Here is a 57,671-nt window from a genome sequence, read left to right as displayed (position 1 = left end):
GATCAGAAATTACTGTTACAGAAGCAATTTCAAGTGGTGCAGTAAGTACTTCTCATGCATTGGATGCTAAATTAATCGTATGTTGGACAAAAACTGGTAGAGCACCAAGAATGATTAGAAAATATGGACCAACTGTACCAATTATCGCGTTGACTGACAACGAACAAACTGCTAGACAATTGGCACTAGTAAGAGGAGTTAGAGCTTACGTAGCAAAAGGATTAGATAAAACAGATGATTTCTTCGCAAAAGCAAGAGAAATTGCAGCTAACCATGAAGAAGCTAAAAAAGGTGATTTAGTGGTAATGGTAACTGGAATTTCTAAAGAAGGAACAACTAATACATTTAGAGTAGAAAGAGTTGGAGAATAATTAAAAATCTGATTATTTAACCATACTACACACAACAAGCAATTATAAATATTTTATGAGGGAAACGGTCTTATGCCTTTCCCTCTGTTTATATACTTAGAACTTTTATAGACTTAAACTTAATGAAATATACTTAAAACGATTGGATTGCAGAATTTAGGAAAGGAATAAAAAAGTGAAAAAACTTGATGATTTGATAGATGTTTTTGCAAAATTACCAGGAATTGGGAGAAAAAGTGCAGCAAGAATTGCGTTTGATATGCTTGAAAAAAGCGAAGCTGATATTGACAGAATGCTTGAAATAATAAAAGATTCACATACGAATATTAAACATTGTGAAATTTGTGGAAATTTATCGGAAAATGATATTTGTGATATTTGTGCTAATGAGAAAAGAGATACGGAAGTAATCTGTGTTGTTGAAGGAGTAAGAGATGTAATTGCCTTTGAAAAATCAGAAACATACAATGGGCTCTATCATGTGCTTGGCGGAAAAATTGATCCACTAAATGGAATTACTATCGAAGATTTGAATTTGAGAAAATTGATAAGAAGGCTGGATGGGAGTATAAAAGAAGTTATACTTGCCTTAAATCCTGATTTAGAAGGGGAAACAACAAGTCTTTATTTAACAAAATTCTTAAAAGATAAAAATATAAAAATTTCAAAAATCGCCAGTGGAATTCCAATGGGAGGAAATATTGAATATACAGATATGGCAACACTGGGAAGATCACTGGAAGGAAGAATTAATGTAGATGATATAGATTAATATTTATAGTTTAGGAATTTATGAAAAAATTTAGAAATTGCCTAAAATGAGCATAACTTCTAATTTTAATTTTATATAAATATTGTTATAAATTGGAAAAAACTGAAAAAATATTTGCACTTTTAAAATGATATGGTATAATATTAAATATAGTGAGGTATAAAAAGTGAACAAGTTTTTTTTATTTAAAAATTTTAAAATAATTGTTATTATGTTTTTTGTATTTTTTTATCAAATACTATTTCCTGTAACTTTTAAATATAATACTGGAGAAAATCTAGTACAAAAGATAAGAGGTGAAGAAAAACAGGAAAAACTAATAAAATCAGTATTGGATGCTATACGTGGACATAATAATAAATTTGTTAGATTTTATCTTGCAACTAAAGATAATATTAATAATAGAGAAAAAATAAAAGACCAGTTTGCAAATCGAAAAGAAGGAGTGTACGGTGTAAATTTAGATGAAGCATTATTGTTTCAAGGAAATGGTGAATTGGTTGATGTAAATGCAAAAACCAAGGATGGATATACACCAATTATTGTAGCCATTGAAGCTAAAAATAATGAAATTTTGAAGCTTCTTATTGAAAATGGTGCAGATTTATATGAAAAACATCCAATTTTTAATAGAACTACACTTGGAACAGCAGCATATTATGAAAATGCCGAAGCAGTGGAAATATTGTTAAAAAAAGATGCAAGACTTGCAAATGTTGGAAGTGATGCGGATGGATGGACTCCACTCCAAGATGCAACATTAAAAGCTAATTCCAGAATTGTCAAAATGTTGTTGGAACATGGAGCAAATCCCACAATTACAGATAAGCATGGTGGAACCCCAATGGATATGGCAACAAAATTTGGAAAAGGTGAAATTGTAAAAATGCTGAGGGATTACATAAAGGCTAATAGAGGTAGATTATAGTTTTTTGAATTTGTTTGTAATAAAAAAATTTATATATAGAGGAGAAAACAATGAAAAGAATGACAGGAATTGGTGCTTCAGAGGGAGTATCTATAGGTAAAGTATTACTTTTTATCGCAGAGGAGATTGTTATTCCGCAAACAAAAGAGGCAGATTCAACAATTGAGTCTGAATTGGCAAAATTGCAAGCTGGATTGAAACAGTCTAAAACTCAATTAATTGCAATCAGAGAAAAAGTAAAAGAGAAAATGGGGGAAGATAAAGCAGCAATTTTTGATGGTCATATTATGCTTCTTGAAGATGAAGATTTGATTATGGAAGTTGAAGATAAAATTAAAGGAGAAGGACTTCCAGCTGCAAAAGCGTTACACGATGGAATTAATGAATATTGTGATATGATTTCACAATTAGATGATCCATACCTAAGAGAAAGAGCCGCTGATTTACAAGATATAGGTAAAAGATGGCTTAAAAACTTGTTAGGAATGAAAATTCATGACTTGAGTAACTTAGAGCCAGGAACAATTGTTGTAACTGAAGACTTGACTCCATCTGATACAGCTCAATTGGATTTGGAAAACTGTATAGGATTTATTACAGAAATTGGAGGAAAAACAGCTCACTCTGCAATCATGGCAAGATCACTTGAATTACCTGCAGTAGTTGGGGTAAAAGGAATACTTGATGAAGTAAAAGATGGTGAAGTTGTTGTTATGGATGGAGAAACTGGAGAATTATACCTGGAACCATCTGAAGATTTGGTAAATGAGTATATTAAAAAACAAGAAGCGATAAGAAAAGAAAAAGAAGAATTGAAAAAATTAATTCATGAAGATGCAGTTACTCTTGATGGTAGAAAAGTTGATATTTGGGGAAATATTGGAAGCCCTAATGATGTTGATGCTGTAATTGAGTCAGGAGCAACAGGAATTGGATTATATAGAACAGAATTTTTATTTATGAACTCTGATCACTTCCCAACAGAAGAGGAACAATATCAAGCATACAGAGTGGTTGCTGAAAAAATGCAAGGAAAACCTGTAACAATAAGAACAATGGATATTGGTGGAGATAAAGAATTACCATATTTAGATTTACCAAAAGAATTAAATCCATTCTTAGGATATAGAGCAATCAGAATTTCGCTAGAAAATAAAGATATGTTCAAAACTCAGTTAAAAGCGATTTTAAGAGCATCTCAATATGGACAAATCAAAATTATGTATCCAATGATTAGTTCAATTAATGAAATAAGAAAAGCAAATGCTATTTTGGAAGAATGTAAGAGAGAACTTGATGAAATTGGAAAAATCTATGATAGAAATATAAAAGTGGGAATAATGGTTGAAACTCCTTCAACAGCTATTATTGCTTACAAATTTGCAAAAGAAGTTGATTTCTTCTCAATAGGAACTAATGACTTGACACAATATTTCTTAGCAGTAGATAGAGGAAATGAAATGGTTGCAAACTTATACAACTCATTTAACCCTGCGGTATTAGAAGCTATTCAAAAAGTAATTGATGCTGCACATGGAGCAAATATAAATGTTAGTATGTGTGGAGAATTTGCTGGAGATAAAAGAGCAACTAAATTATTGTTAGGAATGGGGCTTGATTCATTTAGTATGAGTGCATCATCAGGATTAACTGTTAAGAAAATAATTAGAAACAGTAATTATGCAGATGCGAAAAAATTCAGAGATTTAATTTTACAACAAGATACACCTGAAGAAGTTGTAGCAAAAGTATAATAAATTATAACAAAAAAGGCTAGTTAGTTTCTTAGCCTTTTTTGCCTTAAAATCGGGATTATTATTTTAGAATAAAATTATTTTGAAGACAAACGAAAAAATTGTTTAAACCATAATTTTATTCGATATTAGATTTTATTTCTAAAAAATAATAAGTATAATAACTGAGGAGTAAAAATATGGAAAATAAAAAAGTAGCAGTGTTTTTGGTAAATGGATTTGAAGAAATTGAAGCAGTAACTCCAATTGATTTGCTTCAAAGGGCAGGGATTAATGTAGATACAGTTTCAATCACAAAGGATAACCTTGTGGAGAGTGCGAGAAGAATGAAAATACTGGCAGATAAGATAATTGATGATATTGATTTTTCTGAATATGATATGCTGATATTGCCTGGTGGTCCTGGAGTCGGAAATTATTTTAATTCACAGACACTGTTAGATAATGTGTTAAAATTTTCAAAAGACAATGAAAATAAAAAAATTGCGGCAATATGTGCGGCACCTACGGTATTATCTAGCCTTGGAATTTTGGAAGGGAAAAATGCAGTGTGTTTTCCAGCGTGCGAAAATGAACTGGTAAAAGGGAAGGCAGTGTTAGGAAAAGATAGAGCTGTTACAGATGGCAATGTTATAACAAGCAGAAGTGCAGGAACTGCATTGGATTTTGCCTTTGAAATTATTAGTGAACTTTTGGAAAAAAAAGAAGCAGAAAAAATTGCTGATGAGATTGTTTATAAATAAATTTGTAAATAAAAGTATAAATTTTAAAAAGTTATATGGAAAAAATAAGAAAAGTATGCTAAAATGTTTCAGTAATTATGAAAGAAATAAAATGATTTGATAATTAACAATATTACAAACTATTGATTTAAGTACAATATATAACTATTTTAAAATAATTTTAAAAATAAAACTAAAAATAAATTAGAAATTTAGGAGTTTGCATGAAATTAGTTTACATTCTAAAATTGGTTTTAAAAAGCTTTATAAATGCTAGATTTGTATATTTTAAAATGTCTAAGAAAGGAAGAAAATATGGAATACCATAAGCCCGTGCTGTTTGACGAAGTGATTGATAATATAATAACGAAAAAAGACGCTGTTTATGTTGACTGTACACTTGGCGGCGGTGGGCACACAGAGGGTATTTTACAAAATTCTTCTGAAAATTCAAAAGTTGTTGCAATTGATCAGGATATGGAAGCCATTGAGTTTGCAAAAAAAAGGCTTGAAAAATACGGACACAAACTGCAGATATTTCAAGACAATTTTAGAAATATTGATACAGCTGTTTATCTTGCAGGCTTTGAAAAAGTGGATCGAATACTTATGGACATAGGAGTTTCATCAAATCAACTGGATAATGCCGAAAGAGGTTTTTCGTATAGATTTGATGCACGGTTAGATATGCGTATGGATAGTAGCCTAAAAATAGGTGCTTACGAAGTTATTAATGATTTTTCTGAAAAGGAAATCGCAGATATTATTTATAAGTACGGTGAAGAGCCAAAATCTCGTAAAATTGCAAAAAAAATTGTAGAATATAGGAAAAATAAGCCAATCGAAACAACATTGGAACTTGCGGATATTGTTATAAAATCAATAGGAAAAAGTATGAAACGGCATCCTGCCAAAAGAACATTTCAAGCTATAAGAATTTTTGTAAATAAGGAGCTTGAAGTGCTGAGCGAAACATTGGATAAAGCAGTAGAACTACTTAATAAAAATGGTAGGTTATTAGTAATTACTTTTCATTCATTGGAAGATAGAATTGTAAAGGAAAAATTTCGTGAATATGAAGATCCGTGTATTTGTCCAAAAGATATACCAATTTGTGTATGTAATAAAAAAAGTTTGGGAAAGATAATTACAAAAAAACCAATTATTGCTAAAAAATTAGAATTAGAAGAAAATAATCGGGCACATTCAGCAAAATTGAGAATTTTTGAAAGGAGTGAATAAACAGTTATGAATGGTGTTTCAAAAAACAAAAAAATGCAAATGGAAATCCTTGATGTTCCAAAAATTACGAATACAGCAAGATCAAAAGAAGATGCAAGAAGAGAAAGAATAGTAGCTCCTACAGAAGTTAGAAAAAAACTTTCCAGAACAGCGGGGTTAAATATGAGAGTAATAGTTATAGTTAGTATTTATGTCGCTATTGTAACAATAGTAGCTTTACTTCGTGTTTTTGTTTCATTTAATATTTCTGAGTTACAAAGAGAAATTAATACCAAAGAAAAACAAGTAGTAATGTTACAAAAAGAAATTGCATTACTAGATACTCAAATGGTCAACAAGGAAGATTTAAAAACTAAGGAAATAAAAGCCAAAGAAAGAGGTTTCGAATTTCCAAATTCTCCAATATATATAGATTTGAATAATTAAACTAAATAAAATATAACATTAAAAGTACAGGTGTTATATTTTTTTATTGACAATAAGTCAAAAAATTGGTAACATATTAGTATACTGACTAAGCAGTCAACTTAATTTTGTTATAATTATAGTAAAACTATTTTAAGAAAGTTTTTAGGTCACAATTATAGTACTCAATTCCAAATTTAGTTTTTATAAATGTAAAATAAAAAAATTATATTTATGAATAAAAAAACAGATAAATGAGAGGTTTGAGAGTAAAAATAATATTTGTGAAGTTTTGTTTTTAAAGTAATATTATTATAGTTATAAAAAAGTAAAAATAAATTTTGAAGGAGGTTATATCTTGGCAAAAGAAGTTTTACAAAAAATAAAAGATGCTGAAAGTGAATCAGATAAGATTATTGCTGATGCAAATGAAAAGGCAAAAGATATTTTGAAAAATATTGAGCAGAAAATAAAAGATGACAGCGATAAACTAATTTCTGAGACAAATCTTGAAGTAGAAAATTTGAAAAAAGAGTCAATGGATGATGCTGAAAAAAGAGTAAAATCTCTTTTGAGCAGTGAAGAAGAAAATGTAAACAAAATTCTTGAAATTGACGAAAAGAAAATAGATGAAGTTGTTAATTTATTAGCAGAGAGGATTGTGAAATAATGGCAATAGTTAAAATGAGCAAATTTGATTTAGTTGTTTTCGCAGAACAAAGAGCTAAAGTATTAAAGAAACTTCAAAAATTTAAAGAAGTAAATTTTGTAGATATTGAGTTACATGAGGAAAATGGAGAGCTTAGTAAAGATGCTGTTGAAGGTGTTACTAAATATATAAATAATGAAGAGCTGACACACATTGATGAACGTCTTTATCATTTAAGCAATGCAATTTCTCTTATTAAAAAATATGATGAGAGAAAAACACGTTTAAGAGATGTTATTCATGGAAATGAAAATTATACATTTGATGAATTGGCAAAAAAAGCATTGAGTTATGACTGGAAGAAAGTTTCTTCAGAACTGAATAAAATTGGAACACAATATTCACAAATAAAATCGGAAATTTCTAAAAAATACATGCGTTATGATGAAATTGATTTGTGGGAACGACTAGATGTAAATCCTAAAGAATTAAAGAACTTGAAAAAAGTAAATACATTTTTAGGTACAGTGCCAATAAAGTTAAAAGGAAGCTTTATTGATGGCATTTCTGAGCTTAATAAAACTTATTATGAAGAGCTGAAAATAGTAAAAGATGAAGTGTATTATCTTGTAATTTCAAGTATTGATGAAAGTGAAAAGCAAAAGTTGGCTGAAGTTTTTAGAAATAGTAGTTTTACAATGGAAAATCTTGACATTGATGCAGTTCCACAAGATTATAAAAATGAACTGCAAAAGGAAATTTCAGAGTTGAAAAAGGAAAAACGAAGACTAAAAGCTCAAATTAAAACTTATAGTGAAGATTTGACTGATTTACAGGCAGTTTACGAATATATGCAAAATAAAAAGTTAAGAATTGTTGAATCAGAAAAATTAGCACAGACTGAAAATACTATTTTGATAAAAGGATGGATTCCAACTGAAAAAGTAAGTGAATTTGAGAAAGTGATAAAAGATGAGGCTGGGGATAATTATTACTTGACATTTACAGATGCGGATAGGGATGATGCGACAGTGCCTATTAAGCTGAAAAATGGAAAAGTTGCAAGTACATTTGAAAATTTGACTGGAATGTATGCATATCCAAGATATAATGAAATTGACCCAACGCCACTGTTTACGCCGTTTTATATCTTATTTTTTGGAATGATGGGAGCAGATGTAGGTTATGGGCTTGTGTTACTGCTTGCAACAATGTTTGTTTTAAAAGTAGTGAATTTAAGTTCTCAAATGAGAAAATCTATTAAGTTTTTCTTTTATTTAAGTTTTTCTGTTATTTTCTGGGGACTTTTATATGGTTCATATTTTGGAGCGACAATTCCAGGAATGTGGAGATTGGTAGATCCAGCGTCACAATATAACGATTTATTGATAGGTTCAATTGTATTTGGTGTAGTTCATATATTTGTTGGACTGGCAATAAAAGCATATATGTTAATTAGAGATGGTAAATCATTGGAAGCAGTTTATGATGTATTGTTTTGGTATATGGCTCTTATTGGAGGAATGTTATTCCTGATATTTAAGTTAATGAATTTATCAGCAGTTGTGGCAAATGTGTCAATGTGGGTAATGATTGCCGGAATGGCTGGAATCGTACTTACTGGTGGACGTGAAGCTAAAGGAGTAGGTGCAAAATTAGGTGGCGGACTTTACAGCCTTTACGGAATTTCAAGTTATGTAGGAGATTTCGTATCCTATTCAAGACTTATGGCTTTGGGGCTTTCTGGTGGATTTATTGCGTCAGCTATAAATATGATAGCAGGAATGATCGGTGGAAATTGGTTTGGTATGATTTTTATTCCAGTAATACTGATAGTAGGACATTTGTTTAATATGTTCTTATCTTTCTTAGGTGCTTATGTTCATACTTCGAGACTTATGTATGTAGAGTATTTTGGAAAATTTTACGAAGGTGGAGGAAAACCATTTAAAGATTTTAGAACAGAGAATAAATATATAAATCTTGATGATTAATTTTATAATTTAAGTTTAGTAAAAATATTTAACAAATAAAATAGAAAAAAATTAGGAGGAAATAAAATGAATTTTTCACAATTTTTAGTACAAAATGGAGGAATCGTAATGGCGACATTAGGTGCGGCATTAGCGACATTATTAGCAGGTATTGGATCTGCAAAAGGTGTAGGTATCGTTGGGGAAGTAGCTACTGGACTTATGAGTGAGGAACCTGAAAAATTTGGTAAATCGTTAGTATTGCAATTATTACCAGGAACACAAGGGTTATATGGATTCGTTATTGGACTTATGGTGTTAGGAAAATTAAAACCTGAAATGCCTTTACAAACTGGATTAGGAATTTTAATGGCTTGTTTACCAATCGCAATAGCAGGTTATGGTTCGGCAATCGCACAAGGAAGAGTTGCTGCATCTGGTATTAGCTTGCTTGCAAAAAATGAAGAACAAAATACAAAAGGTATTATTTACTCAGTAATGGTTGAAACTTATGCATTATTGGCATTCGTTGTATCAATTATGCTACTAGGAAGATTCTAATTTTAAAAGGGGTAGCTATACCCCTTAAATATGGTAAGGAGTGAATATGTCTAATTTAAATAATTTAACATCAAAAATATTAAATGATGCTAAAGAGGAAGCTGATAAAATTGTAAAAAGTGCTGAGGAAAAAGCAAAGCAAAAATACGATTTGGAAATAAAAAAAGTTGCTTCAAAAAAACAAACGTTACTCGAAAATGCAAGAAGAGAGCGTGAACTGCTTTCTGACAGAATTAAGTCAAGTGCAAATTTAAAGGCTAGAAATGAAAAATTACAGGCAAAACAGATAGTAATTAACAAAGTTATAGATAAATTAAAGGAAAAACTTGTTAATATGAATGAGAGTGATTATATTAATTATTTGAATCAGAATATTGATAAAAGTTCTATAGCTGGAAAAGAGTTAATTGTAAAAAAAGAATTTGCAGATAAAGTGAAACAAGAGTTTTCAACTGCAAAAGTTAAGGAAAATGAGTTTGTAACTTCGGGATTTATTATTGAAGAAAATGGAATTCAGGAAAATTACACTTTTGAAGTGAAACTGGATTTTATGAGAGATGAACTGGAAGTTGAAATTTCCAAACTTCTTTTTTCATAATGTAAATAAAATTTATAGAAATTTAAGTTTTATATTTTCTTTTACAAAATAAATTTTATAATTAACTGGAATTTGTAAACAAGGGAGAAAAAAATGGATAGAATGGATTACGGACAAAGTGTCGTAACTATTAGAGTACTTGAAAAGAGGCTTTTGACTAGAAATAGGCTAGAACGTATGATAGAAGCCGAAACTCCCGAAGAAGTGCTAAAATTATTGGGAGAAACGGAATATTCTCAAGATATGGCTGATATTCAAGGCAGTCAAGATTATGAAACAATACTGAAAAGAGAAACAGAACGTGTTTTTTCTATTGTAAGAAGTATGGTTAAAAATACTGCAATTGTTGATATTTTATCTCTTAAATATGATTATCATAATCTAAAGGTGTTATTAAAAAGTAAAATAACAGGAAAAGATTTTTCAAGTCTGCTTATGCAGGCTGGGACGATTGATGCTGGAAAGTTTAAGACAAAATTTGAATTGCAAAGCAATGATTTGCCACAGGAAATTTTGGATGCGATTAACGAAGTACAGAAGGACTTTGAAGAAAATCATGATCCCCAAAGAATTGATATACTCGTAGATAAACATTATTTTAAAAATTTAACAAGACTATCAAAAGAAATTGATGTTAAAGTTATTACTGATTATGTTGAAGGACTGATTGATTTTCAAAATATGATAACTTTATTTAGAGTGAAAAAACAAAATCGTGATGCAAGATTTTTGGAAACTGTTATTTTTGAAGGTGGAACAATTTCAAAAAATAAAATTGTTGAGTCAATAAATGACAATACAGATACTATTTTGAATAAGTTCAAGAAGGAAAAATTGGGAATATATCTGACAAAAGGACTAGAAGTATTTAGTGAAACAAAAAGATTATCAGAACTTGAAAAAATTTCTGATAATTACTTGATGGAATTAAATAAAGAGTCAAAATATGTTGTATTTGGACCAGAGCCATTATTTACATATCTAGTTGCAAAAGAGCGTGAAATTAATGCAATAAGAATGATAATGGTAAGTAAGATAAACAATATAAGTTCGGATAAAATAAGAGAAAGGTTGCGTGAAACTTATGCATAAAATAGGTGTAGTTGGAGATAAAGATTCTATTTTATCATTTAAAGCATTGGGAATTGACGTGTATCCAGTTATTACAAAAGAAGAAGCAAGAAGTACAATAGATGAAATGGCAAGTAATAACTATGGTATTATCTTTGTAACAGAGCAAGTTGCAGTTATGGTAGAAAGTACTATTGAAAGATACAACCGTGAAGTGCTTCCAGCTGTTATTTTGATTCCGAATAATCAAGGAAGTCTGGGGATTGGGCTTAAAAAGATAGATGAGTACGTTGAAAAAGCGATAGGATCTAATATATTTTAGATGAAAGGAGAAATTCATTGAAAACAGGAAGAATAATAAAAGTATCTGGACCTCTTGTTGTTGCAGAAGGTATGGAAAATGCCAATGTATATGATGTGGTAAGAGTTTCAGAGAAAAAGTTGATAGGTGAAATTATTGAAATGAGAGGCGATCAGGCTTCTATTCAAGTATATGAAGAAACATCTGGAATTGGTCCAGGAGAAGAGGTTTTTACAACTGGAGAGCCTTTGAGTGTTGAATTGGGACCTGGACTTATTGAAGCGATGTTTGATGGAATTCAGCGTCCACTAAAGGAATATCAGGAAATAGCAGGAGATTTTTTGGATAAAGGGGTAGAAGTAAATCCTTTAAATAGAGATAAAAAATGGGAATTTGAGCCTGTTTTATCTACTGGAGCAGAAGTTGAAACTGGAGATATTCTAGGAACAGTTCAGGAAACTTCTGTTGTAAGCCATAAAATTATGGTTCCAGCAGGAATTAAAGGAACTTTGAAAACTATTAAAAGTGGAAGCTACACAGTAGTTGATACAATCGCAGTTATTGAAACAAAAAAAGGTGAATTGGTAGAAGTTCAAATGATGCAAAAATGGCCAGTAAGACGTGGAAGAAAATACAAGCAGAAATTAAATCCAGAAGCACCATTGATTACAGGGCAAAGAGTAATTGACACGTTCTTTCCTGTAACTAAAGGTGGAACGGCATGTGTACCAGGACCTTTTGGATCTGGAAAAACAGTTGTACAGCACCAAATGGCTAAATGGGCAGATGCTGAAATTATAGTGTACGTAGGATGTGGAGAGCGTGGAAATGAGATGACAGACGTTCTTATGGAATTTCCAGAAATAATAGATCCAAAAACAGGACAATCACTAATGAAAAGAACTGTACTTATAGCAAATACTTCAAATATGCCGGTTGCAGCCAGAGAAGCTAGTATTTATACTGGAATTACAATTGCAGAATATTTTAGGGATATGGGATACTCTGTTGCAATAATGGCGGATTCCACTTCAAGATGGGCAGAAGCTCTTAGAGAAATGTCTGGACGGCTTGAAGAAATGCCAGGAGATGAAGGATACCCAGCGTATCTAGGTTCAAGAGCTGCTGAGTTTTATGAAAGAGCGGGGAAAGTAATTTGTCTTGGACAAGATGGAAGAGAAGGAGCACTTACAGTTATCGGAGCGGTTTCTCCTCCAGGTGGAGATATTTCTGAACCAGTATCACAAGCAACACTTCGTATTGTTAAGGTATTCTGGGGATTAGATGCAAATCTAGCGTATAGACGTCACTTCCCAGCAATTAACTGGTTAAATTCATACTCATTGTATCAAGGAAAAGTGGATAATTGGATGGATCAGAATGTAGGACCGAAATTTTCTAAAAATAGAGCACGTGCAATTTCATTATTACAAGAAGAAAACAGTCTACAGGAAATAGTTAGACTGGTTGGTAAGGATACTTTGTCAGAAAAAGATCAGCTTAAACTGGAAATTGCAAAATCGATAAGGGAAGATTACTTGCAGCAAAATGCGTTTATGGAGTCAGATACTTATACTTCGCTTGAAAAACAGGATAAAATGCTTGATATAGTATTGAAATTCTATGATGAGGGATTAAGAGGACTTGAAAATGGAGCTTATTTAAATGAAATCGTTGCAATGCCTGTAAGAGAAAGAATCGCAAGAGCAAAATATTTACCTGAGGCAGAGTTAGGTAAAATTGAAGAAATAGCAAAAGAATTGGAAAAAGAAATTGATGAACTTGTAAATAAAGGAGGTGTAGCAAATGCTTAAGGAATATAAAACTATCAAGGAAATAGTAGGGCCGTTGATGGTTGTTGAAGGTGTTGAAGGAATAAAATACGAGGAACTTGTTGAAATTGAAACACAAAACGGTGAGCTTCGTCGTGGACGTGTGCTTGAAGTAAATGGCGATAAGGCCGTAGTACAGTTATTTGAAAATTCGGCTGGAATTAATTTAAAGGATTCAAAAGTAAGATTTTTGGGTAGACCTTTGTCGCTTGGAGTATCAGAAGATATGATAGGGCGTGTATTTGATGGATTGGGTCGACCAAAAGATAATGGACCAAAAATAATTCCTGAAAAAACATTGGATATAAATGGAACGGCTATAAATCCAGTTGCACGTGATTATCCATCAGAATTTATTCAAACGGGAGTTTCTGCGATTGATGGACTAAACACCCTTGTTAGAGGGCAAAAATTACCAATTTTCTCTGGTTCAGGGCTTCCACATGCAGAATTAGCACTTCAAATCGCAAGACAGGCAAAAGTTTTGGGAACAGATTCAAAATTTGCGGTGGTATTTGGAGCGATTGGAATCACGTTTGAAGAAGCTCAGACATTTACGGAAGATTTTGTAAAAACAGGAGCAATTGACAGGGCGGTATTATTTATGAACTTGGCTAACGATCCTGCAATTGAACGTTTGTCTACACCAAAAATGGCACTTACTTGTGCAGAATACTTGGCATTTGAAAAAGGAATGCACGTACTTGTAATCTTGACTGACTTGACTAACTACTGTGAAGCATTAAGGGAAGTTTCGGCGGCAAGAAAAGAAGTTCCTGGAAGAAGAGGATACCCTGGATACTTGTATACTGACTTATCCACAATTTATGAAAGAGCAGGAAGAATTAAAGGGCGTGAAGGATCAATTACGCAAATACCTATTTTAACAATGCCAGAAGATGATAAGACACATCCAATTCCAGATTTGACTGGATATATTACAGAGGGGCAAATAATCTTGTCAAGAGATTTATACAAACAGAACTTAATGCCTCCAATAAATGTTTTACCATCACTTTCAAGATTGAAGGATAAAGGAATTGGAAAAGGAAAAACTAGAGAAGATCATGCAGATACAATGAACCAATTATTTGCAGCTTATGCAACGGGTAAGGAAGCGAAGGAGCTGGCTGTAATCCTAGGGGAATCAGCATTGTCTGAAACTGATAAGGCGTTTGTTAAATTTACAACTGCATTTGAGGAACAATATGTTGCTCAAGGGTTTGATAATAATAGAACTATTGAAGACACTTTAAATTTAGGATGGGATTTACTCAAAATATTACCAAGAACAGAGTTGAAAAGAATTAGAGACGAATATTTGGAAAAATATTTGCCTGCAGGAGATGAATAAACTATGGCAAGATTAAATGTAAATCCTACAAGAATGGAGCTGAGCCGTTTAAAAATACGTCTAAAAACTGCTAAAAGTGGACATAAACTGTTAAAGGACAAGCAAGACGAACTTATGCGTCAATTCATTATTTTAATAAAACAGAATAGAAAATTGCGTGAAGAAGTGGAAGGGAAATTACAAAATTCATTTAAGGATTTTTTACTTGCAAGAGGTGTAATGTCTGATGAAATGCTTGAAAATGCTATCGCGTATTCAGAAGACAAACTTTTGGCAGATATAAAAACTAAAAATGTAATGAGTGTAATTGTGCCAACAATGACTTTTAATAGAGATATGGAAAATGCAGAAGTATATTATCCTTATGGATATGCTCAAACATCTGCTGATTTAGATGATGCTGTTGATGGCTTGAATCGAGTAATGAAAGACTTGCTGGAACTGGCAGAAATCGAAAAGGCATGTCAGCTTATGGCAGATGAAGTGGAAAAAACAAGACGGCGTGTAAATGCACTGGAATATATGACAATTCCACAGCTTGAAGAAACAATCCGTTATATTCAGATGAAACTTGATGAAAACGAAAGATCAAGCATCACAAGACTTATGAAGGTTAAGGATATGATGGCTGAAAAAGCATAAAATTATAAATTTATTTTGAAATAAAAAAATAGAGTCGCTTAATTGCGGCTCTTTTTATTTTCTTTATGTATTTTGTTTTGAATATTGTCAGACGAATCACCAAAAATATCCCTAAAAAATCCAACTTCCAATTCTCTTGAAAATACATTTTTTAAAATAATCATTACAACAGGTCCTATTAGAAATCCAATTACTCCAAAAATTTTAAAACCTGAATACATTGAAATCAGTGTGATTAATGGATGAACTCCCAAGTTTTGACTTACTAATTTTGGCTCTAGCATTTGTCTCACTGATAAAACAAATAGATAGATTATTATTAACATAATTCCTAATTTAATATCACCTAAAGCAAAAGAAATTATAGCCCATGGGATTAAAATTGTCCCTGCTCCTAAAATTGGTAAAGCATCGATTAGACAAATTATAATTGACATTAGTAAAGGATAAGGAACGTTTAATTTTAGGAATGATAACAAGTTTAACCATATTAAAAGTTCAAAAAAACAAATTGTCATTAAGATAATCTGAGCTTTTATATAAGAGCCAAGAACCGTAAACATGTCTGTTTTAATATTAAAAACCTTATCTAGCCAAGATTTTGGCAACTGTTGTTCTAAAAAAGCTACAATTTTATCTCTGTCAAGACTTATGAAAAAAGTTGCTAAAATTGTTATACAAATATATAAAATCAACGTTGGAATAGAAGTAATGAAATTTATCAATCCTTTTATAAATATTCCAAGCCGTGCAGAACCTGATGAAATAAAGCTGTTTATAGTATCATTTACCTGTCTTGTAAAACCTGAGGGGAAATTTCCTAAGTAAGTATCGATTTTTGTCATATTGTCAGACCATAGTTTTTGTGCCATCTCGCTGTAATTGTTAAGATTTTGTGATAATTTGTAGATTTCACTTATTAACTTTAATGACCCCCATCCAATTGCTCCAAAAAATATAATTAAAAATGTTACAATGGAAATTATTGTTGAAAGCTTTTTTGATAATTTCAATTTTTTTTCTAAAAATCTTGTAAATGGACGTGTTAAGATTGACAAAAATAATGCTATTGTGAATGGAAATAAAAATATTCCTAGCTTAAAAGCTATAAACACCACTAGCAAAATTAAAGCAATATATACAAGAAAATATAATTTTTTGAAGTCAAAATTTTTGTAACTTGTCATAATAAAATACTCCTTTTCTTAACTTGATAATTTATTTTATAGATTATTATATAATAAATGTGTGAAATTGTAAATCTATATTTTCAATAGAATGTATGTTGAATTTTAAAGTATAAATTTAATAACTTGCGAGATAAGATTAAATAATTAAAAATGCTAAATATAAAATCAAAGATTATTTCACTAATAAAATAGTAATTTTTTAAAATATTTGTAATTATAAAAAATATTTTAGAAAAAAAAGCCGTATTTTCAGTATTTATAAGAGGATTTAAAGAATGAAATTAAAAATTTTAAAAAAAGATTTACGTATAGGTATTGACAATAGAAAAAATTAAGGTATACTTAGAACATAAAGGATAAAAAAAGTATTATTTAAGTTTTAGGAGGAGTATTAATGTCAAGAGTGGTATTAAAAAAAGTTGAAAAGCAATATCCAAACGGCTTTAAAGCTGTTCACGGCATAGACTTAGACATAGAAGATGGCGAGTTTATGGTATTTGTAGGGCCGTCAGGATGTGCAAAATCAACTACACTAAGAATGGTAGCAGGGCTTGAAGAAATAACTGGTGGAGAAATATATATAGGTGACAGGCTAGTAAATGACGTTCCACCAAAGGATAGAGGAATAGCCATGGTATTTCAAAATTATGCTTTGTATCCTCATATGACAGTTTATGAAAATATGGCATTTGGACTAAAATTGAAAAAAACACCAAAAGATGAAATTGACAGAAGAGTACGAGAAGCGGCAGAAAAACTTGAGATAACAGATCTTTTGGACAGAAAGCCTAAAGAAATGTCAGGAGGACAAAGACAAAGGGTTGCACTTGGAAGAGCGCTTGTGAGAGAACCAGAAGTATTTTTGTTTGATGAACCGTTATCAAACCTGGATGCTAAATTAAGAGTTTCAATGCGTGTAAGAATAGCACAGCTTCATAAGGAACTGAAAACAACAATGATATATGTTACTCACGATCAGGTTGAAGCAATGACTATGGGTGACAGAATTACAGTATTAAAATCTGGACGAATAATGCAGGTTGATACACCTTTAAATCTATATCATTATCCTGCTAATAAGTTTGTAGCTGGATTTATTGGATCCCCTACTATGAATCTTATAGATGGTGAATTAGTGGAAAGAGAAGGAAAAGTCTACATCGATTTAAATGGAACACAAATTGAAATTGCAAGTGAGAAAGCTGAAAAATTGAAAAACCATATTGGAAAGAAAGTTGTATTTGGAATACGGCCTGAAAATATAACAGTTTCTGAAGTAGAGGACAGTTTTTCAAAAGAGGGAGAAATAAATGTTGTAGAACAAATGGGAAATGAAGAATATATTTATTTTTCACTTAATGATCAGCAATTTACTTGTAGACTAAATTCAAATTTTACGCAAATTAAAAGTAGCAAAACGAAAAAAATATTTAGATTTGATACTTCAAAAGCACACATATTTGATGCAAAAACAGAAGAAAACATAAGTTTATAAAATACTGGTTAACACAATTTATTTATAAATTAAAATATTGTAACTGCTTTATTTAATTTTAAAATAATTAGATTTTTGCAGAAGTTAACGTATATAATAAACTAAAATAAATAGCTAACAAAAAGTTAATTTACTAAAAGGAATAGGATTTTAACATTTTAAGAAAAACAAACGTGTTGAACTTCAATAAATAATTTTAACAAATAAAAAATATAAATTAACAATTCACAACAATCTAAATTTATTTTGTAAATTAACTTTAAATTTAATAAATATAAAATAAAAATTTTTGGAGGATTTTATCATGAAAAAGAAATTACTTTTAGCACTAACAGCATTTTTATTGGCATGCTCATTTGTAAATGCCGAATCATTGGAAGAAAGAGTTGAAAGACTTGAAAGAGAATTAAGAGAAACTAAACAGGAATTAACAAAACAAATAGCTGAAAAACAAGTACCAGCACCAGCTCCTGCACCAGCATTCAGTATGGCAAGTTTAACTGATGGATTTGAATTCCATGGTTATGGGAGAGCAGGACTTCTTATAGATCAACAAGGTGAAAAAGGATCTGCTTTCAAAGTGCAAGATGAAGGATTTGCAAAAAAATATAGACTTGGTAATGAAGATGATACATATGCAGAAATGGAATTAGTGAAAAAATTTGATGTAAACGGAGCACAAGGATCAGTACATTTTATGTTTTCAACAAAAGCAGGTTCAGGAAACGACTATAAAACATGGTCTTCAGCAAATCCAAATGATCCAGGTTCTGAAAATGATTCATTTAAAACTAGACAATTTTATGTTGATATAACACCAAATGGTGGAGCGACATATTGGGCTGGGAAAAGATATTATGCTAGAGAAGACATTCATATAAATGATTATTATATTAAAGACTTCTCAGGAACAGGAGCAGGGGTTCAAAACATAAAACTTGGTTCAGGGACAGCTGATGTTGCAGTAATAGCAACAGATCCTGGAAAACATCCTGAATATACACTTCACACTAAATATTCAGTAGGTTCTTGGGCATTTGAATTAGCAGGACATACAATGAGATCAGATTCTACTGACAGAGATATAGCTGAATGGGGGACACAAGCTGCAATTACTTATAGCTTACCAGGATTCTATGGATTTAAAGACAATGGATTTTCTAAAATTGTATTGCAAGGTGGGGTAGGACTTGGTTCTGCAAGTGGACTTGGAAGTGCTACTTCGTGGGGAGACAGTAGAAAAGATGCTGTGTCTGTAAACTTAATCACATACGGACAAGCAAATCTTTCAGACAGATGGCAAATTATGCCTGAATTAGGGTACAGATATGACAAAAACTTCTGGGGAACAAAAGACCAAAGACAACAATGGGTAACAGCAGGAGTAAGAGTTGCTAATCCAATAACAAGTCATTTTGCTATGCAATATGAAACAGGAATTGACTATGTAAAAGTTCGTAAAGGACAAACAAACTATGATAGCGGACTATTCAAATTAACAGTAGCACCTACTTTGAAACTTGATACAGGAAACTTCTGGGGACGTCCTGAAATTAGAGCATTTGTAACTTATGGACGTGGTTTTGGAGATAAGAAAATCATAAGAACAGACTTAGATGGTAAAGGACATAATAAAGGAGTATTGTTTGGAGTTCAAACAGAAGTTTGGTTCTAATAAAAAATTATTGATTTAAAAACAAATCGGAGGATATAAAAATGAAAAAGATATTTTTAATTATTTCAGCTATGATGATTTTACTTTCTTGTGGAAAAAAAGAAGCTGAAAAAACAGATGGAGGCGGACAAGCTGCACCAGCGACAGAAATAAAACCAGAAAATGGAGCTACTTTAAAAGTTTGGGAATCTAAAGGAAAAGAAGCAGATTGGATAAAATATGTAGCTGAAGAATTTGAAAAAAAATATAATGTAAAAGTAACTTATGAAAATGTAGAAGCACCAGATGTAGTAAAAAAATTACAAACTGAAGGAAAAACAGATTCTGGAGCTGCTGACTTGGTAGTTTTCCCGCATGATAATATAGGAACAGCTGCAAGTGCAGGGTTGTTATTCACATTGGATGATGTACCTGAATTGGTAAATAAAGTGGAACAAGATTTTTATCCAGGAGCTGTAAGTGGATCTAAAGCAATGGACAACAAACACTATGGTGTACCTTTAGCAATGGAAACTTATGCATTGTTCTATAATAAAGACTTATTACCAACAGCACCTGATTCATTTGAAAAATTAATTGAAGCTACAAAATCATTGACTGATAAAGGTGCACAAAAATTTGGAATTTTATTTGAACCAGCGAATTTCTATTTTTCTTACGCATTCCTTTCAGCTGACGGAGGTTATGTGTTTAAAAATGGAACAGATGTTAACGATATGGGACTTAATAATGATGGTGCTGTAAAAGGACTTGAAGCAATGTTAAAATTAAAAGAAATTTCTGCTGATAAAGCTGAAGATGTAAATGGAAATGTTATAAAAGCATTATTTAATGAAGGAAAAGTTGCAGCAGTGATAAATGGACCTTGGTTCTTGAGTGATTTAAAAGATTCTAAAGTAAAATATGGTGTAGTACCATTACCTACAATTAATGGTAAAAAACCTAAATCATTCTCAGGTGTAAGAATATTAGGAATTAATTCTACTACTAAATATCCACAAGCAGCAGTGTTATTCTTACAATTTGCTTCTTCAAAAGAAATGCTTCAAAAAAGATTTGAAATGACAGGGCAAATTCCTCCATTAAAAACTTTTGAACCAACAGACGATATTTCAAAAGCATTCTTAGCACAAATTTCAGTTGCTGAACCAATGCCATCAGTACCTGAAATGGGAGCAGTATGGACACCAATGGGAGCTGCTTTAGGAGATGCTTGGGCAGGAAAAGCACAACCAAAAGTTGCACTTGATAACGCTGTAAAAGCAATTAAAGACCAAGTTGCAGCAACAAAAAAATAAAATAATAAATTAAAAAACTTTTTAGTTAGAGATTTAATAAACAATATATAGTCAAACTGCTTTTTGAACTTTAAGATAAGAAGTAGTTTGGCTAAAATAATTTTATTATTTAAAATTTTTGTATGATTTTAAGATATTTAGACACAAAATAAATATAGAAAGTGTGGAAGTAAAATGAATAAAGAAAAGAAATTTTTAATAGCTTCGGCACTTTTACCGGGAGCTGGGCAATTTCTAGCTGGACATATAGTTAAGGGAGTTCTTTTTGTTATAATGCATTTATTAATGGGAGGAATACTTTTAGCAGGTTTATTTAGCAATGTACTTTACAAATTTGTAAGTTTGGGAGATAAACCTGAAGTACGAACTATATTTAAAACTACAGCTGGAGACAATTCGCTTGATTATCTGGTAAATGGTGCTTTATTTTTTATAATATTAATTTTGTTTACAATTTTTTATGTATATAATTTAAAAGATGCAAAAAAACTTGGGAAATTCATTGATGCAGGAAATAGTTTACCAAAAGGTGAAAAATATAGAGATTATGTAATGGATGAATTTTTTATGCCGACATTTTTAACACCAGGAGCCTTAGGAACAATTTTTATTGTATTCTTTCCTATGCTTTTGACAGTTTTGATAGCATTTACAAACTATTCAGGACCAGATCATCTTCCACCTAAAAATCTGTTTGATTGGGTAGGATTTGATAATTTCGTAAGACTTATAAAATATAAAGAATTATCTAAAACTTTTTTTGTAGTTGCAGGATGGACTCTAGTTTGGGCTATTTTAACTACTATATTTAATTTTGCGGCAGGATTACTTTTGGCAATTATAACTAACAGTAGAAGAATAAAATTTAAAGGGCTTTGGAGAGCAATATTCATACTTCCTTATGCAGTTCCTTCTTTTGTATCGTTATTAGTATTTAGACTTATGTTTAATGGATTAGGACCAATAAATGCTTTGTTGCATACAAATATTCCATTTTTGACTGATCCAACAGGTGCAAAAATAATCGCAATATTGGTAAATACTTGGCTAGGAGCACCATATTTTATGGTATTAATATCAGGAGCATTGACTAATATTTCGAGTTCGTTATATGAGGCAGCAGATATAGATGGAGCGACTGAATGGCAAAAATTTAAAAATATAACATTTCCAATGTTGTGGATTCAACTAGGATCTACAATGATATTGACTTTTGCTTTTAACTTTAATAATTTTGGAGCAATTTATCTGTTGACAAATGGACTTCCAGCAGATTCTAGCCTAAGATATGCAGGACATACCGACATATTAGTATCTTGGATATATAAACTTACAATGGATAATAACTTATTTAGTTTAGCAGCAACAGTAACTATATTTATATTCTTATTTGTAGCAAGTATATCTTTATTAACATTGGCAAGATCTAAAACATTTAATCAGGAGGCGGTGTTGTAAAATGGCAGAAAAAAAAGTAAAATTTGATATATTAACTGTTTTTATATACATATTGCTTGTTGTAATATCACTTATTGTAATATTTCCTGTAATATGGATTGTAGGAGCATCGCTTAGACCTGGTACTTCAATATTTGGAACTGACATTTTTCCAAAACAGATAACTTTTGCTCATTATGCAGAACTATTTAAAACAGATTATCCGAGATGGTATTTAAATACCCTTTTCATAGCGGTAGTAAATATGATAATTTCATTATTTATAACAACGTTAACAGCGTATATTTTTTCAAGATACAAATTTAAAGGGAAAAAGCAGACAATGGTAACAGTTCTTATATTACAAATGTTTCCATCATTTTTGGCAATGACTGCAATATATGCGTTTTTAAAAAGACTTAATTTGGTTGATACATATTTAGGACTTCTTGTAATATATATAGCAGGGCAAATTCCATACAATTCATGGCTTGCAAAAGGATATTTTGATGGAATACCTGCGAGCTTGGATGAAGCGGCAAGAGTTGATGGAGCAGGACCTTTAAGAACATTTTTTCAAATAATTATGCCAGTGGCAAAACCGATATTAGTATTTATTGCATTAATTAATTTTACTGCACCTTGGTTTGATTTTATATTTCCAAAAATGATTCTTTTGAGTCCAGAGAAAAAGACGCTGGCTGTAGGTCTTTTTGAATGGATTTCGGGGCTTAATAATAGTAATTATACATTATTTGCCGCAGGAGCAATACTTGTTGCGATACCGATAACTTTATTGTTTGTACTGTTGCAGAAAAATATTGTAGCTGGACTGTCAGCTGGAGCTTCAAAAGGATAATCTTGATTTTCCAAAACGAAAGGAAGTTAAATCTGTGAAAAAAATAAATAGGTGGATTTTATTAATAGCAGCATTAATTTTAAGTATTTTTTCATGTCACAATAAAAATATAAAAGACTTTAATAATACTGAAAAAAGTAAAATTGAAAAATCAGGAGTTTATTACGAAATATTTGTAAGATCTTATGCAGATAGTAATAATGATAAAATAGGAGATATTAAAGGAATAACTGATAAACTTGATGAATTAAAGGAATTAGGGATACAGGGAATATGGCTAACTCCTATCTTTAAATCACCTAGTTATCATAAATACGATGTAACTGATTATTATACCATTGATCCAGAATACGGGACAAAAGAAGATTTGAAAAATCTAGTTTCAAAAGCACATAGTAAAGGGATAAAAATTATTCTTGATTTACCCGTAAATCACACAAGCAAGGAACATCCATGGTTTAAAGATGCGGTTCAGAATAAAGACAGTAAATATAAGTCTTATTATAGAGTAGCTCAAAACAATGATAAGTCTTTAAATCTAAATTCTTATGCAATGGATCATAAAAGTTGGAATAAATTAAATAATGAAGAGCAGTATTATGCTATATTTTGGGAAGGCATGCCTGATTTAAATTACAGTAATAAACAAGTCAGAGAAGAAGTAAAAAAGATTGCAAAATATTGGATTAGTGAAGCTAAAATAGATGGTTATAGAATAGATGGAGCGTATCATATATATGGTGAAGGGGAATATCCTGAAAAGGTTGATTTGGAAAAGGAAAATATAAACTGGTGGAAGGAATTTAGAAACAGTCTTGAAAAGGAATATCCGAATATTTATATTGTAGGTGAAGTTTGGAATGATACAAATAAGATTGCTCCTTATTATACAGCCTTTGATTCAAATTTTGATTTTGGAATATCAGAAAACGGTATAGCCGAAGCTATAAATTCCCAAGATGCTACGATTTTTTCTGATAAATTATCAAAAATATATGAAACTTATGGAAAAGTCGCATCTAATTATATTGATGCACAATTTTTAACAAATCATGATCAAAATAGAATTGCGAATAGCTTACTTGATTTAAGGCATCAAAAATTAGCAGCTTCAATACTATTAACCTTATCTGGAAATCCGTTTATATATTATGGAGAAGAATTGGGAATGAAAGGAAGCAAACCTGATGAAGAAATAAGAGAACCTTATTTATGGGGAAGTGAAGTAGGACAGACAAACTGGGAAGAAATAAAAAATAATACAAATACACCTTCTTTGGAAGTTCAAAAGAAAAATCCTGATTCACTATACAATTATTACAAAAAATGGATAGCTCTAAGGAATGAAAATGAAGCTTTGAAATATGGTGATTTAAAAATAGTAAATGTTAATGATAACCAGATATTAGCATATAAAAGGACTTATAAAAATAAATCAGTAATTGTTTTACATAATTTATCTGATACAGAAAAAAATGTAAACGTAGACGGGAAAAATGTAAAAATTTCTGGACTAACAAGCATTTTAGTAAATGCAATTTAAAATTAACTTTATAAGTTTTAATAGTTTTAGGAAAATCTAGTTCAAGAATTAAATTATAAAATTTAACTAAACAAAACAAATTATAATAATAAAGATGGAGTAAGAAATTTTTTATTCTATCTTTATTTTTTTCTTTTGAATTTTTTGAAATAAAAAATCCTCTCGTACAAGAGGAATTTTCTAAAATTTGATTTAAAATTGGTAAATCTAAAACTTAAGTTTGTTTTAATATAAGTGCACTGCAAAGGTATCAGGTTCAAGAAGAATAGTGCTACCTTCTGAAATAAGTTTAGAATTACTTAAAAGAATTTTTTTTGTATTTTCCAATTTAATAATATTGCTTGTGTTATTATAGCTTATAGTAAGCTTAAAATTATTATAATTAATTGTAACTTGCAAAATATTATTTTCAAGGATTTCAATGTTTCGTTTTCCATAAATAATCCAGTTTATGTACTCTTTTCTTAAAGCAATCAATTTCTTAATAAAATTTTTCATTTCTGTATCTTGCTTATTTTCATCCCAAGGCATAACTCGACGGCAATCAGGATCTGAACCACCTTTCATACCGACTTCAGTACCATAATAAATACATGGAGATCCTAAATGCAGGAACGTAAAGGCTAGTGCAGATTTAACGGCATTATGATTTTCTTTGGCTGTAGTGAGGATACGCTCGGTATCGTGGGAGTCAAGCATATTTAACATAACTTCATTAGTTTGTTGACGATAGTACATAAGCTGACTGTTAATTTGATTCTTAAATTCTTCTGCTGAAATTGTTTTAGTTAGAAAATAACTTTTTATACTAGCAGCAAGAGGATAATTTGTTACAGCGTGAAATTCATCACCATTTAGCCACGTATGTGAATTGTGCCAGATTTCTCCGAGTATGTAAATATCTGGTTTAATAGCTGTTACTGTGTTATGAAAACCTTTCCAGAATTGATGTTCAACCTCATTTGCCACATCTAGTCGCCATGCATCAATATTAAATTCTTTTATCCAATAAGTTGCAATATCGAGCAGGTATTGTCTAACTTCAGGATTTGAAGTATTGAGTTTAGGAAGTTTTGGACTAAATTTAAAGGTGTCGTAATTTAAGTAATGATGAATATCTGGAATTTTTTCTGTGTTTGTATAAACTGGGAAACTGTGAATGTAAAACCAGTCACGGTAAATGGAATTTTCTCCATTTTTTATAACATCGTGCCATTGTGCTGAATGATTTCCAATATGGTTAAAAACAGCATCAAGCATAATTTTCATATTTCGTTTATGAGCTTCTTCAATTAATTTTCTGAAAATTTCTTTATCTCCGAAATGCTTATCAATTTCAAAATAATTGACAGTGTCGTATTTATGATTACTTGGAGCTTCAAATACAGGGCAGAAATAAAGACCTGTAATACCCAAATCTTGTAAATAGTCAAGTTTTTGGAGTATCCCATACAAATCACCACCAAAAAAATCATCGTGCTTAGGCGAAATATCTGTATCCCAAGCCAAACTATTTATGGGGGAAATTTCAGGATTTCCGTTAGCAAAACGCTCTGGAAAAATTTGATACCATACAGTTTCTCGAACCCATTCAGGCACTTTTACCCTATCAGAATCATGTAAATATGGTATTTTAAAACTATTTGCCCCAGCTTGGTATTGATATGGCTGATTTTCAACAACTCCCATATCACCAAAAAATACTTTTTCCCCATCTGTGCTTATTATTTCAAATAAATATGAAATCCGACGATAATCAACTTTTACACTGGCTTGCCAGTAATCATGGTAAAGATCGCTTGTAATTATTGACATTGAAATATGATACTGATAATCTTGCGTAAAGTCAAATAGAGCTGTATCTCCATAGTGAAGTATTACTTCGGCAACATCGTTCTTTTTAGTTCTTAGTCTAATGTGAATTTCGTCTTTTGTATAAAGGTAGGCGTATTCAGATTCAGTTCTATGATAAAATGCGGATTTTTCCATTAAATCATCCTCCAATTTATATTATTTAATTTGTGTTGTTATTTTTTATTAAAAAATAATTATAAATGTTATTTATCTTATAAAAGTATATCATTTTATTTATTATATTTCAATCTTTTAAAAATTAAGTTTGTTTAATACTTTTATCAAAAAATTACTCTTTAAGTATTTAGCTAAGCAAATTTTTTGGGTTATTTTAGTTGAAAATATTTATTAATAATCATTATTTGATTGAAATAAAAATTAATAATTTAAATACTAAAAGATTATAGAATTTGAGAATTATATTGTTAAACAACTTTAATACTTAAAAATACAAAAAAATTAATTAAATAAAAAATTTAAAAAAATGACATAAATTTGTCAAAAAAAAATGATATTCTATGAAATAAGTGTTATAATAAATTTTGAGGAAAATAAGCTGTTCATTCTGGAAGGAAGGAGATTACATGGTTAGAATATTTTTGAATTTTAAAAATAGAAAAATACAGATTTTATCAGCATTATTAACGTTTAGTGTAGTAGGGTTTGCAGTTAATGTGGATGACTTGATTTCTGAGTATGAAAAAAATTCGTATACGACAAAAATTAATGAAAAAAATATGAGAAAGTTTGATATAAAGTATAAGGCTTTAAAAAATGGGGAGTGGAATGAAGTTAGTGTAACTTCGGATAATAATTATACATTACACGGAGTAGCAAATGGTCTAACTATGCAAAATAATGTAAAGTATGGGATGTTTTATTATAGGAATGCATATAATTTTAGAAGCAGTGAACTTACAGAAAATAAAATTGGTATTTCTAAAACTTTGAATGATTATTTTGGGTATAGTGATGTTAATTATAATAAAAAAACTAATCAAATTTCACGAAATATACAGAAAATTAGCAATGAAACTACAAAAAATTCAGAAATACGTGATTTGATAGATTTATACAAAAATTATAAAAATAAGCAGAAAGAAATTGAGCAGGAAGCACTTACGTTAGAAGATACTAAAAAAGATTATACTATTCAGACTAAAAAATTGGAACTGGGAACGGCGACACAGTATGACTATGAGCTGGCAAAAACAGAATATGAAAATTCTCAGCTCAAATATGAAAATCTTGGACGGGAACTGCAGATTCTAGGGGAACGGTTTACAGTTTACAATGTTGCTTTGCCTGAAAAAGAGAAACTTGATGACTTGAAAAAAGTTGAGCTGAAAAAGGATGATTTCTATGCTCTTAGATTATCAGAAGCTGAAACAATAGAATTGAATTCACAGCTGAACAATGAACAGTTAAGAAAGGAAAATATTGACTATAAGTATCCTAAATTATCAGGAGATATTGGATATTCGTTAAAGGATCATTCTGTTGTTGTTGGGTTATCTGTGTCAAAAACTTTCAAAATACACAATGATACTCTTGAGGATTTGAAGAATGAAGCAGATAAATTAAAACTGCAGTATGAACAGAAAAAAAATGAGCTAGTGTCAAATGCTGGACAGCAGATGATAACTTACACGACTTACCAGACAAATGAGCTGACAGCTCAAAATACAATGAATATTAAGAAAAAAGAATATGAAATTTATGCTAAGAAATACGAACTGGGAGTTGACACATATTCCAACTACGTGGAAAAGCGAAATAACTATAAAAAAGCTGTAATAGACTATGAAACCGCCAAAAATGAACTTGCGGCATTTACTAAAAAAATAAAATATTATAAATAGAGATTATTAATGTAAAAAATAAAAATAAAAATTAGGAAAGCGGTGATTTTGTGGAAATAAATACAGAATTTTCTGAAATAGTTAAAACTATTGAATCAAAGAGGAAAAAGTCAAAAAATAAAAATTATTTTTATAAATTTATGACAATATTTGCTGTAATATTGTTTGCCGCAGTTGCGTGCGGAAAAAAAGAAGCTGAGCCTGAATATGAAGTGACAACTGTTGATAGGGGAAATATTTCGCTATCAGTTTCAAAAAATGGACAAGTTGTATCAGATAATGCGGTTTCAGTATTTACAACTTCAAGCCAAAGAGTAAACAAAGTGTTCTTTAAAAAAGGGGATAATGTGAAAAAAGGCGATGTAGTTTTGACATTTTATCCAGTTGACAAAAATGAGACTTTGAGAAAAATACAAATGAAAAATTTAGAAATTAAAAAATATGAAAGAAATTTGGTTGATGCTCAAGGCTCACTTAGAAGAAAGAAAGAATCTAAAAGTTTGGAAATTCAGCAAAAATCAAGAGATTTATATAATGCAGAAGAATTGTATAAAGTTGGTGGAGAAACAAGGGTTAATGTAGACAATGCAAGAAAAGATCTAAGAAATTCAAGGCTGGATTTGGATACGGTTGACAGTGAGCAGAAGGCCAGTATTGAAGATGCGAGAACATCATTAAAGACAGCAAAATTAGAACTGGCTACATTGCAGGAAGATCTGTCGCTTATAAAAGATGAAATAACAAGTCCAGTTGACGGTGTTATTACAGAAATGACTGCAGATGAAAATTACCGTGTAAATACTGAAACGACTTTGTTTAAAGTATCGGATTCAACAAACATGAGGGTAGAGGTAAGCCTTTCAGACAATGAGGTAAAAAATATTCAAGTTGGGCAAAGAGTTGAGATTACTTCAGATTCATTGCCGGACGGAGAGAAAATAGAAGGATCTGTTTTGCAAATTTCTGGAGTGGCTGAAAAAAGCTCAACACTTGATGAAAGTAATACTACTGTAAAAATCCAAATAAATGAAACTAAAGGTTTAAAACCAGGTGCTACAATAACGGCAACAATTTTTTACAAAGAAAGTAAAAATGTAACAAAACTGCCATATAGCTCTGTTATTAATGAAAATGGTAAATATTATGCTTTTGTTGTAGGAAAAGACAACAAAGTTTCAAAAAGGGAAGTTAAAATTGGAATAAATGATGATTCTTTTTATGCTGTAGAATCAGGAGTATCAGTAGGAGAAAGAGTAATTACTGTTGCGGATGAGAGATTGAAAGACGGACAAAAAATAAAAATTGCAGACCCGTCAAAACAGAAAGTAGCTCCTAATGGTGTAATATTTAAGGAGGAAAAACAAACAGGAAAAGGTGGAGGACCTGGAGGACCACCACCAAGATAGGAAAATAAACTTTAGAGGTAATTTTTATGATAAAAGTAAGCGATATAGTAAAAATATATAAAAATGGAAGCATGGAATTAAAGGTTTTGAAGGGGCTTAATCTTTCTGTAAGTGAAGGGGAATATGTGGCTTTTATGGGACCATCTGGAAGTGGAAAATCTACTCTTATGAATATTTTGGGCTGTCTTGACAGCCTTACATCTGGAACTTATATTTTAGATAATCAAGATGTTTCGACTATAAAAGGAAATGCTCTTGCTGAAATAAGAAACAAAAAAATAGGATTTGTCTTTCAAACTTTTAATTTATTGCCTAAAATGACTGCTTTAGAGAATGTGGCTTTGCCAGCTTTGTATGCCGGAGTAAAAAAAGCTGAAAGGCTAAAAAAGGCAACAGAGGCACTAGAAAGTGTTGGACTTGGTGAAAGAATTCATCATAAGCCAAACGAAATGTCAGGAGGGCAAAGACAAAGGGTAGCAATTGCAAGGGCAATAATAAATAATCCAAAAATCCTTTTAGCAGATGAGCCAACTGGAAATCTGGATTCAAAATCTGGAGAAGAAGTTCTAGAAATTTTTAAAAAACTGAATGATAATGGAACAACGATAGTTATGGTTACACATGAAGAAGATGTGGCAGAGCATTGTAAAAGAATTATTAGATTAAAAGATGGTGTAATAGAAAAGGATGAAATTGTTCAGCATCGGAGAGGAGTGTAGTGTAAATGGATTTTATGGAATTACTAAAATTATCAGTATCAAATTTATTTAGCTATAAGATACGTTCCTTTTTGACAATGCTTGGAATAATAATCGGAATATCTTCAGTTATAATGATGTCTTCACTGGGAGCGGGAGTTAAAGAGAATATTACCGGAGATTTGAATAAACTTGGAGTATCAAACTTTGAAGTGTCAATTGATACTTCTCCAGGGCAGACTTATAAGTCGCAGGATTTATTGACACCTAAGGATATTAAAGAATTAAAGAATATAGAAGGTGTTGAAGCTGTTACTCCAACTTCTAGCACTTTTGCAAGATTATCTACAAATGATGGTTCAGATAAGATGTTTACTGGAACTGGAGTCACAGAAGATTATTTTAAAATTTCAGATTACACAATAATAAAAGGAAGAAAATTTTTACCAAATGAATATAGAAAAGATGGAAAATATGTAATAATAGATAATATAACAGCTGATCAACTATTTGCTGGTGAAAATCCGATAGGAAAGAAATTGACTTTAAATTTTAGAAAAAATAGTCAAACTGTAACAATTGTTGGAGTGTTTAAAAATCCTTATGCAAGTCTGGGAGGTGGTGCTCAAATGCCTGCGATGGGACTTCTTCCTAACAATTATTTAAATCATTTAGAAGGAAATGAGCAGAATAAATACACTGCTCTTCAGATAAAGACTACGGATGCTAATGAAATGAGCAGAATAATGGAAGTTGTAAAAGAAAAGCTAAAAACAAGAGGGAGTGAGCCTAATGTTTACAATGTAAATTCAACAAGTCAAGGGCTGGATGAATTTAACAATATTCTTAATATGCTTTCACTTTTTATAAGCGGAGTTGCCGCTATTTCATTATTTGTAGGTGGGATAGGAGTTATGAATATAATGCTTGTAAGTGTTACCGAGAGAATAAGAGAGGTTGGACTTAGAAAGGCGATTGGAGCGAAAACGGGGCATATTCTTATTCAGTTTCTTATAGAAGCAGTTATTTTGACATTTTTTGGAGGTATAATTGGAGTTGTAATTGGGTATTCGTTAGCACTTTTGGTTGGAATGTTTATACAAACTTCGCCAATTTTAAGTCCAGTTATAGTATTTGTGTGCATACTGGTGTCTACAATGATAGGATTAATTTTTGGAGTTTATCCAGCGAAAAAAGCCGCGGCATTGGAGCCAATGGAAGCACTGAGAACAGATTAGAATTATGTTTAAATAAAAATAAAAATTGATTATCTTAAAAAATTAAATTTAGGATAATCTTTTTTTATAGATTTTGAGAAAAGTGTGATATAATAAGGAATAAATTTTAAATACATTTGAATTATAATATTGATAAGAGAAGTGTAAAGTATAAAAGGAGATGATAAAAAGTGTCAAAAAACAAATATCTTGATATGGATATAACAAACTTGCCAACACCAGCGTTTATAGTTGATGAAAGGCTGCTAAAAAGAAATCTTGAAACATTAAAAAGTGTAATTGATAGAACAGGATGTAAAATATTGCTTGCACAAAAAGGATTTTCGATGTTTTATTTCTATCCGTTAATTAGTGAATACTTAAATGGAACTACTGCAAGCTCCCTATTTGAGGCAAGACTTGGGTACGAGGAAATGGAGTTAAAAAATCCTAACAAAAAATTGGAAACTCATATTTTTAATCCGTCTTACAGGGAAGATGAGTTTGATGAAATAATGGAGATAACAAATCATATTGTTTTTAACTCTTTTAATCAATGGAAAAAATTTAAGAGTAGAGTAAGGGAATTTGAAGAAAAAAATGATAAAAAAATTAGCTGTGGACTTCGATTAAATCCAGAATTTTCAGAAGTTGAAACTGAGATTTATAATCCAGCGGGAAGATTTTCGAGATTCGGAGTAACACTTGAAAATTTTAAGGAAGATGATCTTGAAGGATTGGATGGATTTCATTTTCACGCACTTTGTGAACAAAATTCGGATGCCCTTGAAAATGTATTAAAAATTTTTGAAGAAAAATTTGGAAAATATTTACATAATATGAAATGGATTAATTTCGGTGGAGGACATCACATTACAAGAGAAGATTATGATATTGAAAAACTTGTAAAATGTATAAATTATATAAAAGAAAAATATGGTGTGGAAGTGTATTTGGAGCCAGGAGAAGCAGTTGCCTTGAATACAGGATTTTTAGTTTCAGAAGTTTTAGATATTACAAAAAATGAAATGGATATTTTATTAATGGATACTTCGGCTTCGTGCCATATGCCTGATGTAATCGAAATGCCATACCGTCCATTTATTTTCGGCTCAGGAATCCCAAATGAGAAGAAATACACTTATAGATTGGGAGGGCCTACTTGCCTTGCTGGAGATGTAATTGGAGATTATTCCTTTGATAATCCTGTAAAAGTGGGAGATAAGCTTATTTTTACTGATATGGCACATTACAGCATGGTGAAGACGAATACTTTCAATGGGATAAATTTGCCTGTGATTGCAGTTTATACAGAAAAAGGTGGAGTTGAGGTCATTAGAAAATTTGAATATGAAGACTTTAGGAATAGGTTATCTTAATCATTTTGTTTAAAAGAGTTAAATAATCAATATTTTGTGTAAATTTTTCAAAAAGTAATTTTTAATTTTTTCATCTTTACTCCGTTGTATTTTTATCTTATCTGTGATAAAATTAGTATAGTTGAAAATGGATAAGTTTTAATTTAAACCATATTTAAGTAAAGGATACAAGATAGAACTATTTTTATAAAAATTTATGTAAATATATTTTTAAAAATAGATTGAAAAAGAAATTGTGGCAAAAAGTTATTTTAGATAGGAGGATATATGGGGATTTTTGATTTTTTTAAATCTTCTGATAAGAGGAGAAATAAAAATAATGAAATAAATGAAAATAATATAAATACTAATGTTAATCAACCTAACCGTCAAATTAGAAGAGAAATTTACGATATTGTAAATAATGAATCAGAAGTTATGGAAAATAATAATTATTCAGATGATTTTAAGGAAATTTCTTATTACGATGAATTTGGAAAAGAATTTAAAATGCCTAAAAAGGACTGGCTTAATAAGAAATTATATCCAGCTGTAAGAAAAAACTGGAGTAATATGGACGGATTATATCCTATAATACAGGATGCTTTTTCAAAAGAAGTTTATCCTGAAATAAAAGAAGCTGTGTTAAGATTTTATGCGGCTGATGAAGATTTTGAAAGAAAACTAATTTTGCTTGGAACTTATCATGTGAGAACGGGAGCTTATCAAAATGCTGTTGAACTTTATGAAAAAAATCTAAATATTAATAATATGACGGAAGGACTTTGTGTAGCTTATGCTGAAGCATTGGAACTTTGTGGACGTGCTGCAGATTCTGAAAAGAAATATTATGAAGCCTTGGAAATAAATCCAAATTCTGCAACAGCATTTAAAAAATATTTTGATATTGTGAAAAAAAGAAGCAGTAGCGAATATGAAAATAAAATGGAAAAATTGTCTGCAATAAGAGGAAACTGGCGAGCAAAAATGATGCAAGCGGTTGTTTATTTCAAAAAAGGCGATAAGGAAACTGGAAATTATTTTTTGATAACGGCGTTGAAGGAGTCTGGATATAATTCAGAAGTAATGTACATTACATCAAGTATTTATATTTTAAACGAACTTTATGATGAATTTAAGCAATACGTATTGGCATATTATAATCCTGAAAATCATAATGCCCACACTGCTTTAAATGTACTAAAATATTATAAAGTAAAAGATATGTATAAAGAGGGATTGGAACTTTGCAAATTTACTTCAAAATTCCCTTGGATTGAGCATTACAAAAAATTTATGTACTATGAGGATTATTTTTGGAAGTTAAAAGTAAAAGCAGAAAATAAAGATAAACAGGAGAAAACAGCAAATCGATTTTTTTCAACAAATAAACCTCTTTGGTATTATGAATTCAATCATCCTGAATTTATGTTGAACCAAAATAGACGTGTAAAACCAAATATTCTTATTTTGACATTTACATCAATTGGAGAAAAATCAGAATTGGCTGAAAATCTTGCAATTTCTCTGCCTTTATATTTAAATGAAAATTTACATTATAAGACAAACTTAAATTATCAGTTGGCAATTGCCTATAATAATGAAAATCTTTTTATATCTAAAAAACGTTACAGTACAGATTATATGAAACTAATAAGACAGCAGAATAATAATTTAAATTTTGTATTGGCTGGGAATATTTTAAAAATGCCGAATGTTGAAAAATATGAAATTGAAATTTATTTATACGATACGTTTAATGAACAAAAGTCAAGTTTGATTAATAAAATTTATGATGAAAATACGATTTATAATGTTCAAAATGATTTATTAAAATCAGTAAGCAGTTTTTTTGAAAGAGATTTTGCGATAAAATATGAAAAAAATATGAATAACCTAGTTTTATTTTCACCAAAAATGAAATTTTTGATTCAAAGCAAAGTTCATAAGGAGCATCAATCGTGGCGATACAAAAAATTGCTTTCTGATCAGATTGATGTGGTGCTTGAAGATAGGAATAATGATTTGAAGAAAATCAACTTGCTGGAACTTTTGTATGAAATAAAACAAACAAACAGTCAGTTATTAAAATTTCAAAAACCAATTATTTATAGTATGAATATTCACGGAATATTTGAAACACAGACATTAAAAATACTTGCACCAATCATATTTAAAATATATGATGATGATGTTAATTTTCAAGCAAATATAGAAGCATTGAATATTACAGACTCAAATTATTTGAGCTGGATAAATAAATTTTCGGGAGAATAACTATGTTTTTTTATTATAAAAAAATATTGGCAATAATAGTATCATTCTTTTATATCTTTGTAAATTACAACTTTTATAATTCTATTTATCATGAATATACAAATGCCAAAATTTTTAATATAACATTATGGCTTGGAATTGTAGAAGTATTTTTCTGGATTATGTTGCTTTATTCGGTTTTTTATCTAGAGAACAAGAGTATTAGTAATGATTCAAATGGCAAAACTCGAGAAACTATTGAATTAGAAGAAAAAAAAGATATACGGGATTTATTAATCTGTTTTGCATTATTTTTAATAAGTTTAGTTTGTGTAAATATTTCACGTGTTATCTTGCAAAGTTCTCCATATATGAATGATGTTGTTTCAACAGTGAATTCGTATGTTTTATTTTTTGGTGGAACAAGAGTTCTATTTATTTTTTCAGCAATAGTATTCGGTTTTATTGCATGGAGCAGAAGAAATATATTTTTACTTATCATATCATTATTAAATGGAGTAGTTTCAGTAATGATTTGGTTAGACTTTGATGGAAATATTACAGCTATTATAAGAATTATTATTGCTATTTTGGCAATCGGTTATTATATTTTTTTAAAGAATATTATAAAATACAGTTTTAAACAAACTGATAATCCAAAACTTGAAAATGTTAAATAATTTATGAAATAGAATATAAGGAGGACTAAGTATAATGAAAAAAAATATAACAAAATTATTATTACTAACGTCAATTTTGTCAATTGGAAGTATTTTGAATGCTCACAATAAAGACGTTTCAAACGATGTTAAAAAACCACCAATAAATATACGTATTGATGAAAATGGACAAGTAATGAAAGATCAGACAAGTAATAATAACAGCAGTAAAAACAATAACAATCAGTCTGGAAGAGGTGGCACACAAACAATTAAAAATTCAGCAGGTTCAATAACAGTTGATTCTTCTTACACTTCAACAGGACAAAATTATAGACAAAGATTTATAATTTTACATTATACAGCGATGAATAGAGAAGGGTCACTTAAAGCATTGACAACCAACGAAGTGAGTGCTCATTATTTAATATCAGATCAAAAAAATGATCCAGTATACTATTTAGTGGATGAAAATAAAAGAGCATGGCATGCTGGAGTAAGTGAGTGGAAAACCAGTAAAAATCTAAATGATAGTTCAATTGGAATTGAAATTGTTAATAATGGAAATGTAAGTGGAAATTTCGAGCCATTTAGAGATTTTCAGATTAAGGAAGTCGCTGTTCTTGTAAAATATTTGGCAGATAAATATGAAATTCCCGCAACGAATATTTTGGGACATTCAGACATTGCTCCTCAAAGAAAGCCTGATCCAGGTCCATTATTCCCATGGGAAGAATTGTATAGAAAACATAACATAGGAATGTGGTATGATAATGATAAAAAATTATTTTATGAAACTGAATATTCAAGTACTTGGAACACATTACCAGCTGCGACTGTACAAGGAGAATTTAATAAATTTGGATATACAATTAGTGTAACTGGAAAATGGGATGAGCAAACTAAAAATGTAATAAAAGCATTCCAATATCATTTTAGACCGTCTAAGTATGATGGGAAACTTGATTTGGAAACTTATGCAATCTTAAAGGCATTAAATGACAAATATAATAGTAAATAATTAATTAAGGGGTACTTGCCCCTTTTTAAAAATTAAATTTTAAAATTACACAAGGAAGGAAATTACAATATGAAAAAATTTTCAAAAAGAGTTTTAGACATGCATTATTCACCAATTAGAAAATTAGTGCCATATATTGATGAAGCAAATAGATCTGGTGTGAAAGTATATCAATTACATATAGGGCAGCCTGATGTAGAAACACCAGATACATTCTTTGAAGGATTAAATAATTATAAGGAAAAAATTGTTAAATATACAAATTCGGCAGGGATCATTGAATTGAGGGAATCATTTTCAAAATCTTATGCAAAAGTAGGAATTGATATTTTGCCTGAGGATATATTGATTACTCAAGGTGGAAGCGAGGCTATTCAAATTACATTGCAGACAATTTGCAATCCAGGAGATGAAGTTTTAGTCCCTGAACCATATTACACAAATTATGACAGTTTTTTGAGAATTGCCGATGCAAAGTTAGTTCCAATTGAAACATCTATTGAAAATCATTATCATTTGCCAGAAAGAGAAGAAATTGAAAAATTAATTACTCCAAAAACAAAGGCAATAATGTTTTCAAATCCAAGCAATCCTACTGGAATTGTTTTCAAAACAGAAGAAATGGAGTTAATTAGGGATATTGCGATAAAACATGATTTATATATTATTACTGATGAAGTTTATAGACAGTTTATTTACGATGAAGAAATTGAGAAAAGTTATCAGTCGTTTATGTCAATCAAAGAAATTGAAGACAGAGTGATTTTAGTTGACAGTATTTCAAAACACTATAGTGCGTGTGGGGCAAGAATAGGAGTTATTGCTTCTAAAAATAAAGACTTTTTAGCACAAGCACTAAAATTCTGTCAAGCGAGACTATCAGTATCGACAATTGAGCAATATGCAAGTACAAACTTAATTAATACTTTAGATACTTACATTGACAATACAAAATTAGAATACAAAGTAAGACGTGATATGATTTATAATAATATCATAAAAATACCAGGAGTTATAACATATAAGCCAAGCAGTGCATTATACTTAATCGCAGAGCTTCCAGTAGATGACATTGAAAAATTTGCAATCTGGCTATTGACTGAATTTAGATATGAAAATCAAACATTGTCGTTTGCACCAGGACCTGGATTTTATACAACGCCAGGAAAAGGTACAAAGGAAGCTAGATTTTCGTTTTGTACACATAACTTGATTGAAATTGAAAATGGAATGAAAGTGTTGAAAAAGGCACTGGAAGAGTATAATAAAAAATAGTTTTTAAAATTTTAGTAGACTTGTTTAATAATTCAGAATGCTTGATTATGTAGACAAGTCTAATTTTATAATATTAGATGAAAAAAATTATGATATATAAAAAATTTGGGAGAGAAAATAATTTAATGAAAAATATTGGAAATATTGAACAATTGGAAAGTACAAAAAATACGGAAAGCTATATTGAAAGGGATATAAAAAACGCAAAAGAAATTCTGGAAAGAATGAATCCTAATCAGAAAATCAATTATCATACAATTTTGACAAAACTGATTTCAGATTGGGGAGATAAGGATATTCGTCCTAAAATATTGATTCATAGTTGCTGTGCACCTTGCAGTACTTATACGCTGGAATTTTTAACACAATATGCAGACGTGACCGTTTTGTTTGCAAATAATAACATCTATCCAAAAGCAGAATATGTAAAAAGGGCCTTAGTGCAGGAGGAATTTATTAAGAAATTCAACGAGCGTACTGGAAATAATGTTGGATTTATTGAAGATGAATATAAGCCGATGGATTTTTATAAGGCTGTGAAAGGACTGGAAAATGAAAAGGAGGGTGGAGCAAGATGTACTGCCTGTTTTCAGATGAGGCTTGACATTGTGGCAAAAAAGGCTCAGGAATTGGGGTTTGACTATTTTGGAAGTGCCTTGACGTTAAGCCCGCATAAGAACAGCCAGCTGATAAACACGTTGGGGCTGGAAATTCAGGAAATTTTTGATGTAAAATACCTCCCATCTGACTTTAAGAAAAATAACGGATACAAACGTTCAGTTGATATGTGTGCAGAATATGATGTGTATAGGCAATGTTACTGTGGTTGCGTATTTGCCGCGATGGATCAGGGGATTGATTTGAACGAATATAAATAGAAGATGGAGAAATTAAAAAAATTGATTTATTAAAAAACAGTGAGAAAATTAAAAATTTGCCTTGAAAAATAAACGAGAATAAGATATAATATACTTGAAAAGGATTAATAAAAGTTAGGTATTAAAAAGTTAGACATGAAGGAGCGAGTAAACCTAAGTCTTCCTGGTTCAGTCAGGTATTAAAAAGTTAGGTCATAATAGGAGCGAGCAAGTCTAAGTCTTCCTGGTTCAGTCAGGTATTAAAAAGTTAGACCATAAAGGAGCGAGCAGTCCAAGTCTTCCTGATTTATTAATCATTAATTTAAAGTATTTTTTAGGCGATATTGTTTTGTATCGCCTTTTTAAATGAAAGGGGAAATTAGATGAATGAAAAGGATAAATTATATTTTATAACATTAACGTCAAATTATTTAAAATATTTAGGAATTTATGAAAATAAAGTTTCATTAAAAGCAAACAGACCATTTATAGGAATAGTTTTTAAGGTAAATAATAAAGAGTATTTTGCACCATTATCTTCTCCAAAAGAAAAACATAAAAGAATGAAAACTAATATAGATTTTTTCAAAATAGATAAAGGTAACTTAGGAATTATTAATTTTAACAATATGATACCTGTTATTAATAATGATTTATGTAGAAATAAATTGGATTTAGAAATGCTAAGTAAGAGTTTAAATACAGACGACATAAAATATTTTAGATTATTAAAAAATCAATTGGAATATTGTGAAAAAAATAAAAATATTATACTTGCAAAAGCTGAAAAAATATATAATATTTTTACAAAAAATCTTGATAAATTAAGTGAATCGCAGAAAAAACTGTATGGAAGAGTAAATAACTTTAAAGTGCTGGAGCATGCTTCAAAAGAATTTGAGAATGAATACATAACAGAATCACTTTAAAATCAAATTTAGAAAACAATTAATTTAATAGGCTGATATTAAATAAATTTTGAATAAATAAAAAATGTTTAATTGGAAACAAAATAATGGGAACGAGGATTTGAAAAATGAGAATTTTGATAGTAGAAGACGAGAGAATGATAAACGATATTATAGCTAGAACACTAAGAAAAGAGAATTATAGTGTTGATAGCTGTTTTGATGGGCAAGAGGCGTTAGATTATATTTTTTCTGCAGAATATGATGTGCTGATACTGGATATAATGCTTCCTAAACTAGATGGGTTTGAAGTGTTGAAGAGAATACGGAATAAGGGAATACAGACGCCAGTATTGTTTCTTACTGCGAGAGAAAGTGTTCAGGATAGGGTAAAAGGGCTCGATTATGGAGCTGATGATTATTTGGTAAAACCATTTGATTTTGAAGAACTGCTTGCACGTATTCGTGTAATTCTTAGGAAAAATAGTATAAAGTCTGATTCAGTAGGAAATATTTTTAAAATAGCTAATCTTACAGTTGATTGCAATGAACATACTGTATTCAGAGATGAGAAGAGAATAAAGCTGTCACCAAAAGAATTTTCAATATTAGAATATATGATAAGAAACAAAAAAAGAGTTATTTCCAAAGAAAAAATTGAACAGCATATTTACGATTTTGACTCTGAAATAAACAGTAATGTAATAGAAGTGCATATAAGACTTTTAAGAAAAAAAATTGATACAGATTTTACACCTAAATTAATTCATACTATAAGAGGTGTAGGATATGTTTTAAAGGAAGAAAATGAATAATAAAATTAGTTATAATAAAAAAAGAATTTCAATAAAAACCAAAATTACGTTATGGTATACAAGCATGATAATTATAATTGTATTGTGTTTTTTGGGAGCTATGTTCTATATCAGTTCTATTGCTGTGAAAAATTCTGTTTATAAAAGGCTTGAAACAACAGTAGAGAAAATCAATAAGAGCATTGAACTTGAAAATGGGGAGTTAATAATTGACAATAATCTTAGCGTAATAACCGATGATATTTTTATTTCAATTTATGATAAAAATCTTAACTTTATATACGGAAATACAGATATTGATTTAGAAGTTTCTCAAAATTCTGATGAAAGCAATAAAGTAAAAATAGTAAAACAGAAAAATTCAAATTCAAAATGGTACGTTTATGATATAAGGAAAAATTTTATCGGACACGGAGAAATATTAATTAGAGGAATTACACCTTTTTCCAGCCTTGAAAAAAATATAGAACTAATTATTTTAATATTTATTATTATATTTCCATTCTTAATAATTGTTTCTATTTTAAGCGGAAAATTTATAACAAAAAAATCTTTTAGCCCAATTGAGCAAATAGTTAAAACGGTTAACAAAATTTCGAGAGGGGATGACCTTTCTCAAAGAATTAATTTACAAAGTGGAGAGAGGGAAATCTATGATTTGGCTGAAACTTTTGATCAGATGTTTAATCGCTTACAGGAGGCATTTGATAGAGAGGCTCAGTTTACATCGGATGTGGCTCACGAATTAAGGACTCCGCTTTCAGCAATTCGCATGCAAAGTGAATACAGTTTGAAATATTTAAATTTAAATGAAGAATCAGAAGACATATTAAAAAATATTTTAGAAAAATCTAAAAAAATGTCAACATTGATTTCTCAACTGCTTATGCTTGCCAGAATGGATAAAAAGAATCAAAAACTTAATATCAAGAATGAGAATTTGAATGAAATTATTCAGTTAGTTATCGAAATCGAAAGTAATTATGCTAAAGAAAAAAATATCAAAATTATTTACGATGAAAAAAATGATATTTTCGCAGATGTTGACAGGGATATGCTTACACGGGTTTTTATCAATCTTGTTTCAAATGCGATTACTTATGGAAATGAAAATGGAACAATAAAAATAACTTTAGATAAAATAGAAAATGAATCTGAAAATACTGATGTACAAAATTCAAAAATAAAATGTCAAATTATTGATGATGGAATAGGAATTTCAAGTGAACATATTAATAAAATCTGGAATCGGTTTTATCAGGTTGAATCTTCTCGTTCCAGTGATAATTCAGGACTTGGGCTTTCTATTGTGAAATGGATAATAGAAGAGCATAAAGGCACAATTATGGTAGAAAGTGAATTAGGGAAAGGGACAATTTTTACTTTTTATTTGCTTGAAAAAATTTTGTAATATAGAATTAAAGAAATTATTTTGATTAATATTAATATAGATTTATTTATAGAAAGGAAAAAAATGAAAACACTAAAGAAAAAAATAAAGCCGTTTCTAATTTTAACGATGCTTCCTGCTGCATCTAGCATAAATTTGTATTCTTCAGAAATAACGACTGTAACAATAAGAAACAATAGAGTGAAAATAAATTTGGAAAAAGCCAAAAAAATTGTTTTTGAACATTCTAAAGTTCATTCAAACAATGTAAAATTGACAAAACTTATTTTAGAAAAAGAAAATAAGAAATATGTATATGCTATTGAATTTTATTATAGAAATAAAAAATACAGATATAATGTTGATGCAAATACAGGAAGAGTAATTATGCATAATTCTAGCGAAAGTTTCATATCTTATTCTCATTGGGGCGTTGGAAAAGCTATAACATTCCAAGCAAAAAATGCACCAGCAGTAGCGCCAGCACCAGCACCAATAGAACAAAAGGCTGAACATGATAAATATGCTGATATGGAGAGTAAGATGGAATTTAGAAAACGAATAACTGAGGAAGAAGGTTATGATAGAGCTAAATACAACTTCAGTAGGAAAGAAAAAAATGTGGAAAATATCATTTTAGAACAACTGAAGAAAAATGTTTATGATGATTTGAATTATGCTTCATTTGAAGAAATTATACTTGTAAATGCTGAAAAATCAATCTATAAGGGTACAATAAAAGCCAATTATATAGAGTATAATTTTAAAATTAATTTATCAACAGGTGAAATTCTAAAATGGAAATTAAAAAAATAGAATCTAAAAAAGTAAAAATTTTCAGTTAAATTTAAGGTTAATTTGCTAAGATATACTTGAATCTTTTTAAATTTAAACATATCATAATATTTAAGGAAAGTTTATGATAAGAAAGCAGGGAATTATTATGAAGAAGAAAGTAAGGATTTTATTAGCATTGGTTGTAGCAGGATTAACACTTTATGCTACAAATGGATTTTCTGTACCAGCAATAGAAATGGATTATACTTGTCCAATAGGAAAAGAGAAGTTTAGAAGCATTGATTATTCACCACAATGCCCAACTAATAAATTTGTAATGTTTAAGAATGAATTTACAAAAGAAGAGTTGAAAAAATATGAAAAAATAATAAATTCAAAAGAATACAAGGCTATTCCCCAAAATTTGCCTAAAGAATATTATTTAGGGAGATTTTATGAAATCGCAGGCGGATTTTCAGATAAGGAAATAGGCGAAACGTATTACAAAGCATATACAGCACAAATTAATGAGAATTTTGAAAATGCTAATACTTTAAAGGAAAGTTTGGCAAAAGGGATAAGTTATCTTGAAAAATCTTTGCCTATGGAAAACAAAAGCGAATTTCCTTGGAAGTTAGCTTATTTATATATTAGTAACAAAGAATTTGGTAAAGCAAATGCCTTAGTGGAAAAACAGGATAAGAATGTTCATTTGGAAAGAATAGCAAATTTTTACTACACTCTCTCTGATATAGAAAAATCTCAAATAAACTATTATGGTTATGACTATATGGATTTTAATAAGGAAAGTATTGATAAAAAAACAGAAAAAGAATTTAGAGAAAAAGCGTTGTATTACTTACAGGATGTAATTAAGAAAAATAAAGGACGTTATTCAGAGAAAGAACTTTTCAGACTGGTAGATTTATACAAATCTTTAGAAAATGAAAAGGCAATTGACGAGGTATTTTCTAAAGCACCATCAGAATACTGGAGTTTGATTGTGTCGTATTATTTAGACGAGCCTATAGGAAGTATTGGTGATGTCTATGATGAAAAAAAATTAGCGACGGAAGATAATTTGAAAAAAGCACTAAGCTATGCTGACAAATTAGTAAAAATGATTTCTAAAAATAATAATGCTGATAAAATTCAATATAATCTATCTATAATTTTAAAAGCTGAAGCTGAGCGTCGTTTAGGAAAATTTGAAGAAGCATCAAAAACTTTAAGTAAAATAAATTTAACAGATGTTAAAGATACGCTTTATGATTATGATTTTAAAATTCTTAAAGAAAGAATAAATAAAAAAGACATTAGTGTAAAGCAATATATTCCAGAACCAATTAGGTATTAATATTAGAAATCATAATAGAAACACTAAATTATTGTAAATAGATTTAGGAATAAAACATAAAAACTGTATTTGAAATTTTCTTCATTTAAAGTTTTTTATTGTATAGTAAAACTTCTTTAAAACAGAACTCAAAAACTATGGCTATTTTACTTAAATCCTAAATTTATATAATTTTTAGTAGTTCAATTTTAAATGGGTTTGAGTGTAATTTCATTTTATTAAAAATTTTCAGTTAATTTTAAGGTTGATTTGTTAAAATAGATTTATCAAAAGAGAGGGAGAAAAACATGAAAAAATTAGTTTTAACAGGATTGCTTGTATTAAGTGCAATGGCATTTGCAGCAAAAATTACTACAACAGGAAAAAGCTGGGAGAAAATTGAAAAAGAAAATAAAGTTCCCGAACAGGAAATCAGCATAATGAATTTTAGCTGGTTGGATAAAAAAGATGGTGTAGAGGGTGTATATAACACATATAGCTTTAAAATAGGAAAATTAGAATCTGTTAAAAATAATGACTTTTATCTATCATCATATTATGATGAAAAACCTGAAAATGGTTTACCATTAGTATCAGATTTTAATAATATCAAAAATTTAAATGGTTTTACCATTAAAGAAAGTCTTGATGAAAATTCTGAAGTTTATATTTCATATTATAAAATAAGAAAAACAGCTGTAAAGGGAATTTATTATATAGACAACTATATTGGTCAAGATGGGAAAAAACATCCTAAATTGTACTTTGGATTTGATGAAAAATCTAAAAAGGTTGTAATTACTGATAAAAATGGTAATATAAAGAATGTATTGGAATATTATCCGGCAGGTTAATTATAAAATTAATATTTAAAAAAATTATAAACGAAAGTAAGGGATAAAAAATGCTAAAAAAAATAGGAATAGCAATGTTAATTATAGCAAGTTTAGGAATTGCAGCTACAACAAATGAATTAAAACCGATTAAATTCCATAAAACATTTAAAGAAAGTAATCAGGTAAATAAAAACTTAAGCAACGAAGATAAAGAAATAATAAATATAGCAATAAACTTTGCAAATGAATATATACAATTAAAAAACCCTGATGAGTTCGATAAATGGTTTGCAAAAGCTCCAATTACAGAAAAATTTAGAAAGGAATATTTTAGAAAAGAAAAATATATAGATTTAAAGGAAAAAGAATTGTATGCAGTAACAAGTGAATCACCTAAAGAAAAATTAACTCCTGCTGAAAAGAAATTTTTAAAAGAAAATAACGATATCGATTCTTATTATCAGTATGATGCTTTATTAGGAGTAGGAATAGGAGATTTAGGACAGGAAAGTGAATTTCTACTGAAAGAATATGATTCCAAATCTAAAACAGTTCATTTAAAAGATAAGTATGAGGAAGAATTTGTTATTGACGGTAGAAAAGGTTATCAAGGTGGAACAGAAATAATATTAAAACTTGTAAAACAAAATGGAAAATGGTTAATTGATGAATCAAAATAAAATAATTTTAAAAAAACAAAGGAGAACTAATTATGAAAAAAATGTTATTATTTATGATGTTTCTATTATCAGCAATAGTATTTGGAGAAAAAGTTACGAATAAAATTAATTTTGAAATTTCTCCAAAAGAATTGAGAAATATTGTGAAAAGTGAACCGTTGTCAAATTCACACGATAATGGTAGTTATGCTGTTTATTATTATGCAAATGTAGAGGATCCGTTAGGTGTAAAAAGACAATTTAACAGTTTTGCTTTTTCTGAAAATAAGTTGTATTCGACAATCTTTGATTCAGTAACAACAGATGAGGAACATGCAAAAATAATTGAAGCTTATAAAAAAAATATAAGTAAGATTTCTAAAGAAAAAATGAACATAAAAGAACGTAAAGGAGCTTTATTATTATATAATTCAAAAAAAATAATTGAAATATATAGAGTAATAGACCATACATTTATAAATGTTGCTCTTTATAGTGCTGGGAAATTAAATAATAGTTTGAAAAATTATGAATAAATATAAAAAATGAAAGCGAGTGATAAAAATGTTAAAAAAAGTAGGAATAGCTATGTTAATCGTAGCAAGTTTAGGAATGTCAGTTACAAGAAATAAATCAAAAGTAGGTAAAGTTCAAAAAACAGTTAAAGAAAGTAATCAGGCAAATACAAAATTAAGTAGTGAGGATAAAGAAGCGATAAATACAGCAATAAACTTTATGAATGAATATATAGAAATTAGAGATCCTGATGAACTTGATAAATGGCTTGCAAAAGCTCCAATTACAGAAAAATTCAGAAAAGAATACAGAAGAAGAGAAAAACATATAGAATTAGGTGAAAAGGCACTTGAAGGAAAATTAACTCCTGCTGATGAGAAATTTTTAAAAGAAAATGATGATATTAATTATGACTATGACCCTTTATTAGGATCAGGAATAATGGATATAAGAGAAGAAAGTGAATTTCAATTGAAAAAATATGATTCTAAGTCTAAAACAGTTTATTTAAAAGATAAATACGAAGAAGATTTTGTTGTTGATGGTAGAAAAGGTCATCAAGGTGGAACAGAGATAACATTAAAACTTGTAAAACAAAATGGAAAATGGTTAATTGATGACTCAAAATAAATTGGACAAAGAAACGAATGATATAATAAAATAACAATTCATTGAAATAAAAATAGGGATTACCGTAATTTAAGGAAATCCCTATTTTTTTATAAATAAAATTTATTAAACCTATTGAATTTATTTAACATTGAAAGTGTTCGGTGATATGTTAAAAATTAAATTTCCAAAAATTCCTTCTCAAATTCATCTTCCGTAAGCACCCGAACGCCCAATTTTTCAGCTTTTTCCAGTTTACTTCCAGCCTTTTCTCCAGCGATTAGAAAATCCAGATTTTTTGAGACTGCTGACAGATAATTTCCGCCTTTGGACAGGATAATATCTTTTATGTCGTTTCGTTTGTATTTTTGCAGTTTTCCAGTTGCAAGGAAGTTTTTGTCTTTTATTGGATTATCTGCTATTTCTTCTGAATTAGTTTCATCAACAGCAAATTGCAATCCAATATTTTTTAAATCTGTGATAATTTTCCAGTTATCCTCATCATTTAAGAAAGTATTTACAGCAAGTGCCACTTTATCACCAATACCTTTTACAGCCAGTAAATTTTCGATTGACTGATTTTTCAGATTTTCAATGTTTTTGAAAGTTTTTGTCAAAAGGTTCGCATTGAATTTTCCAACAAAAGGGATTCCAAGTGCGTAGAGAACTTTTGAAAAATCACGATTTTTACTGGACTCAATGCTATTTATTAAGTTATCTACACTTTTTTGTCCCATTTTTTCCAGATTTTCCAATTCTTCACGGTATTTTTCCAACGAATAAATATCGACTATTGTTTTTATTTTTCCTAATTCAATAAATTTTTCGACAATTTTGTCGCCAAGTCCAGAAATATTCATTGCATCACGAGAAACGAAATAGGCAATTTGGCGTTTAACTTTTTCGGGACAAAGTGGATTGTGGCATTTTAAGGCAACAAGTCCTTCTTCGTGTGCAAGCTCGCTATTGCAGACAGGACAATTTGTTGGCTCCTGAATTTCAATTTCTTTTCCAGTCCTATCGTCAAACACAACATTTACAACTTGCGGAATAATTTCTGCCGCCTTTTCTACAATGACATTATCGCCAATTTTTATATCTTTTCTGCGAATTTCATCAAAGTTATGTAAACTTGCTCTTTTCACAACAGAACCTGATAAATTCACGGCTTCAAGTTCAGCAACAGGAGTGATTACACCAGTTCTTCCAACTTGAAAAGTTACGTCCATTAATTTAGTTTTTACTTGTTCAGCAGGAAACTTGTAGGCAATTGCCCATCGTGGGCTTTTAGTTGTGTAGCCAAGCGTTTCGTAAAGTGCAAAATTATTTACTTTTATAACAAGCCCATCTGTTTCATAATCAAGTTTTTTCCTGTCGTTATGCCATTTATCGATGGATTTTTCCAATTCCTTAAAATCAGTATATTTCTCAAATATTTTTGTTGTTTTAAACCCAAGTTTTTCAATATATTCAATGCTTTCCAAATGAGTATTTATCCCGTAATTTTCAGCATTTACAAGATAATAGAGATAGCAGTCAAGCCCACGTTCTGCAACAATTGTCTTATCAAGCTGTCTTATTGTCCCTGAAGCCGCATTTCTAGGATTTGCAAAAACATCTTCACCATCATCTTCCCGTTCTTGATTTATTCGGTTAAAGCTTGAAATTGGCAAGATAATTTCTCCACGAACTTCCAGCGAAACATTTTTTTTCAATTTTTTAGGAATAGTTTTAATTTCCATAATATTTTCAGTCACATCTTCCCCAATTTGACCATCTCCCCGTGTTACAGCCTGAATAAGCACTCCATTTTCATAAATCAAGCTTATACTAAGCCCATCCAGTTTCAGTTCCAGAATATACTCTAGTTCCTTTGAATGCTCCTTAACATTTTCAGATAAAATAATTTTTTTGATTCTTTTGTCAAAATCCTCAATTTCAGAAATATTATAAGTATTCGACAGACTAAGCATAGGCACCCGATGTCGTACTTTTGAAAATTTTTCGCTCGCAGTACCCCCAATTTTTTCAGTAGGTGAACTTTCTCCATTTTTCTCATTTTTCAGTAATTCTGGATATTCCTGCTCAAGCTGTTTTAATTCACGCATTAAAGCGTCGTATTCCATATCGGAAATAAGAGGCTTATCCTCATTATAATAAAGATTGTTATGATATTCGATTTCATTTCTCAATTTTGTATATTTTTCTTGAACATCAGAAAAACTGGTATTTTTTTCATTATCTATATTTTCATTTTCGTTATTTTTTTCTTGATTAAATAAATTCACGATTGCTCCTTTTATAAAATTTGTTTTGTAAATTATATCATTTTTTTTATGATATGAAAAGTTTTTGGAAGTAAATAAATCAGAGCTTGAATCCCAAATATTGACAAATTGTGAATGGTACAATATAATAGTTTTATTAATAATAATATAGCGTTTTTTTTTTACTTTTTTCAGAAGAAGAGAAAAAAATAATAATTTTAATTTGCATTTTGGGGTTATAAATTTATAAATTGAAAAAATATAAAAATATTGTAAAGCTGTATTAAAGTGAACTGGAGAAAAAGAATATGTTTTGGTATTGAAAAATGCTAGAATTAATGATATTAGAAAGTTGAAATGGCGTTTTTGGAGGAATATGTAGAAATTAAAAAGTGAGTGAAAGGGATGGTAAATGTGAAAGATGAAAATAATATGGAAATATTGGAGATTAACATTATTAATAATGGAAAAATAGAAAAAAATAAACTATTTTTATCAGAAATTGAAGATGAAATTAATTTAAAAATAGAAATTGAAAGAACAATATATTTTTCAAAAAGTGATAATATTTTTGATTCTGTTGTAGAATTACGAAAAAAATTAGAATTAAATAACATTTATTTACTTTGTAATGCTTCAGCTATTAATGTTTATCCTTCTGGAATGCAAAAAGAATTTGGAGGGACAAAGGCGTATAAATTACAAATGGGAAAACAAGCGGTTTTAGCTGATGTAGTAGATATTTTTGATTACGATAGTGAATTAAAAATTGGCAGTGTTAAGGAACAAGAAGAATTTTATGAAAATTGGTTAGAAAGTTTCAGAAAATAAAATGAAAAAAATTATTGTATTATTATTAATTATATTAGTTATATTAGTTATATTTCTTTATTTTAATAATTCAAGAGAAGTAAAAAAAGAAGGATTTTACTCAATTTCATTTTTTTATTCTGATAATAAAGAAAAAATTTTTGAAGTTGAAGATATTGAAATTGATTATTTTAAAAATATTATTATAAAGTTAAAAAAATTGGTGAAATTATTGTAAATGAAAGATTGGGAATTGATAGTTTAAAAGATGCCAAGTTTATTAATGTCAATAAAAAAGAATTTATTTATTCAATAGATAAAGAAATAACCGATATTTTAGGTTCAAAAAATGAAAAATATAAAATTACCACATCTATCTATATGGAAAAAGGATTTGATTTAGAGTTTGTAATAGAAAATGAAGGTAAAGTAGCTACAATAAAAAAAGAAATTTCAGTTGCTTATAATGAATAATAATTAATATTTTTTATTAATGATTATTCCATATATGAAATTTATTATAGAACAATAGGTCAAGAGCATTATGATATATTAAAAAATACAGGTAATTTAAAAGGAACAGGAGAAACGTCAATATCACCTAATTTAGGATTTACAGATAGTTATGATGGTATTCAACTGAAATTTTATACAAAGCAAGGAACTATAAATGGTAAGAGCAAATGAAGGAAGTAGTCTTAGACAACAATATCCAAATATGCCAAAAACATACTCAGGATGGGGATTAAAAAATGTCCAATTTAAACTAGAATCGAATGAATTTAATAGTCAACAAATAAATATCCAACTAGGAAAAGAAGGTGGGAAAGGATTAGAACTATTTAATAAGAACTTAAAAAAATATGAAGTGATAAAGGAGAATAATGTAAAATGAAATTTAGATATCAAAAAGAAGTAAATAATTTAGTTAAACTAATAGATGATTACTGGATAGAAAAAAAAATATCTAAAAAAGAATTGAATTTTAATTTTTCTTTTACAGATGAAAAAAAAGTAGAAATTATAAAAGAAGGATTTATGCAAGCAATTCAAGAAAAAAACTCAGATAAAATAGAGTATTTAATGGCTTCAATTGGAATATTCAAACTATTTCCAGTTTTTTCATATGATTTTGTTGATATTTTTTGTAAGTTATCAAAAAAAGAATGGCATAATGAACATGAAACAATAGCAACATTTTTTCAAGGAAGACGTTTACCACAAACGATAGATTGCATCTATGAATTAGCAATTTCAAATTTTGAAAAATATCAATGGGATGATAATTTTGCATTAGTGAGAAAATGTTGTTTTGCTTTAGGAGATATAAATACTCCTAAGGCGAAAAAAAAACTGGAACTATTGTTGCAAAGTGAAGAAGAGACTATAAGAGAACATGCAATGGAGCAGTTGAAGAGATGTGATTTTACAAATAAGGATATAGAACGAAGGGATTGAGTATGAAAAAAATATTTATGTAACACTAGATAACCAATTTAACTTTATAAAAGGTAGAAATTATTAGAAAGTGGTGAAGTAATTTATGAATATAGAAACCTATAAAGAAGCAAAAAAAATATTTTTACATTATAATGGAGTTATTTTCATATGCAAAGAGAACAATATCTTGAACAATATATGAAATTTAATATTTCAAAAAAAGAAGAAAGAAAATGGTTAAAAGAAAAAGTAGAGAAAATACTATCAAAAATAAGTGAAATGAAGAATATAAACTTAAAATATGATAAATACTGGGATATTCTATATATATTAACTAAAATTTTAGAAGATAATCATCTTTTAGATAAAACAATAAGTATGTTTGAAAAAGATTTAAAATATCTAGATATATTTTCAATTAGCATGATATTGGAAATGATGCCAAGTGACATTAAATCATTTCATAAACTGAAATAAAATTATAAAAGAAAATATTTTAAGGAGTACATTGTTATGAAAAGATATTTAATAAAAGAAATTCTTTTAGCAGATACATACGAAAGAATAGCTTTAGTAAAAAGATTATCAGATGATAAAGAAATATTTGTATATTTTTTATCACATGATGATTACGTAACAGATATAAAAGAAATAAAAAGTATAAAAAAAGGAGATATTTTAGAAGGAAGATTATTAATTGTTTTTGTATGTGAAAGTATGAAGATAAACAATAAAAAAAATGAACAAAGCTCACGTTCTTTTTCTTTTAAATCATCGGTTAATAAATCTAATAAAATATCATATGAACAACCTATAAAAAATTCATCTTATATTGAAGCAATAGTAGAAGTATATAGAGTAATAGATGAATATTCTATATATGTAAAATCAGATATTTCTGATAGAAAAATATTAATAGATTTTGAAAGTAGGGTAAGCTATAATAAAGGTGATATGATTTATGTAGAAGGAGAATTAAAAATAGACGATTTTAAAGTTATTAAGAACTCAAAAAAGGTGTAAAAGTAATAATATATGATGGGAAAATACAATCTATGATGCCTTTTAAAGTTCCAGTAAAATAAATTGAAGGACAGGAGAAAAAATGGAAAAATTTATAATAAAGAAAATAGAAGCGGATTTTGATGAAAGGTGGTTAAGGGTAAAAAAAATTGATGATGGAAAAGAATTTGGTATATATTTTATGGAATTTTCAGAAGATGTTTTTATGATGAACAATATAAGCATGAAAAGAAAGGTAGGAGACATAATAGAAGGAAATTTATTTATAGCATGGATAACAGAATTTAAAAGAACAAATGAAGAATTAATGTACGTACAAAAAAATGAATATTCTGGAATAGATGCAGTAGTAAAAATAACAGAAGTCATAAATGAGTTTACTTATTATGCAAAAAATTCCATTGTAGACAGAGATATAATTTTGGATATGGAAAAAGATATGGATTTAAAAAAAGGAGATAGGATCTATATAGAAGGAAGTTTACAGATAGAACTTGAAGAATACAAGGAAAGACTTGGATTATTAGAAGATTGGAAAAGATAATGCAATAATTTCTTTTCCTTTAGAATAAAGATTGGGTGTTTCTAAGGGAACATTTGAAAACTCACTGGAAGGATTTATGAACTTTACTGAATAAGCAGAAAGAGTAATTAAAGAAGCTAAGAAAAAGAAGAATGTAAGAAATGTAAATGGTAAATTATTTTACTATATTGATGGTGCTGACAAAATAAAAAAGGTGTCGCAGTTGTATTTGAAGATGGTAGACTTCAGTCAATGATGCCAAGTGATATTAAATCATTTCATAAACTGATGGAGAGTTACAGTATGTTACACCAGAAGCAGTTAACCAACGTCAAAAGACTGAAAATTTAGCAGTAAAGCTGCCAACGAATATATTGGTTAGCAGGGCGTTCAATGGCTTGGTATTAAAACAGTTTAAAATGAATAAAGCAGGAAATTCTAATGAAATACTGTAATTGAACCTTCAAAAAAAGCTTATACATTAAATTCATCAAAACCGAATTGGAATTTTAACTCAGAAATCTCAAAAACAGCAGTAAAAAATTCTGAGGGTAATTATACATTAGGTAGAGGTAATGAGTGGAGTTTACCTAAAACTAAAACACCATATGTAGAATTAGGAAACAAAGGGCAAGGATTAGTTTCTGTTCCAAGTTATAATGCTGTAACGAATGATTATAGCAGAAGTTATGATATATTTTATCGTTCAATTTCTGAAAAACATTATGATCGTTTATTAAAAAGTGGAAATTTACCACCAAGTGGCGAAACTAGTATTGCAGAAAAAGCAGAATATAGTGAAGAGTATACTGGAATAAATTTAGAATTTAAATTAAAACCTGGAACAGATAAGCAATTTGAAAAAATAGGTGTAAGGAATAATGATGGTGAAAAATTAATAAAAGAATATCCTAATATGAAGGAATCTTTTATTGGATGGAAAAAATATGGATATATACAATTTAAACAGGAAGGGAATCAAATAACTCGGAATTTAGGTGATGGGAAAGGATTAGATATATTTAATCAAAATATTAAAGAAATCAATTTTAGAAAGGAAATAATAAAAAATGGAAAAAAATAATCTTGAAAAATTGGAAAATTTGATGTGGAAAGAATATAAAAAACAAATAAGTTTTCAACAAGTACAAAAGGAATTTTTAAAAAATGATGATGAAAGAATAGAGTATATAAAAACAGAGTTGGAAAAAGCATATAATGAAAAAAATGGACACAGCGTAGATATTTTAATTTCAGCAATTTACATGTTCAAATTATACAGTGAAAAATTTGTTGATATTTTATGCAAATTAACAAAAGAAGAATGGCATGGAAAACACGAAGATATAGTGTTTTATCTTCAGAAAATGGAATTACCTTCTACAATAGACTGTATATATAATCTAGCAATTTCAAATTTTGAAAAATACCGTTGGGATGATAATTTTGCATTAGTAAGAAAATGCTGTTTTGCTTTAGGATATATAAATACTCCTAAGGCGAAAGAAAAATTGGAATTATTATTACAAAGTGATGAAGAAATGATAAGAGAACATGCAATGGAACAGCTGAACAGATGTGATTTTACAAATAAGGATGTCGAATGAAAGGAATAATTATGAAAAAAGAAGAGGAAAAAAATATTTATGCTGTATTTGATGATAAAACAATAAGAGTTTACCAGGCATATAATAATGAAATAGCAGATGAGGCTTTGAAGTTAGGAAGGTTTGGAAGTAAATTCAGCCTTACAAGAATGACCTGGATAAAGCCATCATTCTTATGGATGATGTACAGAAGCGGTTGGGCCAGTAAGCAAGCACAAGAAAGAATACTGGCAATTGACCTGAAAAGGGAAGGATTTGATGAAATAGTGAGAAATGCTGTACTTTCATCTTTTAGAGAAGTTTCTGATTTATCTAAGGAAGAATGGAAAGAAAAACTAGAAAATTCAGAAGTAAGATGTCAATGGGATCCTGACAGGGATATTTACGGTAATCCAATGGGAAGAAGAGCGATACAGTTAGGCATAAAGGGAGAAACAGTGAAAAAATATGTAAATGAGTGGATTGTAAATATAACGGATATAACTGATAAAGTTATTGAGATAAGGAACAGTATTCAAAATGGAACTTTTTCAGAAGTTATGCTTCCTGAAGAAAAAAAATATATTTAAAATTTGTAGCAAAAGGTAACAGCACCTGTTAAAAATAGTTAAATGATGAGAATGAAAACAATTGAAAATTGTATTAAAAGAGGCTTTTGGAATATAAAAATTAAAAATTAAGAAAAATGTTCAGAAATAGATTAAGTAAAATTAAATTTTGAGCATTTTTTTTATTTTGAAAATTCTATTTTTTATACTGTAATATTTTCGTAAAATATGGTATGATATAGGCAATGAAAATTGTAAAAATAAAAGGAGGAAATTGAAAAAAATAAAATAATGGAACTAAATAATAATGAAATGACAAGTATAAATACAATTGAGAAAATTGATATTTTGGGGATGGATTTAGAGAGTTTGCAGGAGAAATTTGTTGAGATTGGTCTTAAAAAGTTTAATGCGAGTCAAGTTTTTGACTGGCTGCATAATAAATTGGTATTTGATTTTGATGAGTTTTCTAATATTTCCAAAAAAGACAGAGAGATTTTGAAAGAGAGATTTTATGTGGCAAAGCTTGAATTTAAGACGCATCAAGTTTCAGAAGATGGGGATACTGAGAAATTTTTGTTTGAACTGAAGGATAGAAGGCTGATTGAAAGTGTGCTTATTTCTCATAAAAATCGGCATACGCTTTGTGTTTCTTCGCAAATTGGATGCCTTATTGGATGTGATTTTTGTGCAACAGCGACAATGACTTATGAAAGAAACTTGTCAATTTCTGAGATTTTACTGCAATACTATTATGTTCAGAAACATTTGCTGCAACGTGGAGAAAAACTTGGAAATGTAGTTTATATGGGAATGGGAGAGCCTTTTTTAAATTACGATGCTGTTCTTGGTTCAATTAATATGTTAAATTCTCCAAAAGGGCAAAATTTTTCAAAAAGGAATTTTACAATTTCTACAAGCGGAATTGTGAATGGAATAAAAAGATTTACAGAAAATGAGAATCAGATAAATTTGGCAATTTCGCTACATTCGGTAAAGGATGATGTGAGAAGCGAGATTATGCCAATAAATAAAAGATGGGGAGTAAAACAATTAAAAGAATCTCTTCTGGAGTATCAGAAACAAACTAAAAATCGTATTACATTTGAATATATCTTGATTGATGATTTGAATTGTGAGCCTGAAGATGCAAGGGAACTGGCTGGGTTCTTAAATTCATTTTCGTGTCTAGTAAACTTGATTCCTTACAATCCTGTTGGTGGAAAGCCATATAAAACTCCATCAAAACAAAAACAAAGGGAATTTTATAAATTATTGAAAGATAAAAATGTTAATGTAACGTTGCGGGAAACTAAAGGGCAGGACATTGCAGCGGCCTGCGGACAGTTGAAGGCAAAAAAACAAATGGATTCTGTACATAATATTTAAAAAATTTAGTTTAAGTAAATGTTGAAACAGTTACGAAAAGAGGTAGTAATGAAAAAGAATAAGAAAAAAGAGAAAGTGGCAAAACCTAGAAAAAAATTTAGTTTATTTTCATTTTTTTTCAAAGTTTTTGTATTTTTGTTTGTAATCGGAGTTGGAGCTGGAGCTTTTTTGGTTTATACAGTAAGCAAGGAAACACCTGTTGATTTAATTGATGGGTATGCACCTGTATCGCCTTCGGTAATTTATGACATTAATGGAAATCAGATAGATACGATAATGGTTCAAAATAGAGCGCCGATTGGAATTGGGGAAATCCCTTTGCATGTTCAAAATGCGTTTTTGGCAATTGAGGATAGAAAGTTTAGAACTCACCATGGATTTGATTTTATAAGAACAGCAAGAGCGGCGTTTTTGACAATTACAGGAAGACGGCGTGAAGGTGGAAGTACACTTACTCAGCAGCTTGCAAAAAATGCTTTTTTATCCCCAGAACAAACAATGACAAGAAAGATTAAAGAAGCGATTTTAGCAATAGAAATTGAGAGAAAATATACAAAAGACGAAATTCTGGAAAATTACTTGAATACAATTTATTTTGGGCAAGGAGCATACGGAATAAAAAATGCGGCAATAAAATATTTTAATAAAGAGCCAAAAAAATTATCCATTGCACAAGCGGCAATTTTAGCGAGTCTTCCTAAATCGCCAACAAAATATTCAAAAATAGAAAATGCACTGGAAAGACAGAAAATCGTACTTCATCAGATGAGAAACTTTGGGTTTATAACAGAGGAAGAATATGATGAAGCTGTTAAAGAAAAAATTACATTTGTAAATGGAAATATTAAAAGCCGTAATGAAGAAGAACAGATTTCAACTTCAAATGTGGCACCTGAATTTACAACAGTTGTATTAAGCGAAGTAAGAAAAATATTGAAAATACCTGAAGAAGATCAAAAATTCCTATTTGATGGTTATAAAATTTATGCAACAGTTGATTTAGATTTACAAAGGGCAGCTTATTCGGCATTTAACAATAACTATAACTTGAAGAGCCGAGCGAACTTAAATGGTGCATTGCTC

General features: G+C 29.4%; 57 protein-coding genes (2 of these 57 running past the window's edge). 54 read left to right on the top strand and 3 right to left on the bottom strand.

Features of this window, described 5'->3' with window-relative positions; translation table 11 throughout:
- The 16 genes from pykF to QU666_RS07830 all read left to right on the top strand — a co-directional run.
- Positions 1-371: the end of a pyruvate kinase PykF gene (gene pykF, locus QU666_RS07905; RefSeq protein WP_021769332.1), read on the top strand. Its footprint begins 1,057 nt before the window's first position; only the last 371 of its 1,428 coding nucleotides appear in the window; its start codon lies beyond the left edge, outside the window; its stop codon occupies positions 369-371.
- A gap of 175 nt (positions 372-546) precedes the next feature.
- Positions 547-1,143, top strand: coding sequence for a recombination mediator RecR (gene recR / locus QU666_RS07900; protein WP_021769333.1), 597 nt, complete (start codon positions 547-549; stop codon positions 1,141-1,143).
- Positions 1,144-1,354: 211 nt separating this feature from the next.
- The gene (locus QU666_RS07895) at positions 1,355-2,071 is read left to right on the top strand and encodes an ankyrin repeat domain-containing protein (RefSeq protein WP_083378264.1); all 717 of its coding nucleotides are present in this window, start codon (positions 1,355-1,357) and stop codon (positions 2,069-2,071) included.
- Between the two features lie 50 nt (positions 2,072-2,121).
- Complete coding sequence (ptsP, locus tag QU666_RS07890; RefSeq protein ID WP_021769335.1) at positions 2,122-3,825, top strand: phosphoenolpyruvate--protein phosphotransferase; 1,704 nt, start codon at positions 2,122-2,124, stop codon at positions 3,823-3,825.
- Between the two features lie 179 nt (positions 3,826-4,004).
- A complete protein-coding gene (locus tag QU666_RS07885; RefSeq protein ID WP_021769336.1) occupies positions 4,005-4,568 on the top strand; it encodes a DJ-1 family glyoxalase III in 564 nt (187 codons plus the stop codon).
- Between the two features lie 294 nt (positions 4,569-4,862).
- Positions 4,863-5,789: a 16S rRNA (cytosine(1402)-N(4))-methyltransferase RsmH gene (rsmH, locus tag QU666_RS07880; RefSeq protein ID WP_036070991.1), complete on the top strand. Its 927-nt coding sequence runs from the start codon at positions 4,863-4,865 to the stop codon at positions 5,787-5,789.
- A gap of 6 nt (positions 5,790-5,795) precedes the next feature.
- Positions 5,796-6,215 carry a hypothetical protein gene (locus QU666_RS07875; RefSeq protein ID WP_021769338.1) on the top strand — a complete coding sequence of 140 codons (420 nt, stop codon included), beginning with the start codon at positions 5,796-5,798 and terminating at the stop codon, positions 6,213-6,215.
- A gap of 337 nt (positions 6,216-6,552) precedes the next feature.
- Positions 6,553-6,864, top strand: coding sequence for a hypothetical protein (locus QU666_RS07870; RefSeq protein ID WP_021769339.1), 312 nt, complete (start codon positions 6,553-6,555; stop codon positions 6,862-6,864).
- On the top strand, positions 6,864-8,837 hold the full coding sequence (locus QU666_RS07865) for a V-type ATP synthase subunit I (protein ID WP_021769340.1): 1,974 nt from the start codon (positions 6,864-6,866) through the stop codon (positions 8,835-8,837). The genes QU666_RS07870 and QU666_RS07865 overlap by 1 nt, the downstream gene beginning before the upstream one ends.
- A gap of 66 nt (positions 8,838-8,903) precedes the next feature.
- Positions 8,904-9,377 carry a V-type ATP synthase subunit K gene (locus tag QU666_RS07860; protein WP_006803739.1) on the top strand — a complete coding sequence of 158 codons (474 nt, stop codon included), beginning with the start codon at positions 8,904-8,906 and terminating at the stop codon, positions 9,375-9,377.
- A gap of 46 nt (positions 9,378-9,423) precedes the next feature.
- On the top strand, positions 9,424-9,975 hold the full coding sequence (locus QU666_RS07855; protein ID WP_021769341.1) for a V-type ATP synthase subunit E: 552 nt from the start codon (positions 9,424-9,426) through the stop codon (positions 9,973-9,975).
- A gap of 93 nt (positions 9,976-10,068) precedes the next feature.
- Entirely contained in the window at positions 10,069-11,067 is a 999-nt protein-coding gene (locus QU666_RS07850) for a V-type ATP synthase subunit C (protein ID WP_021769342.1), read from the top strand.
- On the top strand, positions 11,060-11,368 hold the full coding sequence (locus tag QU666_RS07845; protein ID WP_021769343.1) for a V-type ATP synthase subunit F: 309 nt from the start codon (positions 11,060-11,062) through the stop codon (positions 11,366-11,368). Before QU666_RS07850 ends, QU666_RS07845 begins: the two co-directional genes overlap by 8 nt.
- Positions 11,369-11,385: 17 nt before the next feature.
- Positions 11,386-13,161: a V-type ATP synthase subunit A gene (locus QU666_RS07840; protein WP_021769344.1), complete on the top strand. Its 1,776-nt coding sequence runs from the start codon at positions 11,386-11,388 to the stop codon at positions 13,159-13,161.
- Positions 13,154-14,533: a V-type ATP synthase subunit B gene (locus QU666_RS07835; RefSeq protein ID WP_021769345.1), complete on the top strand. Its 1,380-nt coding sequence runs from the start codon at positions 13,154-13,156 to the stop codon at positions 14,531-14,533. The genes QU666_RS07840 and QU666_RS07835 overlap by 8 nt, the downstream gene beginning before the upstream one ends.
- A 3-nt stretch (positions 14,534-14,536) precedes the next feature.
- Positions 14,537-15,175: a V-type ATP synthase subunit D gene (locus tag QU666_RS07830; protein ID WP_021769346.1), complete on the top strand. Its 639-nt coding sequence runs from the start codon at positions 14,537-14,539 to the stop codon at positions 15,173-15,175.
- Positions 15,176-15,213: 38 nt separating this feature from the next.
- Here the strand turns inward: QU666_RS07830 and ytvI are convergent, their stop codons facing one another.
- The gene (gene ytvI / locus QU666_RS07825; protein ID WP_021769347.1) at positions 15,214-16,362 is read right to left on the bottom strand and encodes a sporulation integral membrane protein YtvI; all 1,149 of its coding nucleotides are present in this window, start codon (positions 16,360-16,362) and stop codon (positions 15,214-15,216) included.
- 397 nt (positions 16,363-16,759) lie between these two features.
- Between ytvI and QU666_RS07820 the strand changes: the two genes are divergently transcribed.
- From QU666_RS07820 to QU666_RS07795, 6 genes are all read left to right on the top strand, one after another.
- The gene (locus tag QU666_RS07820; RefSeq protein WP_021769414.1) at positions 16,760-17,860 is read left to right on the top strand and encodes an ABC transporter ATP-binding protein; all 1,101 of its coding nucleotides are present in this window, start codon (positions 16,760-16,762) and stop codon (positions 17,858-17,860) included.
- Between the two features lie 304 nt (positions 17,861-18,164).
- Positions 18,165-19,535 carry a carbohydrate porin gene (locus QU666_RS07815; protein WP_021769415.1) on the top strand — a complete coding sequence of 457 codons (1,371 nt, stop codon included), beginning with the start codon at positions 18,165-18,167 and terminating at the stop codon, positions 19,533-19,535.
- A 41-nt stretch (positions 19,536-19,576) separates the two neighbouring features.
- Positions 19,577-20,833 (top strand): maltose ABC transporter substrate-binding protein, encoded by a 1,257-nt coding sequence (locus QU666_RS07810; protein WP_021769416.1) that lies wholly within the window; start codon positions 19,577-19,579, stop codon positions 20,831-20,833.
- A 174-nt stretch (positions 20,834-21,007) separates the two neighbouring features.
- Complete coding sequence (locus QU666_RS07805; RefSeq protein WP_021769417.1) at positions 21,008-22,291, top strand: carbohydrate ABC transporter permease; 1,284 nt, start codon at positions 21,008-21,010, stop codon at positions 22,289-22,291.
- A 1-nt stretch (position 22,292) separates the two neighbouring features.
- Positions 22,293-23,129, top strand: coding sequence for a sugar ABC transporter permease (locus QU666_RS07800; RefSeq protein WP_021769418.1), 837 nt, complete (start codon positions 22,293-22,295; stop codon positions 23,127-23,129).
- Positions 23,130-23,163: 34 nt separating this feature from the next.
- The gene (locus QU666_RS07795) at positions 23,164-24,672 is read left to right on the top strand and encodes an alpha-amylase family glycosyl hydrolase (protein WP_021769419.1); all 1,509 of its coding nucleotides are present in this window, start codon (positions 23,164-23,166) and stop codon (positions 24,670-24,672) included.
- A gap of 225 nt (positions 24,673-24,897) precedes the next feature.
- Here the strand turns inward: QU666_RS07795 and QU666_RS07790 are convergent, their stop codons facing one another.
- On the bottom strand, positions 24,898-26,661 hold the full coding sequence (locus tag QU666_RS07790) for a glycoside hydrolase family 13 protein (RefSeq protein WP_021769420.1): 1,764 nt from the start codon (positions 26,659-26,661) through the stop codon (positions 24,898-24,900).
- Positions 26,662-27,110: 449 nt separating this feature from the next.
- Here QU666_RS07790 and QU666_RS07785 point away from each other — a divergent pair, with 449 nt between their 5' ends.
- From QU666_RS07785 to QU666_RS07695, 19 genes are all read left to right on the top strand, one after another.
- Positions 27,111-28,388 (top strand): TolC family protein, encoded by a 1,278-nt coding sequence (locus QU666_RS07785; protein WP_021768474.1) that lies wholly within the window; start codon positions 27,111-27,113, stop codon positions 28,386-28,388.
- A gap of 50 nt (positions 28,389-28,438) precedes the next feature.
- Positions 28,439-29,794 carry an efflux RND transporter periplasmic adaptor subunit gene (locus QU666_RS07780; RefSeq protein ID WP_021768473.1) on the top strand — a complete coding sequence of 452 codons (1,356 nt, stop codon included), beginning with the start codon at positions 28,439-28,441 and terminating at the stop codon, positions 29,792-29,794.
- Positions 29,795-29,820: 26 nt separating this feature from the next.
- Positions 29,821-30,513 carry an ABC transporter ATP-binding protein gene (locus QU666_RS07775; protein ID WP_021768472.1) on the top strand — a complete coding sequence of 231 codons (693 nt, stop codon included), beginning with the start codon at positions 29,821-29,823 and terminating at the stop codon, positions 30,511-30,513.
- 5 nt (positions 30,514-30,518) lie between these two features.
- Entirely contained in the window at positions 30,519-31,730 is a 1,212-nt protein-coding gene (locus QU666_RS07770) for an ABC transporter permease (protein WP_036069999.1), read from the top strand.
- A gap of 170 nt (positions 31,731-31,900) precedes the next feature.
- Positions 31,901-33,088 carry a carboxynorspermidine decarboxylase gene (gene nspC / locus QU666_RS07765; protein ID WP_084410106.1) on the top strand — a complete coding sequence of 396 codons (1,188 nt, stop codon included), beginning with the start codon at positions 31,901-31,903 and terminating at the stop codon, positions 33,086-33,088.
- A 267-nt stretch (positions 33,089-33,355) separates the two neighbouring features.
- The gene (locus QU666_RS07760; protein ID WP_021768469.1) at positions 33,356-35,344 is read left to right on the top strand and encodes a hypothetical protein; all 1,989 of its coding nucleotides are present in this window, start codon (positions 33,356-33,358) and stop codon (positions 35,342-35,344) included.
- Between the two features lie 2 nt (positions 35,345-35,346).
- Positions 35,347-36,003 carry a hypothetical protein gene (locus QU666_RS07755; protein WP_021768468.1) on the top strand — a complete coding sequence of 219 codons (657 nt, stop codon included), beginning with the start codon at positions 35,347-35,349 and terminating at the stop codon, positions 36,001-36,003.
- A 34-nt stretch (positions 36,004-36,037) separates the two neighbouring features.
- Positions 36,038-37,003, top strand: a complete 966-nt coding sequence (locus tag QU666_RS07750) for an N-acetylmuramoyl-L-alanine amidase (protein WP_021768467.1) — start codon at positions 36,038-36,040, stop codon at positions 37,001-37,003.
- A gap of 69 nt (positions 37,004-37,072) precedes the next feature.
- Positions 37,073-38,278 carry a pyridoxal phosphate-dependent aminotransferase gene (locus QU666_RS07745; protein ID WP_021768466.1) on the top strand — a complete coding sequence of 402 codons (1,206 nt, stop codon included), beginning with the start codon at positions 37,073-37,075 and terminating at the stop codon, positions 38,276-38,278.
- Positions 38,279-38,403: 125 nt separating this feature from the next.
- The gene (locus QU666_RS07740; protein WP_084410108.1) at positions 38,404-39,156 is read left to right on the top strand and encodes an epoxyqueuosine reductase QueH; all 753 of its coding nucleotides are present in this window, start codon (positions 38,404-38,406) and stop codon (positions 39,154-39,156) included.
- Between the two features lie 362 nt (positions 39,157-39,518).
- A complete protein-coding gene (locus QU666_RS07735) occupies positions 39,519-40,064 on the top strand; it encodes a type III toxin-antitoxin system ToxN/AbiQ family toxin (RefSeq protein ID WP_021768464.1) in 546 nt (181 codons plus the stop codon).
- A gap of 107 nt (positions 40,065-40,171) precedes the next feature.
- Entirely contained in the window at positions 40,172-40,858 is a 687-nt protein-coding gene (locus QU666_RS07730; RefSeq protein WP_021768463.1) for a response regulator transcription factor, read from the top strand.
- Positions 40,851-42,269, top strand: a complete 1,419-nt coding sequence (locus tag QU666_RS07725; RefSeq protein WP_021768462.1) for a HAMP domain-containing sensor histidine kinase — start codon at positions 40,851-40,853, stop codon at positions 42,267-42,269. The genes QU666_RS07730 and QU666_RS07725 overlap by 8 nt, the downstream gene beginning before the upstream one ends.
- A 63-nt stretch (positions 42,270-42,332) precedes the next feature.
- On the top strand, positions 42,333-43,064 hold the full coding sequence (locus tag QU666_RS07720; RefSeq protein WP_021768461.1) for a PepSY domain-containing protein: 732 nt from the start codon (positions 42,333-42,335) through the stop codon (positions 43,062-43,064).
- A 103-nt stretch (positions 43,065-43,167) separates the two neighbouring features.
- Positions 43,168-44,382: a hypothetical protein gene (locus QU666_RS07715; RefSeq protein WP_021768460.1), complete on the top strand. Its 1,215-nt coding sequence runs from the start codon at positions 43,168-43,170 to the stop codon at positions 44,380-44,382.
- Positions 44,383-44,669: 287 nt separating this feature from the next.
- Entirely contained in the window at positions 44,670-45,215 is a 546-nt protein-coding gene (locus QU666_RS07710; protein ID WP_021768459.1) for a hypothetical protein, read from the top strand.
- Between the two features lie 50 nt (positions 45,216-45,265).
- Positions 45,266-45,877, top strand: a complete 612-nt coding sequence (locus QU666_RS07705) for a hypothetical protein (RefSeq protein ID WP_021768458.1) — start codon at positions 45,266-45,268, stop codon at positions 45,875-45,877.
- Positions 45,878-45,909: 32 nt separating this feature from the next.
- Complete coding sequence (locus tag QU666_RS07700; protein ID WP_021768457.1) at positions 45,910-46,392, top strand: hypothetical protein; 483 nt, start codon at positions 45,910-45,912, stop codon at positions 46,390-46,392.
- Positions 46,393-46,420: 28 nt separating this feature from the next.
- On the top strand, positions 46,421-47,002 hold the full coding sequence (locus QU666_RS07695) for a hypothetical protein (protein WP_021768456.1): 582 nt from the start codon (positions 46,421-46,423) through the stop codon (positions 47,000-47,002).
- A 158-nt stretch (positions 47,003-47,160) separates the two neighbouring features.
- Here QU666_RS07695 and ligA read toward each other — a convergent pair whose 3' ends face one another.
- Positions 47,161-49,269, bottom strand: coding sequence for an NAD-dependent DNA ligase LigA (ligA, locus tag QU666_RS07690; protein WP_036069996.1), 2,109 nt, complete (start codon positions 49,267-49,269; stop codon positions 47,161-47,163).
- Positions 49,270-49,653: 384 nt separating this feature from the next.
- Between ligA and QU666_RS07685 the strand changes: the two genes are divergently transcribed.
- The 13 genes from QU666_RS07685 to QU666_RS07625 all read left to right on the top strand — a co-directional run.
- Positions 49,654-50,079 (top strand): hypothetical protein, encoded by a 426-nt coding sequence (locus tag QU666_RS07685; protein WP_051285791.1) that lies wholly within the window; start codon positions 49,654-49,656, stop codon positions 50,077-50,079.
- A gap of 1 nt (position 50,080) precedes the next feature.
- A complete protein-coding gene (locus QU666_RS07680; RefSeq protein ID WP_304984796.1) occupies positions 50,081-50,296 on the top strand; it encodes a hypothetical protein in 216 nt (71 codons plus the stop codon).
- Between the two features lie 8 nt (positions 50,297-50,304).
- Positions 50,305-50,532, top strand: a complete 228-nt coding sequence (locus tag QU666_RS07675; RefSeq protein WP_021768099.1) for a hypothetical protein — start codon at positions 50,305-50,307, stop codon at positions 50,530-50,532.
- Between the two features lie 196 nt (positions 50,533-50,728).
- Positions 50,729-50,953: a hypothetical protein gene (locus QU666_RS07670; protein ID WP_021768100.1), complete on the top strand. Its 225-nt coding sequence runs from the start codon at positions 50,729-50,731 to the stop codon at positions 50,951-50,953.
- A complete protein-coding gene (locus QU666_RS07665; RefSeq protein ID WP_021768101.1) occupies positions 50,950-51,516 on the top strand; it encodes a hypothetical protein in 567 nt (188 codons plus the stop codon). Before QU666_RS07670 ends, QU666_RS07665 begins: the two co-directional genes overlap by 4 nt.
- A 150-nt stretch (positions 51,517-51,666) precedes the next feature.
- Positions 51,667-51,975 carry a hypothetical protein gene (locus tag QU666_RS07660; RefSeq protein WP_021768102.1) on the top strand — a complete coding sequence of 103 codons (309 nt, stop codon included), beginning with the start codon at positions 51,667-51,669 and terminating at the stop codon, positions 51,973-51,975.
- Between the two features lie 36 nt (positions 51,976-52,011).
- The gene (locus QU666_RS07655; RefSeq protein ID WP_021768103.1) at positions 52,012-52,521 is read left to right on the top strand and encodes a hypothetical protein; all 510 of its coding nucleotides are present in this window, start codon (positions 52,012-52,014) and stop codon (positions 52,519-52,521) included.
- 82 nt (positions 52,522-52,603) lie between these two features.
- On the top strand, positions 52,604-53,065 hold the full coding sequence (locus QU666_RS07650) for a hypothetical protein (RefSeq protein WP_021768104.1): 462 nt from the start codon (positions 52,604-52,606) through the stop codon (positions 53,063-53,065).
- Between the two features lie 895 nt (positions 53,066-53,960).
- Entirely contained in the window at positions 53,961-54,128 is a 168-nt protein-coding gene (locus QU666_RS07645) for a hypothetical protein (protein WP_021768105.1), read from the top strand.
- Positions 54,115-54,651, top strand: coding sequence for a HEAT repeat domain-containing protein (locus QU666_RS07640; RefSeq protein WP_021768106.1), 537 nt, complete (start codon positions 54,115-54,117; stop codon positions 54,649-54,651). The genes QU666_RS07645 and QU666_RS07640 overlap by 14 nt, the downstream gene beginning before the upstream one ends.
- Complete coding sequence (locus QU666_RS07635) at positions 54,648-55,220, top strand: DUF4291 domain-containing protein (RefSeq protein ID WP_021768107.1); 573 nt, start codon at positions 54,648-54,650, stop codon at positions 55,218-55,220. The genes QU666_RS07640 and QU666_RS07635 overlap by 4 nt, the downstream gene beginning before the upstream one ends.
- A gap of 270 nt (positions 55,221-55,490) precedes the next feature.
- Positions 55,491-56,588 (top strand): 23S rRNA (adenine(2503)-C(2))-methyltransferase RlmN, encoded by a 1,098-nt coding sequence (gene rlmN / locus QU666_RS07630; RefSeq protein WP_021768108.1) that lies wholly within the window; start codon positions 55,491-55,493, stop codon positions 56,586-56,588.
- A 48-nt stretch (positions 56,589-56,636) separates the two neighbouring features.
- Positions 56,637-57,671: the 5' portion of a transglycosylase domain-containing protein gene (locus QU666_RS07625; protein WP_036069725.1), read on the top strand. The gene runs 1,011 nt beyond the window's last position; only the first 1,035 of its 2,046 coding nucleotides appear in the window; it begins with the start codon at positions 56,637-56,639; its stop codon lies off the right edge, out of view.

The organism is Leptotrichia sp. HMT-225 (genome assembly GCF_030644325.1).
GTDB lineage: Bacteria > Fusobacteriota > Fusobacteriia > Fusobacteriales > Leptotrichiaceae > Leptotrichia > Leptotrichia massiliensis.
Note: the sequence above shows the minus strand (reverse complement) of the source record. Positions and strands in the feature narration are given on the sequence as shown.

Excerpts from the sequence above, each read along its gene's own strand:
- QU666_RS07895 (WP_083378264.1), top strand. The coding sequence starts at position 1,355 with ATGTTTTTTGTATTTTTTTATCAAATACTATTTCCTGTAACTTTTAAA.
- ptsP (WP_021769335.1), top strand. The coding sequence starts at position 2,122 with ATGAAAAGAATGACAGGAATTGGTGCTTCAGAGGGAGTATCTATAGGT.
- QU666_RS07885 (WP_021769336.1), top strand. The coding sequence starts at position 4,005 with ATGGAAAATAAAAAAGTAGCAGTGTTTTTGGTAAATGGATTTGAAGAA.
- rsmH (WP_036070991.1), top strand. The coding sequence starts at position 4,863 with ATGGAATACCATAAGCCCGTGCTGTTTGACGAAGTGATTGATAATATA.
- QU666_RS07875 (WP_021769338.1), top strand. The coding sequence starts at position 5,796 with ATGAATGGTGTTTCAAAAAACAAAAAAATGCAAATGGAAATCCTTGAT.
- QU666_RS07865 (WP_021769340.1), top strand. The coding sequence starts at position 6,864 with ATGGCAATAGTTAAAATGAGCAAATTTGATTTAGTTGTTTTCGCAGAA.
- QU666_RS07860 (WP_006803739.1), top strand. The coding sequence starts at position 8,904 with ATGAATTTTTCACAATTTTTAGTACAAAATGGAGGAATCGTAATGGCG.
- QU666_RS07855 (WP_021769341.1), top strand. The coding sequence starts at position 9,424 with ATGTCTAATTTAAATAATTTAACATCAAAAATATTAAATGATGCTAAA.
- QU666_RS07850 (WP_021769342.1), top strand. The coding sequence starts at position 10,069 with ATGGATAGAATGGATTACGGACAAAGTGTCGTAACTATTAGAGTACTT.
- QU666_RS07845 (WP_021769343.1), top strand. The coding sequence starts at position 11,060 with ATGCATAAAATAGGTGTAGTTGGAGATAAAGATTCTATTTTATCATTT.
- QU666_RS07835 (WP_021769345.1), top strand. The coding sequence starts at position 13,154 with ATGCTTAAGGAATATAAAACTATCAAGGAAATAGTAGGGCCGTTGATG.
- QU666_RS07830 (WP_021769346.1), top strand. The coding sequence starts at position 14,537 with ATGGCAAGATTAAATGTAAATCCTACAAGAATGGAGCTGAGCCGTTTA.
- ytvI (WP_021769347.1), bottom strand. The coding sequence starts at position 16,362 with ATGACAAGTTACAAAAATTTTGACTTCAAAAAATTATATTTTCTTGTA.
- QU666_RS07820 (WP_021769414.1), top strand. The coding sequence starts at position 16,760 with ATGTCAAGAGTGGTATTAAAAAAAGTTGAAAAGCAATATCCAAACGGC.
- QU666_RS07815 (WP_021769415.1), top strand. The coding sequence starts at position 18,165 with ATGAAAAAGAAATTACTTTTAGCACTAACAGCATTTTTATTGGCATGC.
- QU666_RS07810 (WP_021769416.1), top strand. The coding sequence starts at position 19,577 with ATGAAAAAGATATTTTTAATTATTTCAGCTATGATGATTTTACTTTCT.
- QU666_RS07805 (WP_021769417.1), top strand. The coding sequence starts at position 21,008 with ATGAATAAAGAAAAGAAATTTTTAATAGCTTCGGCACTTTTACCGGGA.
- QU666_RS07800 (WP_021769418.1), top strand. The coding sequence starts at position 22,293 with ATGGCAGAAAAAAAAGTAAAATTTGATATATTAACTGTTTTTATATAC.
- QU666_RS07790 (WP_021769420.1), bottom strand. The coding sequence starts at position 26,661 with ATGGAAAAATCCGCATTTTATCATAGAACTGAATCTGAATACGCCTAC.
- QU666_RS07785 (WP_021768474.1), top strand. The coding sequence starts at position 27,111 with ATGGTTAGAATATTTTTGAATTTTAAAAATAGAAAAATACAGATTTTA.
- QU666_RS07775 (WP_021768472.1), top strand. The coding sequence starts at position 29,821 with ATGATAAAAGTAAGCGATATAGTAAAAATATATAAAAATGGAAGCATG.
- QU666_RS07770 (WP_036069999.1), top strand. The coding sequence starts at position 30,519 with ATGGATTTTATGGAATTACTAAAATTATCAGTATCAAATTTATTTAGC.
- QU666_RS07760 (WP_021768469.1), top strand. The coding sequence starts at position 33,356 with ATGGGGATTTTTGATTTTTTTAAATCTTCTGATAAGAGGAGAAATAAA.
- QU666_RS07755 (WP_021768468.1), top strand. The coding sequence starts at position 35,347 with ATGTTTTTTTATTATAAAAAAATATTGGCAATAATAGTATCATTCTTT.
- QU666_RS07750 (WP_021768467.1), top strand. The coding sequence starts at position 36,038 with ATGAAAAAAAATATAACAAAATTATTATTACTAACGTCAATTTTGTCA.
- QU666_RS07745 (WP_021768466.1), top strand. The coding sequence starts at position 37,073 with ATGAAAAAATTTTCAAAAAGAGTTTTAGACATGCATTATTCACCAATT.
- QU666_RS07740 (WP_084410108.1), top strand. The coding sequence starts at position 38,404 with ATGAAAAATATTGGAAATATTGAACAATTGGAAAGTACAAAAAATACG.
- QU666_RS07735 (WP_021768464.1), top strand. The coding sequence starts at position 39,519 with ATGAATGAAAAGGATAAATTATATTTTATAACATTAACGTCAAATTAT.
- QU666_RS07730 (WP_021768463.1), top strand. The coding sequence starts at position 40,172 with ATGAGAATTTTGATAGTAGAAGACGAGAGAATGATAAACGATATTATA.
- QU666_RS07725 (WP_021768462.1), top strand. The coding sequence starts at position 40,851 with ATGAATAATAAAATTAGTTATAATAAAAAAAGAATTTCAATAAAAACC.
- QU666_RS07720 (WP_021768461.1), top strand. The coding sequence starts at position 42,333 with ATGAAAACACTAAAGAAAAAAATAAAGCCGTTTCTAATTTTAACGATG.
- QU666_RS07715 (WP_021768460.1), top strand. The coding sequence starts at position 43,168 with ATGATAAGAAAGCAGGGAATTATTATGAAGAAGAAAGTAAGGATTTTA.
- QU666_RS07710 (WP_021768459.1), top strand. The coding sequence starts at position 44,670 with ATGAAAAAATTAGTTTTAACAGGATTGCTTGTATTAAGTGCAATGGCA.
- QU666_RS07705 (WP_021768458.1), top strand. The coding sequence starts at position 45,266 with ATGCTAAAAAAAATAGGAATAGCAATGTTAATTATAGCAAGTTTAGGA.
- QU666_RS07700 (WP_021768457.1), top strand. The coding sequence starts at position 45,910 with ATGAAAAAAATGTTATTATTTATGATGTTTCTATTATCAGCAATAGTA.
- QU666_RS07695 (WP_021768456.1), top strand. The coding sequence starts at position 46,421 with ATGTTAAAAAAAGTAGGAATAGCTATGTTAATCGTAGCAAGTTTAGGA.
- QU666_RS07685 (WP_051285791.1), top strand. The coding sequence starts at position 49,654 with ATGGTAAATGTGAAAGATGAAAATAATATGGAAATATTGGAGATTAAC.
- QU666_RS07680 (WP_304984796.1), top strand. The coding sequence starts at position 50,081 with ATGAAAAAAATTATTGTATTATTATTAATTATATTAGTTATATTAGTT.
- QU666_RS07670 (WP_021768100.1), top strand. The coding sequence starts at position 50,729 with ATGGTAAGAGCAAATGAAGGAAGTAGTCTTAGACAACAATATCCAAAT.
- QU666_RS07665 (WP_021768101.1), top strand. The coding sequence starts at position 50,950 with ATGAAATTTAGATATCAAAAAGAAGTAAATAATTTAGTTAAACTAATA.
- QU666_RS07660 (WP_021768102.1), top strand. The coding sequence starts at position 51,667 with ATGCAAAGAGAACAATATCTTGAACAATATATGAAATTTAATATTTCA.
- QU666_RS07655 (WP_021768103.1), top strand. The coding sequence starts at position 52,012 with ATGAAAAGATATTTAATAAAAGAAATTCTTTTAGCAGATACATACGAA.
- QU666_RS07650 (WP_021768104.1), top strand. The coding sequence starts at position 52,604 with ATGGAAAAATTTATAATAAAGAAAATAGAAGCGGATTTTGATGAAAGG.
- QU666_RS07645 (WP_021768105.1), top strand. The coding sequence starts at position 53,961 with ATGAAGGAATCTTTTATTGGATGGAAAAAATATGGATATATACAATTT.
- QU666_RS07640 (WP_021768106.1), top strand. The coding sequence starts at position 54,115 with ATGGAAAAAAATAATCTTGAAAAATTGGAAAATTTGATGTGGAAAGAA.
- QU666_RS07635 (WP_021768107.1), top strand. The coding sequence starts at position 54,648 with ATGAAAGGAATAATTATGAAAAAAGAAGAGGAAAAAAATATTTATGCT.
- rlmN (WP_021768108.1), top strand. The coding sequence starts at position 55,491 with ATGGAACTAAATAATAATGAAATGACAAGTATAAATACAATTGAGAAA.